We start from the raw sequence: 54,234 nt of genomic DNA on the forward strand, positions 1-54,234 counted from the left end.
CGTCTACCTGATCCGGTGTCGGTCAGGTTCCGGCAGTAAGTAGCCGATTCCTCACGGACGCGGGGGCAGCAATCCCAGCCCGATAAGCATCGCAATGATGCTGGCCGGAATCCCGATGACGTTGGCCGCTATTCCGGCCAGGACCGCTGCCGCGGTCAGCGCCGCAGAGCCGAGGGCGACAAGCGCTGGTCCGCCGCCCATCGCGGTCAGCGCCGCAGAGCCGATAAAAACAACCGCCGATCCGAGTTCTACCGAGCCCATTGGATGCGCCTTCCTGGAGCGGATAATGGGGCATTAGTTCTAGTTCCTGGTGTCCGTCAACAGCGAAATGATAGGGGCCTGCGCTCCCCGTGGCGCCGAATTTCTGCCTGTGTCGGCACGGGAGCTTCCCTGGCTGGCGATGTAAGGGCACATCGCGGATCGGAAAATGCCGGCGGTTTGTTACTTCACCGCTAGTCGCTCAGTGAACAAGAGAAGGTCTCTTAATAGACAGCCCAGTCGGATAGTCGCTATTTCAGGAGCTGGCGCTGGTCATATTTCGGAGGTAATCATGTTCCCGCCGAACTAGGCGTGTTTGTTGTTCGAGTACGCAAAAAATGCGTAATTGATCGGCGCAAGCCCCGCTCTCGCATCAGGAGGAGGGCGGGGCTTGCGGCTCGTTCGGATGCCATCCAGGCAGTGGCATGCCGGGTGGACTACACCTCGAGCTCTTCCTCGATGCTCTTGATGCGGTGGCGGGCCAGGGCGAGGTTCGCGCGGTTGCGGTCGAGGGCGAGGTAGAGGAACAGGCCCTTGGATTTGCGGCCGGTCATCGGGCGGATGAGGTGGTACTGGGCGGACAGCGTGATGAGGATGTCTTCGATGCCCTCGTTGAGGCCGAGCTGCTCGATGGTGCGCATTTTGGCGCGCACGACCTCGGTGTTGCCCGCCGCAGCGACCTGGAGGTCCAGTGCCTTGGAACTGCCGAGGGTGCCTAGCGCCATGCCGCTGTTGTAGTCGACGACGGCGGCGCCGATCGCACCGTCGATCACCATCATGTCCTTCAGTGACAGATCCAGGTTGGACATGTCTGTTCCTTTCATTCGGTTTTCGTTGCCTGGTCTTTTCCGTTGGCCGCCATGTGGTCGGCGATCGCCCGGGCCACCGGACGCGATTCCAGATGGAGCCTGCCGACGTTCACTTCGGGGCCGGCCAGCACGGTCAATGAGGTCCAGCCCGCCGCGTAGACGACCACGTGCCCCTCGGCGCCGTGCACCACGACCTCGTTGAACCCGCCGCCGTGTGCGGTCGTCGCCAGGCGGTAGGACAGCGACAGCTGCGCGGCGGCCAGCGCGGCCATGCCGCCGGGTTCGATGTACGCGGGTAGATCGTGCGCGACGAGCAGCCCGTCGCTGGAGGCCACCAGCGTGCCGGTCAGCCGCGGGACGCGTTCGCGTAGCGCTTTCAGTTCCGCCAGCACCGCCGCGTTCGGTTCGGGTCCGGACGTCGACACCTTGGTCAACCTTCCCATCAGTTCGCCGAGCAGTCTTTTCCGCGCGGTCACGCATCCTCCAAAGCCGCCCGCAGGCGAACGAGCATGCCGGGATCTACCGGCTCCCAACGGCCCTGAGCAGCAACGGGCCCGCTCGGTCGGGCCCGGCGGCGCCGGGGCGGTACGGCGTCGGCGCGCAGCGGGTTGACCATGGCCTCGGCGGGCAGCACCGGGACGGGCGGCTCGATCAGCCCGGCCGTAGTCAGTTCCCGCACCGCCACCAGACAGCCAAAGGTGGTGCGGCCGAGGTATTCGCCGATCCCGGTGACGCTGCGGCGGGTGTCCGCAGCGGCGAGCACCTCGGCCTGTCCTGCGGTGAGGACGACGCGTCGGCTGCCGCGGCGGACCGGCACGACCGGCGCGCGGTCGACCAGCCGTGCGGGCCACGGTGTGCCCGCCGGGTCGCTGCGGCGCACACATTCCTGGACCAGCACGTGTGGCGCGATACGGCAGACCGCGGTGAGCCAATGCGGTGGTGCGGACCGGAATTCGGGGACCGCGGGGGTGTCGAGCAGGAAGTAGGCGGCATCGAAAACCGAAAGCAGCGCCAAAGTTTCCAGTCGCGGCTGGGTCAGCACCCGCTCCGGATAGCCGCCCTCGGCGGCACGCCAGTCCTCGGTGGTAGCTATTCCTGCTTCCGATACCAGCCGGGCCAGCCCGCTCGTCCGCAAGCAATCGGCGGCGGTGACGGCTCCTTCGGCGAGATGAAAGGCGCCGTCGCCGACGAACAGCACGCCGGTACGTTTTTCGTTTTCCAGTCGTCGCAGTTCATCGGCGAGCTCACCGCTCATGACCCGGCCCCGGCGAATTCGGCGAGAATTCCGTGCAGCCGGAACCGTGCCATCGCCAAGTTGCCGGTGTCGTCGTCCAAGAGGACATGGACGAAAAGCCGGCCGTCGAAGTCTCCGTGCACCAGATTCAACAGGTGATAAACGTGGGTGCCGCAGACGATGATCTCAGTGAGGTTTTCATCGTGGTGGCCGTTCGTCAATGCGGGACAGTCGAGTACGGCGCGCACGACGTCGGTACTGGTGGCCGCGGCTTCGTGCTGATCGACGCCCTGGTGCAGTCCCGCGGTGGCGATCGCCAGACCGCTGGCGGCGTCCACCAGGGTCGCGCTGCGCGCGCCGGGAATGTCCATGATGCGTTCCAGACAGCCGTCAACACCGAGCACCGCGCCACCACTTGTCATATCAGGGGTTCAAGAAATCCAGACGCTACACACCGTCGATGTAGAACATGCGGTAAATGCCGCAAAATAGTGCTCCAAAATATCTCGAATAGGACCTTTTGGTATTCAATACCTCGCAGTATCCATTTTCTTTCAGTACTGAATACTGTGCAGTATTGAATACCTTGTGGTTTCTACCATTTCGACTTTCGCGGATCGCTGGTCGATGGGTGCGTGCGGGATCCGGCTCGGGAGTCCTGGCGGGGCGCCAGCATGACTCCGGGCGAGGCGGCCGCCCACTCGCACAATTACCGTCCGCATCGTAGTGGCGCACATCACGTCCACCTCGGCGTGCCGTTCGGCGAAACGCCGTGTCCTGTCTACATGCGATGCGCTGATCCTGCGCACACAGTTTCGAGGAGACGGGCTCTTGGATTCCGATTACTTCACCTATCTCCCGGCTGCGGTTGTCGACGCGGACGGAAGTGTGGTCGAGCAGTTGAACAACAGTGCGTTGCGCAGGCTGGCACAGACGGCGGCGGGCCTGTCCGTGGAGGCGCAGCACTATCTGGCGATGCTCGCGAATCGACTACGCGCGAGCGAAGGGTTGCACGCCCGCAACTACGCCGACGGTGAGATGTAGTGCGCGAAAGGGGATCCGGGGCGAGCGCTCAGCGCTCGGTGCTGCCGGGTTCTCCGTCGCGATGCTGGCGGGATAGCCGCCAGAGGAACTCCGGGTCGTCGTCCGGGCCGACGACACGCTTGCGCTGCGGTGGACGCGTAGGGCCGGCGGTCGGTCCGGCAGTCTTCTCGGGGCCGAACGCTTTCCAGCACAACACCGCGACTGCCACGACCGCGATGAGTGCCAACAGGTACGTCACGTCGCTCACCTCCTGGTTACGAGGGTAGTCCCGTGCGCAACCTGCGCACACCGCAGCCGTGAAATCAGTGTCACGGGTGGGCGCGGGCCCCGGCACGATGGGCCCGCGCGGCCCGCAGTCAGCGTGCGGTCGCCTCGGTGGTGAGCGACTTGAGCAGCTGCATTACCTCTGATTCGCGGAACCGGCGATGTCCGCCCGGTGTGCGCAACGATCCGAGACGCCCGGCATGGGCCCAGCGGGTGACCGTCTTTGGATCGACGTGGAACATGGCAGCAACCTGCCCTGGTGTCAGCAGGGTGTCCTGGCCGCCGACGGTGATCGCACTCATAGCAAACCTCTCCGTTCTCGACAGTTCCCTCATCAGATGGCGACATCGTTGCACTGAAACCCCTAGGTACTCGAACCACCTACTGTTGGTAAAGGGGAAGTAATAGACAAATCGGATACGCTCTACGACCTCGGCAACAGGTGTGCGCCGAGCGCGGGCAACAGCTTCGCATAGGCTGATCGACGTGAGTGACGCAACTCCACCTGATGGTGCTCCTGGACAGCAAACCGCTGGCGCGGGCCGTCGGCTCGCCCGCGATCTCGGTCTGTACACGGTGGCCAGGCTCGGCCTGGTCGTGCTGATCACCGTGCTGATCATGCTGGTGGCCCGGCTGGTGTCGGTGGACATCCCGCTGGTGGTCGCGGCGCTGTTTGCGCTGATCATCGCCATGCCGCTGTCGCTGACGCTGTTCAAGCGGCTGCGCACCCGGGTCAACGAGGACATCGCGGTGGTGGACGAACGCCGCAGGCACGACAAGGCCCAGTTGCGCGCCCGGCTGCGCGGCGAGGCGCCCGAGGACAATCAGGGGACATCGTGAAGTCCTGCGATCGCAGCACCCCGCGCGACTGGGTGGACAACGCGGTGCGGCTCATCGACGCCGACGCTCAGCGCAGCGCCGACACCCACCTGCTCCGGTATCCGCTGCCCGCCGCGTGGAATGTTCAGTTGTATCTGAAGGACGAATCCACCCATATCACCGGCAGTCTCAAGCATCGGCTCGCCAGATCCCTGTTCCTGTACGCGATCTGCAACGGCTGGGTCGGCGAGGGCACCACGGTGGTCGAGGCGACCTCGGGCTCCACCGCGGTCAGTGAGGCGTATTTCGCGAAGCTGCTCGGACTGGATTTCGTCGCGGTGATGCCCGCGAGCACCTCGCCGCAGAAGATCGCGCTGATCGAAGCGCAAGGCGGCCGTTGCCATTTCGTGCAACGCCCACCCGACATGTACACCGAGGCGGCCCGCCTCGCCGCCGAATGCAACGGCCACTTCATGGACCAGTTCACCCATGCCGAGCGCGCCACCGACTGGCGCGGCAACAACAACATCGCCGAATCCATTTTCCAGCAGATGGCGTTGGAGTCCCATCCGGTGCCGGAGTGGGTGGTGGTCGGTGCGGGCACCGGCGGCACCAGCGCCACCATCGGCCGCTACATCCGATACCGCAGGCACGCAACGAAATTGGCCGTCGTCGACCCGGAGAACTCCGCGTTCTACGGCGGCTACGAGACCGGCGACGCGGGCTACGAGACCGGAATGTCTTCGCGCATCGAGGGAATCGGACGGCCACGGGTCGAGCCGTCGTTCGTCGGCGAGGTGGTCGATCGGATGATCGAGGTGCCCGACGCGGGCTCCATCGCGGCGGCGCGGTACGCGAGCCGGGTGCTCGGGCGCCGGGTCGGCGGTTCCACCGGCACCAACCTGTGGGGCGTGTTCGGCATCATCGCCGAGATGCTGGCCGCGGGGCGCGGCGGCAGCGTCGTCACGCTGCTGTGCGACGGCGGAGACCGCTATGCCGGAACGTATTTCGATGACGCGTGGGTCGAGTCCCAGGGCCTGAGCCTCGCCGAACCGACCGCGATCCTGGACAAGTTCGCGGCCACCGGCGAATGGGCGGGCTGAGCGCTTCTCGTACGGTCGGGCCCAGGCTACTTAACGATCCATTGAAGGCCACCTTCACTCGGGAACGGCACCCGATCGAAGGTGGCCTTCGTGCTGTCCGCCCGCTCCTTCGCTGAACGCGAACGCGCAGCGCGTCAATTTTTGTTGACAACTACCCATGTCGTCAATCAAAATTGACGCCATGACAGAAGCAACCACTCTGGCGGCCGCCGCGGGCAGCCCCGACCCCGAAGTCGGGCTGCGGGCGGTGCTCGCCCTGCGGCGGCTGCTCGAACGCCTCGAGGCGATCCAGGTGGCCAACGCCCGCGAACAGGGCTGGTCCTGGCAGGCGATCGCGGAGGCGCTCGAGGTCAGCAAGCAGGCAGCCCACCAGAAACACAACCGGAAAGGCAGGAACCGCTGATGTTCGAACGGTTCACCAAGTCGGCGAAGATGGCCGTCGTGTCGGCCCAGGAGGACGCGCGCGAACTGCGCTCCTCCGCCATCGAGATCGAGCACGTGCTGCTCGGCCTGCTGTCGCAGGGCGAGGACGATCTGAAGGCGCTACTGGCCGACGTGGACATCACCCACGACAGCGTGATGAGCGCACTGGCCAAGCGCGGAAAGGGCGAACCGCTCGGCGCGGAGGACGCGGAGGCGTTGCGTTCGATCGGCATCGATCTCGACGCCGTGCGCGAGACACTGGCCGAGAACTTCGGTGAGGACGCCCTCGATCGCGCGGCACCGCAGGAGAAGCGCGGCCTGTTCGGTTGGGGTCGCGGCGGCGACTTCGGGCACATCCCGTTCACCCGGGACGCGAAAAAGGTGCTCGAACTGTCGCTGCGGGAAGCATTGGCGCGCAAGGACAAGACCATCGAATCCGGGCATCTGCTGCTCGCGATCCTGCGTGCCCCCAATCAGACGACCTTCGGCCTGCTCGGCGGCTCCGACCGGATCCACGAGTTGCGGCCGAAGGTGCTCGCGCTGCTCGATCGCGCAGCCTGAAGCGGCGGACGGGTGTACCGCGCGACGCGCTGAAGTCCGGCGTCGGCCGCGTCGGGCCGAGCGCAGGCCGGGCACTCGCCTTAGCATGAGCGCATGCAGCTTCTGATTCGGTTGGTCATCAACGCGGTAGCCATCTGGCTGGCCGCCGCCTGGGTCGACAAGATCGACATCATCAGTCCGGCGGAGAACGGCAACGGCGGCAAGATTCTCGTCCTGCTCGCCGTCGCCGTGGTGTTCACGGTGGTGAACGCGCTGGTCAAGCCGATCATCAAGCTGCTGTCGCTGCCGCTGGTGATCGTTACGCTCGGCCTGTTCCTGCTGGTGATCAACGCGCTCATGCTGTGGCTGACCGCGAAGATCACCGAGACCACCGACTACGGCCTGCGCGTCGACGGCCTCTGGGCGGCGATCATCGGCGGCCTGATCGTCTCGATCGTCAACTGGGTCCTGGGCATTCTCGTCCCGGACGGCGACTGATCACCCGAAGCTGATGGCCAGGGCGGTGAGTGCGGACCAGGCGAGCATCGCCAGGCCGGAATCGCGCAGCGCCGGAATGAGTTCCAGGCCACCCTTGCCGGACCGGACCGGGGCATTGGCGCGCACCGCGAGCGGAATGGCGAGCAGTCCGACCAGCGCGAACGGGGTGCGCGCCACCAGCAGCAGAGTGCCGAGGAACGGGACGGTCAGCAGGGCGAGCTGCAGCGTCCTGGTGCGCGGGTCGCCGAGCTTGACCGCGAGGGTGACCTTTCCGGATTGCGAGTCGGTCGGGATGTCGCGCAGGTTGTTCGCGACGAGCACCGCGCTGGAGAAGGCCCCGACCGAGACCGCGAGCACCGCACCGGCCCAGTCGATTTTCTCCGCTTGCACGAATTCGGTGCCGAGCACGCCGATCAAGCCGAAGAACACGAACACCGCGATCTCACCGAATCCGCTGTAGCCGTAGGGCTTGCTGCCGCCGGTGTAGAACCAGGCACCCGCCAGGCAGGCCACGCCGACGAGCAATAGCCACCAGGCCGTCGTGGCCGCGAGCACGAGGCCGACTACCGCGGCGATGCCGAGGCTCAGCATTGCCGCATTGCGCACCGCGGTGGGCGAGGCGAGCCGCTGCCCGACCAGGCGCACCGGGCCGACCCGTACGTCGTCGGTGCCGCGAATGCCGTCGGAGTAGTCGTTGGCGTAGTTGACGCCGATGATGAGGGCCAGCGAAACCAGCAGCGCGAGAATCGCTTTCCACCACACCGCGCCGTCGAGCGAGGCGGCGGCACCGGTGCCTGCCAGCACGGGGGCGATTGCGTTCGGCAGGGTGCGTGGACGCGCGCCCTCGATCCATTGCGCTGCAGTAGCCATTCCCGCAGCATAATGTCGCGGCCGGACACCGGCCGCTCAGAGCCCGCGCTCGGCCGGGTCCGGACCCGGCCGCCTGCGCTGTCGGCCGCTCAGCGCCCGTTGGCCTCGGCGACCGCTTTCAACCGGGCGAGGCCCTTCTCGAAGTCCTTGCCGACGATCCGGTCGGTCGGGATCACCTTCGACAGCACACGCATCAAGCCCCGCTGCTCGCCGGTCATCCGCCAGACCACCTCGGTGGCACCGGACTCGGTCGGGTTCAGCTCGAACATGACCTGGTTGGTGGCCTTCCACGGCTTCTCGAAGATCAGCCGGATCCCGATCTCGCGCTCGGCGCTCGCGATGATCTCCATGTTTCCGCTGCCGACCTTGCGGTCACCGATCCAGGCGTAGGTGGCGCCGACGCCGGCATCCGGCCCGGAATAGGTGCGCTGCAGCTGCGGATCGATGTCCTCCCACGGCGACCATTTGGTCCACTCGTGCAGGTTGTCGATCAGCCCGTGAATCCGCGACGGCTCGGCCGAGATCACGGCCTGCCGGACCACTTCGAACTCAGCCATGCGGACAGCGTAGGCGACCGACCACTGGAAATGGGGTGAAAAACCATGTCGGCTCGGTCAGCGCCGCTCGCATACGATGGCCGCGGGATGTTGTCGGATCAGAGCGGCCCGAACGGTCGCGGTCAACTGTGGCGGACGCCCGCAGGTGAACCGGTGGTGGTCGCCCTGCTGGGCGAGATCGCGCTGCGCCGAGACGGCGCGCTCACCGCGCTACCCGGTGCGCGTTCGCGCTTGCTGCTCGCCGCTTTGGCGTTGCGGCCCGGCCGTAGCCGCAGCGCCCAGTCCCTGATCGACGACGTGTGGGGCGAGCAGCCGCCGCGCGCGCCGATGAACGCACTGCACACTCAGGTGTCCCGGCTGCGCTCCGCACTGCCGGACGGTGCGCTGGAAATCGGGCCCGCCGGATACCGGTTGACCTTGCCCGCGGATCAGGTGGACCTGACGCGCGTCGCCGAACTCGGGCAGCAGGCTCGTGCCTGCCGGAACGCAGGCGACGACGCGGGCTGCCTCGAATTGATCGCGCAGGCACGTGCGCTGTGGCGTGGTGAACCCGGCGCCGATCTGCCGCCGGGCGAGGTCGCCGACGCCTTGGACGCCGCGGCGACGAGCAGGCTGGCCGAGCTGGATGCGCTCGAGCTGGCGGCCCGCGAGTCGATCGGCGACCTCGACGGCGCGTTGCGGATCGCCCGGCTCCGGGCCGAGGTCAACCCGGTGGACGAGCCGGCTCAGCTGGCGGTGATGCGGCTGCTCGCCGCGGCGGGCCGACCCAACGAGGCGCTGGAATCGTTTGCCGCCTTCCGAATTCGGCTGGTCGAGCATCTCGGTGCGGACCCAGGGCCTGCGCTCGTCGAGCTGAACACGTCGATTCTGCGCGGAGAACCATTGAGCCCCAACGGTTCTGCCGTCCGCGCCGGTAACGAGAGCTTGTTGCGGACGCCCAGCCCCACCACAGTTTCCGGCAACGGCAGTCCCGCACCACTCGACGCGAACACCGAGTTCGGTGTGCCCGCGGCGATCGGCCTGCGGGCGGCGCCCAACGCACTGCTCGGTCGCGAGGACGATCTGGCCGCGCTCGACACCCTGCTGCGCACGTCCAGGGTGACGACCGTGCTCGGCCCCGGCGGGTCGGGAAAGACGCGCATTGCCAACGAGGTCGGTGCCCGCGTCGCGGGCGCCCGCCGCGTGGTGCTGGTGGAACTGGCCTCGCTCCGGGCCGACGCCGCCGACGCCCCGGTCGAGATCGAGGCCGCGATCAGCGCCGTGCTCGGCCTGAGCGACCTGACGTACGGCACCACCAGCTTGATCAGCCGCATCGACGCCCGTAAGCGCCTGCACGAAGCCGTGTCCGCGCGCCCCATGCTGTTGATCCTGGACAACTGCGAGCATGTGATCGATGGCGTCGCGGTGGTGGTCGCCGACCTGATCGGTGCCGCGGATCGGCTGACTGTGCTGACCACCAGCCGGGCGCCGTTGATGATCACCGCCGAAACCGTCTACCCGCTACCGTCATTGACCATCGACCCCGCCGGGTCGCCCGCGACGGAGTTGTTCGCGGCGCGGGCCAGGTCGATCCGCCCTGGCGTGCGGCTCGACCCCGACGTGGTAGCGCAGCTGTGCCACACCCTCGACGGGCTGCCGTTGGCCATCGAACTTGCCGCCGCGCGGGTCCGGGCGATGAGTGTCGAGGAGATCAATCTCGGTCTGGCCGACCGGTTTTCGCTGCTTCGCCACGGCGATCGCAGTTCGCCGGAGCGTCACCGCACCCTGCACGCCGTGATCGACTGGAGCTGGAATCTGCTGGACGGGGCGCAGCAGGCTGCTCTGCGCCGATTGTGCCGATTCCCAGCAGGTTTCACCCTGTCCGCCGCTGAGATGGTCGCGGGCGGCCCCGAGATCGACGATGTCGCCGCGGCGGTGGACGGTTTGGTGAACCAGTCGCTGCTCACCGTGCTGGACGAGGACGCGCTCGGCACCCGCTACCGCATGCTGGAGACGGTTCGCGAATACGGCGAGGAGCAGCTTGCCGCTCAGCCGGGCGAAGCCGATCTGGTCACCACTCGAATGCTGGCGTGGGCCAGGGCATTCGCCGTGGACGTGGTGGGCAGCTACGCCACCGGTGACCAGGTGCGGCTCGCGCTGTCGGTGGCCACCGAGCTGGACAATCTGCTCGCGACGCTGCGCACCGCGATCGACAATCGGGACGCCGATACCGCCTACACCGTCTTCCCGGTCGTCGCAGGCTTGTGGATGCTGCGCGGTTCACACATGGAGGTGATCGCCTGGGCCAGGCGGATCGCCCCGCTCGAGCCGGACGCGACCAGCCCGAACGCGCCACCCGCCGATCTGGTGCTGATGAGTTATCAGACGATGGTCCTGCACTTCACCCACCTGCCCGGCGCGGTGCGCGAACTGGCCCGGATGCGTACCCGGGTGCGCCGAATGCACTGCGGTCGAACCGATCTCAGCCCCAGCGTCCGCTTCGTCAGCGGCCTCGTGCTGTGCAGGCCGGACGGTCGCGGCCTGGCCCGGTTGATCGCGCGGGCCGTTCGATCCCGGGATGCCGAAACCCGGGGCAGCGCATTGCTGCTGCGCGCGAACATCAAGGAGAACCTCGGCGACGTGCGCGGCTCGACGGTGGACGCGGTCCGCGCGCAGGACATCTTCGGGCCGGAGAACGTGTGGAACGCGGCCATGGTGAGCAGGCACCTCGGCCAGGTATACGGCCAGATCGCGGAGTACTCGAAAGCGGTTGTGCACTACCACCGTTCGCTCGACATGTTGCAACGCTTGGGCGCCTACGAGGACACCGTCGAGACCCGCAGCATGCTGGTCGCGGCGCTGTTGGGTGCGGGCGAACTGGCTGCTGCCGAGCACGAGCTCGACCTTGCTTTCGGCTCATCCGAAGTCGAGAACACCGTTCCGGCGAAGAATCATCTGCTCGCTGTCGTCCTGCACAGCGCCGCAGAGATGGCGCTCGGCAAGGGGGATATCGCGGAGGGGCTGCACCGTTACGACCGGGCCTTGGAGCTGTCCGGCTGGCCGGACATCGACGGCGGCCCGGGGCAGGGCCTGCTCATGCTCGCCGCTTCCGCCGTGGACGCCCGGGTGCTGTACGGCGCGGCCGACACGGCGCGGGAGTTGGTCGACCAACTGATCGAGCGGGGACTAGGGATGATGGTGCAGTACACCGATCTACCGCAGATCGGCGGCATCGCCTGCGCCGTCGGCTCGTATGCGATCACCACCGGCCAGGATCCGATTCGCGGGCTGGAATTGGTGGCCTTGGCGCCGAATGTGTACTGCCGCCAGGACTATCCGTCCATGCGCTGGTCGACACACGCCGAGCTGGCCGGTCGGCTGCTCGGTGCGGATCGGTTCGCGCAGGCGCGGGCCGAGGCGGTCGAGCTGCGCAGACAAGGGTCGGCTGAGCGAATCCTGCAGATACTGCGGGAGTTTCAGAACATGCGGTGACTCGCCGTTGGTGCATGTTCGAGGTACTGACCACACAACGCCGGGCGACCTTGTCACCCGGCGTTGTGCCCCTTCGGTTTTCGGCTGTCACGCCCGGCGCATGTACGCCTTCACGGCGAGCGGGGCGAAAATGGCGATCACCACCACCGAGCCGATCAGCGAATAGGCCAGGTTGGCGCCGTAGACGTTGCCGTTCATCAGGTCCTGGCACGCGTTCACCATGTAGTACACCGGATTCACGTGGTTCACGCCTTGCAACCAGCCGGGCATCGTGTGCACCGGTGCCAGCGCGCCGGACATGAACGTCAGCGGGAACATGATGATCATCGAAATGCCTTGCACGCTGGAGGCACTCTTGCCGGTGACACCCACCAGCGCCCAGATCCAGCTGACCGCGAACGAGCAGGCGATGATCACCAGCGCGGCGGCGAACACACCGGCGAAACCGCCGCCGGGCCGGTAGCCGAGGCACAGCCCGACCACAATGGTGAGCACCGTCGCGATGGTGTAGCGCACCATGTCGGCGATGAGCGCACCGGCCAATGCCGAAATGCGGGCGATCGGCAGGGACTTGAACCGATCGAAGACGCCCTTGTCCATGTCCTCACGCAACTGGGTGCCGGTGACGACCGACGTCAGGATCACCGTCTGCACCAGGATGCCCGGGATGAGGGTCGGCAGATAGTCGTGCACGCTGCCGCCGATCGCGCCACCGAAGATGTAGGCGAACAACGCGGTGAACAGGATCGGCTGCACCGTCACGTCGAACAGCTGTTCCGGGTTGTGCTTGATCTTCAGCAGGCCCCGGTAGGCCATCGTGAACGAGGTTTCGACGGTGCGGCGCAACGGGAGACGGTTGCTGACCGCTGGAATATTGACCGGCGCCGCGCGGCGCGTCGTGGTCGGTGCGGTGATGGTGGTCATGCCGCGCTCCGTTCGGAATCGTTGTCGGCGGCCGGGTGGCCGGTGATGGTGAGGAAGACCTCGTCGAGGCTCGGCTTGCTGACGGTGATCTCGTCGATGCCGATCTCCCGCTCGCGCAGGCGGATCAGCAGATCGGCGGTCACCCCGGCGTCGCGCAGCGGTGCGGTGAGGCGGCCGGCCTCGGGGGTGACCACGGCGTCCACGCCGAGGAATTCGCTGACGACGCGGCGGGCCGTCTCGAGGTGACCGCGGTCGACCAGGGTCAGGTGTAGCGAGGAGCCGCCGACCGAGGCCTTGAGTTCGTCGGCGGTGCCGTCGGCGATCACCCGGCCGTGGTCGATCACCGCGATGCGGTCGGCCAATTGGTCGGCCTCGTCGAGGTATTGGGTGGTCAGCAGCACCGTGGTGCCCCCGCGGACCAGCCTGCGGATGGTCTCCCACATCTGGGCGCGGGTGCGCGGGTCGAGTCCGGTGGTCGGCTCGTCGAGGAACAGCAGCGGCGGCGTCGCGATCAGGCTGGCGGCGAGATCGAGTCTGCGCCGCATGCCGCCGGAGAAGTTCTTCAGCGGCTTGGCCGCCGCCTCCACCAGGTCGAACTCCTCGAGCAGCTCGACCGTCTTGCGGCGAGCGTCGGTCCGGCCGAGGCCGAGCAGGCGGGAGAACAGGATCAGGTTCTCGGTGGCCGACAGGTCCTCGTCGACCGAGGCGTACTGCCCGGTGACGCCGACGAGGGAGCGCACGGCCGTCGGTTCGGCGACCACATCGTGGCCGAAGATGCGGGCGCTGCCGCCGTCGAGGCGAAGCAACGTGGCCAGCATCTTGATGGTCGTGGTCTTGCCCGCGCCGTTCGGTCCGAGCACGCCGTACACCGAGCCCTGCGGCACCGCCAGGCTCACCCCGTCGACGGCGCGCCGGTCCCCGAACACCTTGACCAGCTCGTCCGCCTCGACGGCGAGTGCTGAAGTGGGTGTGAAAGAAGTCATGAGGATGACTGTGCGGCCCCTCTCTTGCATGACCCTTGCATGGCAGTGACACACCTCTTGCATCAGATGCGTTTACGCGTAGCATCAGATGCATGCGGACGACAATAGACATCGACGCGGTCGTCTTGGAGCAGCTGCGGCGTCGGGCCAAACGGGAGGGGAAGACGTTGGGGCAATTGGTTTCCGAACTGCTCGCTCGTACGCTCGCGGAGGACGAACAGGTAGTCGCCGCCGATATCGCTTGGCCCAGCACGACTCTGGGCCTGCGGGTCGATATCGAGGACAAGCACGCGCTGTACGCGGCGCTGGACGTGGATGCTTGATGTCGCGCACCGTCGACACCAACGTCCTGATCTATGCCTCGGATGCCGGTTCGCCGGTGCACCGGCAGGCCGCCGCGCTCGTGCAAGATCTACTGCGCGGGCCGGAACTGACCACCCTGTTCTGGCCCGTCTTGCAGAGCTATCTGCGCATCGTCACGCACCCGACCATCTGCTCGTCGCCGCTACCAGTCGCGACGGCACAGCAGGCAGTCGAGGCGGTGCTGGCGTCGCCGTCGATCCGGGTGGTCGCCGAGGGCGAGAACTTCTGGCGCTGCTACCGCCACGTCGGTGGCGGCCGCGGCAATGAGGTGCCCGACGCGGTGATCGTCGCGCTCATGCTCGAGCACGGCGTATCGACGATCTATAGCCGGGACAGGGACTTTCGGAAGTACCCGGCCATCTCCGTCCGCGACCCGTTCGCGGACTGAGTCGGCCGGGTCAGCGCGACGAGTCGGCGAGCAGGTTCTCCCGGAGCATGGTGCGGTCCGGCTTACCAGGGCCGCGCATCGGGATCTCGTCCACCAGGGTGAGTTCGCGGGGAGCCGCGATGGAATCGAGTTCGGCCACGATGAATTCGCGCAGTTGCTCGAGAGTCGGCACAGCCCCGGGCGCGGGGACCACCACGACCGCGACCCGCTGGCCGAGGCGCTCGTCCGGCAGGCCGAGCACCACGCACTCGCGGATGGCGGGGTGGTTCATCAGCACGGCCTCGACGACCTGCGGGATCACCAGGAGACCGCCGGTCATGATCGCCTCGTCCAGTCGGCCGGTGATGCGCAGCCTGCCGTCGTCGAAGACGCCCGCGTCCTCGGTGCGGAACCAGCCGGGCTCGGCGAAGGCGGGATGGCCCGGCTGACCGCGGTAGCCGGAGGCGATCATCGATCCGCCGAGCAGCACCCGGCCGTCCTCGATGCGGACCTGCGTGCCGTCGAGCGGGATGCCGTCGTAGACGCAGCCACCGCAGGTCTCACTCATGCCGTAGGTGCGAACAACGTTGATACCGGCCGCTTTCGCGCGCTCGTACACCGGCGGCGGCGTGGCCGCACCGCCGACGAGAACACCGTCCAATTCGGCGAGCGCCGCCGCGGCGACGGGTGCGTCCAGCGCCTTGATCAGCTGGGTCGGCACCAGCGCGGTGTAGCGGCGATCGCCGCGCATGCTCGATACGGCACCAGCCAGCGCCTCGGGCAGGAAGCCGCCCGACACATCGAGAATGGTGGGCTGGGTGCCGGCCAGAATGCTGCGCAGCAGCACTTGTATGCCCGCGATGTGGTGCGTCGGCAGGGCGAGCAGCCAACTGCCCGGACCGCCGAGACGGTCGTGCGTAGCGGTGCCGCTGGCCCGCAGCGCGGCCGCGCTGAGCATCGCGCCCTTGGGCACCCCGGTGGTGCCGGAGGTGGTCACCACGAGCGCGACCTCGTCATCGATCGTCTCGCCGGGCGCGAGCGCGTCACTGAGCCGCCTGGCCTCGCGGCGGTCGCTGGTCGGGATCGGCAGCCACGCGGGACCGTTGCCCTCCAACGCTTCCCGCAGATGCGGCAGCACCTCGCCCGCACCGGAGCCGGTGGGCATCGGCAAAGTGCGAAGCGTACGACTCACGACTCCACCTCAACAGCGCCAAGACACCCGTTGGGCTTACTCACAACCCCACTGCGCTCGCTCACGTCAGCGATCGTGTCATGGCCGCGTCGCCGAACGCGGAACGGGTGGTCGGTTTGCGGGGGCGGCGCGAGACATGTGCGGCCGCCCCCAGGAAATGGGGCTCAGGTACGCCAGGCATCGAGACTGCGATTCACTCGTCGGACGGGTTACGCATGGTGGCCGGGCCGGACATCGGCGGTCGGGGGCCTTCCGAGCGCTATCGTCCTCGCCGTGGCGCACCTTGGCAACTCGGTCCGGCGGCCGAGCGGGCGTACAAATAAAATGTCAGTCCGCTGACCAGCGCGGATCCCGTCGGATCGGATGCGAAGGCGGGACCTCGACCAGCACGATCGGCACCCCGTCCGGGTCGCGAACCCACATTTCGATCAGCCCCCACGGCTCCTGCACGGGCGCCCGGTCGAGGGGGATGCCTTTCACCGCGAGTTCCGCGGCCGCATCCGCGACGTCGCGCACCTGCAGCCAGATCGCACCTCGGAAGGACGACGACTCACCGGATCCGCCGTGCGCGGCCACCTCGATCAGCGACTGCCCGGCGAAGAACACCGTGCCGCCCGGATACTCGCGCGCGATGGCCAGCCCGAGCCCGTCGCGATAGAAGTCGAGGGCCCGTTGGTAGTCGGCGGGCCGCAGAATGATGCGGCTGCTGAGAATGTCCATGTCAGAAGTACCAGGGGTAGGGGGTCCAGTCGGGCTTGCGCTTCTCCAGGAACGCGTCGCGGCCCTCGACGGCCTCGTCGGTCATGTAGGCCATGCGCGTCGCCTCACCGGCGAACAATTGCTGGCCGACCAGTCCGTCGTCGAGCAGGTTGAACGCGTACTTGAGCATGCGCTGCGCTTGCGGTGACTTGCCGTTGATGTCGGCGGTCCATTCCAGCGCAACATCTTCCAGCTCGGCGTGGTCGACCACCTTGTTCACCGCGCCCATCTGGTGCATCTCCTCGGCGGTGTACGGGCGGCCGAGGAAGAAGATCTCGCGGGCGAATTTCTGACCCACCATTTTCGCGAGATAGGCGCTGCCGTAACCGCCATCGAAGCTGCCGACGTCGGCGTCGGTCTGCTTGAAGCGGGCGTGCTCGCGGCTGGCCAGTGTGAGGTCGCAGACCACGTGCAGGCTGTGCCCGCCGCCCGCGGCCCAGCCGTTCACCAGCGCGATGACCACCTTCGGCATGAATCGGATCAGCCGCTGCACCTCGAGGATGTGCAACCGGCCCGCGCGCGCCTGGTCGACGGTGTCCGCGGTGTCGCCGCTGGCGTACTGGTAACCGTTGCGGCCGCGGATGCGCTGGTCGCCGCCGGAGCAGAAGGCCCAGCCGCCGTCCTTCTCGCTGGGGCCGTTGCCGGTGAGCAGGACCGCGCCGACGTCCGGGGTCATCCGCGCGTGGTCCAGTGCTCGATAGAGCTCGTCGACCGTATGCGGGCGAAACGCGTTGCGCACCTCCGGCCGGTTGAACGCGACACGGACCGTGCCCTGTTCGATATGCCGGTGGTAGGTGATGTCGGTCAGATTCTCGAACCCGGGGACGGGTCGCCACAACTTCGGAGTGAACGTCACCCCAGTGATTATTGCCCGCGGCGCGCAGGCGGCTTGTCCGGTGTCCGAAGTGTCCCGACTTGACGGTGTAAAACAACGGGTTACCGTGCAGGTATGAGTGAGCGAGTGAAACCGGTTATCGACCGCAGTGCGGTGGACGAGTCCCGGTACGAGAAGCACGGGGGATTTCCGAAGGTGTCCCGCGCGAAGTTCGGGCGCAACTTCGCCCCCTTCGTCGAGGCCATGCGCACCTTGCAGGATCTCGCGGTTTCCGTTGACGCACCCGACGAGGTCTTCGGTGACGCGCTCGCCCAGGCCGAACAGCTGATCGCGCTGCTGGATCCCTACCGCGCACCGGAATTGCAGGGCCCTGCGGGCCGCGCCGTCGAACTGCCCGGCCGCGGCAGTCTGCTGTTGCTGCCGTGGCGGGTGGTCGAGGCGGGTCCGGACGGCATCCGGATGACCGGTGAATTCCGCCGTTTCCACCTCGGCGGCAACGGCGCGGCGCACGGCGGCGTGCTGCCGCTGCTGTTCGACGATCTGCTCGGCATGATCGTGCACTACGCCGGGCGACCGATCAGTCGCACCGCGTATCTCCATGTCAATTACCGCAAGATCACCCCGCTGGAGACGCCGCTGACCGTGCGCGGGCGGGTCGATCGGATCGAGGACCGCAAGACCTTCATCACTGCGGAATTGCTCGATGAGCAGGGCAATGTGCTCGCCGACTGCGAGGGATTGATGGTCCAGCTACTGCCGTGGCAGCCGTGAGCGACCGTCCGGTCTGTATTTGCGGTGGCGCAGGCCACGTTTGGGACGAACCGTGTTAGCGGGTGAGTGCCGCGACCAGTTGCGCGGGGATGCGTATAGTTGCGCCTGCTCGTTCATCGAAACCTATTCCGGAGGACCTGAAAGTGGTTGCAGCACTGTCTGAATCCCTGCTCGACGACGCCAAGCGCCCGGCTTTCCTTGCCGATGCCGTCGAGGTTCTTGATGCCGAGGTCTCGGACAAGGGTGGTGCGTCCGGCCTGGCTGTGAAGGGTGGCTACGCGGCGGTCAAGAAGATCAGCCCGTCGATCGTGCCCGACGCCCTGGAGTCGTTGGCGCCCAAACTCGTTGCGCAGCTGGACCCGTTCTGGCAGGAATACACCGCTACGGGGTCCGGCACGTTCGGCGATCTGCTGGTCGCCAAGTCCGACGAGGTTGCCGAGGCCTTGCTCTCGGTCACCGACGCCCGCGCCGAAGCCTCCACCCGGCCCGCGCTGAAGAAGGTCTACTCGTCGATGCGTTCGTCGGCGAAGAAGAACGTCATCGAGGCGCTGCCGCGCGTCGGCGACCTGATTCAGAAGCACGCCAACTGAATCAAGACCGTGCACGACGAACGCGTCGCACATCGACCGGCCGCCCGCGGCCGTACTTTCCGATGTGCGGCGCGTTCTGCGTTTCGTGGGAGCGCAACACCCCCTCCCGGTGTGAGCAGGGCGACGAAGACGGGACGGCCACTGTCTGAGAGGCTGGAGAGGTGAACCCGTCTACAGCACAAGCGCAGGTCGTGGTGGACGAACTCGCGCGTGGGGGTGTGCGCGACGTCGTCCTGTGTCCCGGCTCGCGCAACGCGCCGCTGGCCTTCGCACTGCAGGCCGCCGACGCCGCCGGTCGGTTGCGGCTGCACATGCGCATCGACGAGCGGACAGCCGGGTTCCTCGCCATCGGTTTGTCGGTGGCCAGCCGCCTGCCGGTGCCCGTCGTGATGACCTCCGGGACCGCGGTGGCCAATCTCGGCCCGGCCGTGCTGGAGGCCAATTACGCGCGCATTCCGCTGGTGGTGCTCAGCGCCAACCGGCCCTACGAGATGCTCGGTTCCGGCGCCAATCAGACCGTGGAGCAGCTCGGGCTGTTCGGTAGCCAGGTCCGCGCCACCATCAGTCTCGGCCTCGCCGAGGAAGAGGCCGAGACGGCCGACTGCGTGGCGTACGGCCACCAGAACAGCCAGTGGCGCTCGGCCGTCTGCCGGGTGCTCGCGGCGGCGCGCGGCACCCGCTCCGGCAATGCGGGCCCGGTGCACTTCGACATCCCGCTGCGAGAACCGCTGGTGCCCAATCTGGCCCCGGGCGAGACGGCGCCGGGCGGCCGCGCGGACGACCAGGCGTGGACCAAAACCCAGTACGCCACGCTCGATGTGCCGCTCGATCTCGATCTCACCCCCGACACCGTCGTCATCTCCGGGCACGGCGCCGGGCTGCGGCCCGAACTCGCCGACCTGCCGACGGTCGCGGAACCCACCGCCCCGATGCACGGCCCCGCGCTGCATCCGCTCGCGCTGCCGCTGCTGAAGCCGCGCCAAGCCATCATCACCGGACGGCCGACGCTGCATCGTCAGGTGTCCAAAGTCCTTGCCGACCCGGCGGTTCGGGTCTACGCGCTGACCACCGGCCCGCGCTGGCCCGATGTCTCCGGCAATGTGCTCGGCACCGGCACCAGAGCGGTCACCACCGGCGCACCGCGCCCGGAGTGGCTGGCCTACTGCCGCGAACTCGACGCGAAGGCCAATCAGGTGGTGCGCGAGGAACTCGACCGGCATCCCAAGCCGACCGGCCTACATGTGGCCGCCGTGGTGATGAACGCGCTGCGCGACGGCGACCAGCTGCTGCTCGGCGCCTCCAATCCGGTGCGCGACGCCGCGCTGGTCTCGCACCCGCGCCCGGGCATCCGGGTGCTGTCCAACCGCGGTGTCGCGGGCATCGACGGCACCGTGTCCACCGCGGTCGGTGCGGCGCTGCGGCACGAGGGCCGCACCGTGGCGCTGATCGGCGACCTGACCTTCCTGCACGACGCCGCCGGCCTGCTGATCGGTCCCGGCGAGCCACGGCCCGCCGATCTGACCATCGTGGTGGCCAACGACGACGGCGGCGGCATCTTCGAACTGCTCGAGCAGGGCGACCCGCAGTACGCGGGCGTATTCGAGCGCGTCTTCGGCACCCCGCACGGGATGGATCTCGCCGCGCTGTGTGCGGCCTATCGCATCCCGCACCGGCAGGTCGATCCCGAGCAGCTGGCCGTCGAACTGGCGGGCAACGCACACGGCACCCGGGTGCTGGAGGTGGCTACCGAGCGTTCCAGCCTGCGCGAGCTGCACGCGACGGTGCGCGCCAAGATCGGCCCCTGAGCCGAACCGCTCGGGCCACTGCGGTCAGGCCGGATCCGGCTCGTCGTCGAGGGGGACGGGAATCGACTGTTCGAACACGTCGGCCGGATCGGCGTCCCACGTATCGCGGGCGACGCTCTCGGCAATCTCCTGGTCGATGACGCCGTCCTGATCGAGTCCGTCGTCGACGTAGCCTGCGTCGTCCGGGTAGGCGGGCGTGGACTGTTCGGCCAGGTCGGCCTCCGGAACGGCATTCATCTCGGTGGACGTGCTGCGATCGGTCATCGTGCGCTCCTCTCCGCAGTGGGTCTCGGTCGGGGCGTACCCAGTTGTGGCGCGCCACAATCAAGGCGGACAACAGTCCAGCACTGTCGAGCATGCGCCAGGTCCGGTCACCGAGCAACCCCGCGGCGTCCGGTTACTCGCCGTCGAGCGCCCCGGTGCCGTTGGCCGGATATTCGACAAGCGCGAGCGTGCGGCCGGCCATGAATCGTGCGGTCCGCACCGGTGTCCCGGTCCGCGTCACCTCGCTGACTTCCACCACACCGCGTGCGATGCGTACCTCGACTCGGCGCCCCGCGCGGGTGGCGGCGACTTCATAACTGCGAGACCCGTCACCGAAGTCGACAACGATCTCTACTCGATCACCCTTCATCTACCAATTGTCCGCTTTTCCAGCGCTTTTCGCGGTCACGACTTGGTCGCGGCGCAGGCAGGAGGGCGGGTACCGATGAATCCCGCTGCGCCGCACCGTCTGCACAAGAGGAGCCGTCCGCACCTGCCCAGGAGAACCCATGAACCCGGAATTCGATTTCGAACCGGCCGCCACCGCACTCGAGGCCGTAGTCGTCCGCATCACCGATGAACAGCTCGCCAACGAGACGCCGTGCGCGGATACCACCGTGCGCGACCTGCTCGCGCACGTCGTCGACCTGACCGAGGCGTTCCGCCAGGCCGCGACGAAGGAGGCGGTCGGCGGGTCGGTCGCACCCACCGTGGGGGAGGAGCGCGCGCTGGCCGGCGATTGGCGCTCGCGCATTCCCGCGCAACTGAAGGCGCTGGTTTCCGCGTGGCGCGAGCCGGGCGCCTGGGACGGCGTGACGGAGGCGGGCGGGGTCAGTGAGCAGGCGCCGGTGATGGCCATGATCGCGCTGGACGAGCTGGTCGTGCACGGGTGGGATCTGGCCGAGGCCACCGGTCAGCCGTTCAGTGCGACGGCCACCGATCTCGCCATCCTGCTCGACATGCTCCGCGAGACCCCGCCCGAGGGCACCCCTGGACTCTTCGGCCCGGTGCTCCCGGTTCCCGCCGAGGCTTCCGCGCTCGACCGGGTGCTCGCGCTCACCGGTCGCAGCCCCGCCTGGGCCGGGTAGCGCGGCTCACTGTTCGCCGGTGACGAATATGCCTGCGCTGACCGCGTTTACGGCGGCACGGGCGGCGGACGTCGCGGCGTGATCATCGATCGGGTCGCCGCTGGCGAGCAGGCGGTAGTACAGCGGGGCGGACACCGCCGAGAGCACGGCGCGGGGATCGGTGCCTGCGGGCGCCTCGCCGCGTTCGACGGCCCGTTCGATGCAGGGTGACCATTCGGCGAGCCGGATGTCGTAGAAGCGGCGCAGGGCGGCAGCGGCGGCCTCGTCACAGGTGGCCGCGGCGATCACGGCCTGAAAGAGCCTGCCCTGCCGGGGATCGGTCAAGGTTTCGGCGACCAGGCGCGCATTGGCGGTGAGGTCACCGAGCAGCGATCCGGTGTCGGCGTGCGGCAGCGACTGCTCGGCCATGTCGGCCAGCAGGTCGGTGACCAGACCGGTGGGGTTGCGCCAGCGGCGGTAGACGGTGGTCTTGCCGACCTCGGCGGCGGCCGCGACCTCGGCGAGGTCCAGGTGCGCGAAACCGCGCTCGGCGAGTAGGTCGCCCGCGACGTGCAACACGGATTCACGCACCCGAGCGGTGCGTCCACCAGGGCGGATCGAGCCGGGAACCGCCTCGTCTCCAGTCATAATGGGTCTCCAGTTTCATTTAGCGCCGATCGGGTGTACCGTTCGACGTGTTAACGGAACTATAGACCCTTTAGGAGTCACAATGGAGTACCGGCGGCTTGGTGCATCAGGTCTGCACGTTCCGGCTCTGAGCTTCGGCGCAGGCACCTTCGGTGGACGCGGCGAACTGTTCAGCGCCTGGGGCGACACCGATGCCGAGCAGGCGCGGCGGTTGGTCGACATCAGCCTGGAGGCGGGTGTCACCATGTTCGACACCGCCGATGTCTACTCCGATGGCGCCTCGGAGGAGGTACTCGGCGCGGCCATCAAGGGCAGGCGCGATCAGCTGCTCATCTCCACCAAGGCCTCGCTGCCCACCGGCCCGGGTCCGACGCAGGCCGGTTCCGGCCGCGCCCGGCTGGTCGGCGCGGTGGAAGCCTCGCTGCGCAGACTCGGCACCGACTACATCGACCTGTTCCAGCTGCACGCCTTCGACGCGGGCACACCCGTCGAGGAAGTTGTTGCCGCACTCGATGATCTGGTGCGCGCGGGCAAGATCCGCTACCTCGGCGCCTCCAACTTCGCCGGCTGGCAGCTGATGAAATCCCTTGCCGCGGCGGACAAGCACGGGCTCACCCGCTACGTCGCGCACCAGGTGTACTACTCGCTCGTCGGCCGCGACTACGAGTGGGAGCTCATGCCGCTCGGTCAGGATCAGGGCGTCGGCGCGGTGGTCTGGAGCCCGCTCGGCTGGGGCAGGCTGACCGGCAAAATCCGGCGCGGCCAACCCCTTCCGGACGGCAGCCGGTTGCACCAGACCGCCGCTGCGGGCCCGCCGGTCGACGACGACAAGCTCTACGACGTGGTCGACGTTCTCGACGAGCTCGCCGCCGAGACCGGTAAGACCGTCCCGCAGATCGCCCTCAACTGGCTGCTGCGCCGCCCCACCGTCGCCACCGTCATCGTCGGCGCCCGCAACGAGGACCAGCTACGCCAGAACCTCGGCGCCATCGGCTGGGAACTCACCCCCGACCAAATCGCCCGCTTGGACAAGGCCAGCGCCACCACCCCGCCCTACCCCTACTACCCGTACTACCGACTCGCCGACTTCACCCGCCTCAATCCTCCTGCGGTGTAGCCGAACCCGTGCGTCGTTCAGTAGACGTCGCGGACGTAGCGCTTCTGGGCGACCAGTTGCTTGCGGAAGGCGAGGGCGCCCGCTTCGTCGAGGTTGCCGTGGACGCGGGCGATGCGCAGCAGCGCCTCGTCCACGTCCTTCGCCATCCTGGTCGCGTCGCCGCAGACGTAGAGGTGGGCGCCGTCGCACAGCCAGGACCACAGCTCGGCGCCGTGCTCGATCATGCGGTGCTGCACGTAGATCCGCTCCCGCTGGTCGCGGGAGAAGGCCAGGTCGAGGCGGGTGAGGAAGCCGGAACGGAACATGTCTTCCAGTTCGGTCCGGTAATAGAAGTTGCGTGCGGCGTGCTGTTCGCCGAAGAACAGCCAGTTGCGGCCGGTGCAGCCGAGCGCCCGACGCTCCTGCAGGAAGCCGCGGAACGGCGCGATGCCGGTGCCGGGCCCGACCATGATCATCGGGGCGGTCGGGTCGGCGGGCGGGCGGAAGTGCGGTGCGCGCTGCAGGAAGATCGGCACGGCGGTGGGGCCGGTGCCCGCTCGATCGGCGAGGAAGGTCGAGCAGACGCCGCCGCGCCGGGCCGCCGATCCGGTGGCGGCGGGATCGCCGTAGCGCACCACGCCGACGGTCAGCTGCACCTCGTCGGGGCTGACCAACGGGCTCGACGAGATCGAATACTGGCGCGGCTGCAGCTTTTTCAGTATGCCGAGCCAGTCGACCAGATCGGCCCGCACCGGGAAGTCGCGCAGCACGTCCACGGCCTGCCGGTCCCACAGGTAGTTGTCGAGTTCGATCCGGTTGTCTCGCCGCAGCAGTTTGGCCAGCCGGGTGTTCGGGTTGCGTTCGGCGATGAAGGTGAGCAGGTCGTTGCTCACCTTGCTGATGTCGTAGTGCGTGCGCAACGCCTCGGCCAGCGATAGTTCGCGATCGTCGACCTCGATGATCCGGCGGCCGTCGAGTCCGGCGCCGGCCAGCCACTCGTCCACCAGCGCCGTGTCGTTGGTCGGCCAGACGCCCAGCGAGTCTCCGACCTCGTAGTCGGCTTCCAGCCCGCGCAGATCGAAGCCGAACTGCCGCACCTCTTTCGGCGAGTCGCTGAGGGTGAGCGGCTCGTTGCGCACCAGTGCCGCGGGAACCGGCGCGTGCCGCGTGAACGGCGCGATCTCCCGGCGGGTCCGCCCCGGCGCGGGCGCGGTCGCGCGGGTGAGCACCGCCGTCATGGTGCCACCGCGACTGGGCACCGGGCCTTTCGCGGGCGGACCCGGATCGGATTCCGGTGCAGCGCTGGCCAAGCCCTCGCCGAGCAGTGCCACGATCGCATCGAGCCAGCGCTCGGCGGGCTCCAGGAAATCCGGCTCGCAGTCGACGCGGTCGAGCAGCCGCACCGCACCGTATTCGGCGAACCGTTCATCCAATTTGCGGCCGTGCCCGCAGAAGTCGTCGTAGGAGGAGTCGCCCAGGGCGAACACTGCATAGCGCACGCCGGTGAGGCGAATCGCATTGCTGTCCAGGTGGTTCCAGAAGTCGGCGCCGTTGTCCGGTGGTCCGCCGTCGCCGAAGGTGCTGCTGATCACCAGCACGTCGCCGGTCAACGCGTCCACCGCGCACGAGTCCATGTCGAGCAGCCGTGGCGCGAAGCCACATTCGGTGAGCCGCGCGGCCACCGTCGCGGCGAGCTCCTCCGCCGTCCCGGTCTGCGAGGCCCACAGCACGGTCACCGGATGGGCGCTCGCCGCCTCGGGTGCCCCGGCGCGGGAGTACATGCCTGCCAGCACGCCATCGATCCAGATCCTGCTCTGCGCGGACATCGGCGCGGCGGCGGGCAGCACAGGTTGCCCGGTCACCGGAACCGCCTGTAGCGCGGCGAGGTACCCGCTGAGGTAGATCCGCTCGGTCTCGGTGAGCATCGGGGTCACGGCGGCGTCCAGCCCGAACATGGCGGCCAACGGATGCGCGGCGGCCATCGCGGGCGTCGGCACCGCGGGCGAGTGCGGTGTATCGGCCTCCGGCACCGCCACTCGGCGTAGCGACACGGCACAGGCCTTGAACTCCGGTTGCAGCGAATCCGGATCGACGGCGTCGTTGGTGACCGCGTTGATCGTCAGATATTCACCGTGCTCGTCGTTCCAGTGGAACGGCGCGAAGCAGTCACCGGGCCGGACCCGGTCGCTGATCTGCACCGGCAGCACGGCCCGCCCACGCCGCGAGGCGATTTCGAGCTGGTCGCCCGCGCGCACCCCGAGCCGCTCGGCGTCGGCCGGATGCACCTCGACGAACGGCTGCCCGTTCAACTTGTTCAGCTTGTCGATCTTGCCGGTCTTGGTCATCGTGTGCCATTGGTGCTGCAGCCGACCGGTATTGAGGACGAACGGGAAGTCGTCGTCGGGCAGTTCCGCGGGTGGCAGGTGCGGGCGCGGCCAGAACACGGCGCGCCTGCTCGGGGTGGCGAACGCCAGCCTCGGCCGATGACCGGCCGCGTCGACGTGCAGCGTCTGGCTGACTCCGTCGTTGAGATAGCGAATCGGATTGCGCGCGCCGGCGCCTTCGGGGCACGGCCACTGCATCGGCCCTTCCCTGAGTCGCTCGAAATCCATGCCGCGCAGGTCATATCCGGTCGCGGGGTTGGCGAACTGCTTGATCTCGGCGAAAACCTCGGCGCTGGAGGCGAAGTCGAAACCGGGGAAGCCCATCGCGGTGGCCACCTGCGCGATCAGCAGCCAGTCCGGTCGGGTATCGCCGATCGGATCGACCGAGCGCTGTAGCAGCGTGACGTTGCGTTCCGAATTCACCATCACCGCATCGGCTTCGGCCCACAGCGTGGCGGGCAGCAGCAGGTCGGCGTAGGCGTTGGTGGCGGTTTCGGCGTACGCGTCCTGCGCGATCACCAGTTCGGCCGCCTCCAGCCCGTCGAGCACAGTCTTGCGGTTGGCCACCGTGGCAACGGGATTCGTGCAGATGATCCAGGCGGCCTTGATGTTGCCCGCCGCCAGCTCGCGGAACATCTCGATGGTGCCAGGGCCCACCTCTTCGCGAATCGTGCCTGCCTCGAGGCCCCAGGCGGTTTCCACGAACGCGCGGTCGGCGGGGGAGAGCACGCTGCGCTGACCGGGCAGGCCGGGGCCCATGTAACCCATTTCGCGGCCGCCCATGGCATTCGGCTGTCCGGTCAGCGAGAACGGCCCGCTGCCGATGCGCCCGATGGCGCCGGTGGCCAGGTGCAGATTGCAGAGCGCGTTGGTGTTCCAGGTGCCGTGGGTGGACTGGTTGAGCCCCATCGTCCACAGCGACATCCACTCTTCGGCCGCGCCGATCCACTGTGCGGCGGTACGGATATCGGCTTCGGCGAGCCCGGTGATCTCGGCGACCCGCGCGGGCGGATAGTCCGCGAGGAACTCGGGCATCCCGGCCCAGCCCTCGGTGTGCTCGGCGATGAATTCCTGGTCTATGTCACCGTTTTCGACAAGCAGGTGCAGCAGGCCGTTCAGCAGCGCCAGGTCGGTGCCGGGCGCGATCTGCAGGAACAGGTCGGCGCGCGCCGCGGTGTCGGTGCGCCGCGGGTCGACGACGATCAGCTTGGCGCCGGCCTTGACCCGATCGACCATGCGCAAATACAGGATCGGATGACAGTCGGCCATGTTCGCGCCGATCACGAAGAACAGATCGGCGTGCTCGAAGTCGTCATAGGAGCCGGGCGGCCCGTCCGCGCCGAGCGACTGCTTGTAACCGGTACCCGCACTCGCCATGCACAGCCGCGAGTTGGCCTCGATGTGCACGGTCCGCAGGTAGCCCTTGGCCAGCTTGGTCGCCAGGTATTGCGCCTCGAGCGACATCTGCCCGGAGACGTACAGCGCGATCGCGTCGGGCCCGTGTTCGTCCAGGATCGCCCGCAACCGGTCGGCCGCCTCGCGTACGACGTCGTCGACCGGCGCCGGCACCGGCTCCTGCCCGCGTTCGGGCCGGCGGAACGCGGTCTCCATCCGGCCGGGCGCGCGCATCAGTTCCAGGTGGGTGGCGCCCTTGGTGCACAGCCTGCCCGCGTTCGCCGGGTGCAGCTTGTCCCCGCTGACCTTGGCGATCACCGGTGCCCCGTCGGCGCCGGCCCGCGTCTGCACCGTGACGCCACAACCGACGCCACAGTACGAGCATGCCGTCCGCGCGGTGCCGTCCGCGCGCGTCGTGCCTGCGTCCACCATGCCCCGATCATGGCCATCGCCGATTGCGGCGGGTTTACCGCGCGTTATCGCCAGATGACATTGCCCCTCACAGGCGGAAAAATCGCCGGTGAGGTGTGACGCAGGTCGCTGATCAGCCCAGTTTGTACGCGCGATGCAGCGCGACGATCCCGCCGGTGAGGTTGCGCCACTTCACCGAGGACCACCCGGTGCTCGCGATCCGCAGCGCCAGTTGCCGCTGGTTCGGCCAGGCGCGGATCGATTCGGCAAGGTAGACGTAGGCGTCCGGATTGCTGCTGACCGCGCGCGCCACCTTCGGCAGCGCCTTCATCAGGTACTCCATGTACACGGTGCGGAAACCCGGCACGACCGGCGTGGAGAACTCGGCGATGACCAGCCTGCCGCCCGGCTTGGTGACCCGCAGCATCTCGCGCAGCGCGCCCTCGGTATCGGAGATATTGCGCAGCCCGTAGGAGATCGTCACCCCGTCGAACGAGTCGTCGGCGAACGGCAGCGCCAGCGCGTCGGCCGCCACCATCGGCACCTTGCGGTGCCTGCCTGCGGCGAGCATGCCCTGGGAGAAGTCGGCGGCCAGGCACCAGGCGCCGGATTTCGCCAGATCGACCGTGGAGACCCCGGTGCCCGCCGCGAGGTCGAGAATCCGCTCGCCCGGCCGCGGCGCCAGCGCCTTGCGCACCGCCCAGCGCCAGTAGCGATCCTGACCGCCGGAGATCACGGTGTTGGTCAGGTCGTACCGTCGCGCGACACCATCGAACATCGTCGCAACCTCATGCGGCTGCTTGTCCAACGAGGCCCTGGTCGATTCTGTTTTCGCCACGGTTGACCCTAACTCTCGCAGCGCGGCGCGCCGAGGGAGGTAGGGAGATTGTTCGATCACATCGCACCGCGGTCGGCCGATCGGGCCGGCCTGGCGTTATGCCGTATGCGGTAGCCGCATTCGGTTACCGGTCACGTCCGCGTAGTGCCCCATCAGTTCGGTGCAGATCGCCGGCCAGGTGCGGTGCAGTACCGATTTACGTGCGGCTCCGGCGAATCGGGCTCGCAGCACCGGGTCATGTAGTGCCCCAACGGCGCTCGGCAACAGTTCGGTGAAACGGTCGACCGGGAGCAGATAACCGTTGCGACAGTGCGCGATCAAATCGCGCGGCCCGCCCGCGTCGGGGCCGATCACCGGGGTGCCGGAGGCGAGCGCTTCCTGGACGCCCTGGCAGAAGGTTTCGTGCTCGCCCGCGTGCACCATCACGTCCAGGCTCGCATACGCCTGGGCCAGGGTGTCGCCGCCGAGCTCGCCGGTGAACACGGCGGTCGGCATCATCCGCGCGAGCCGATCACGCTCCGGCCCACCGCCGACGATCACCAACTGGATATCCGGATCGTTCGCCAGCACGGCGAGCCGCTCGACGTGCTTCTCCGGCGCCAGCCGTCCGACAAAGCCGACCACCAGCTTGTCGCCGTCGAGCCAGGAGTCACGCAGTTCCGTGCGCCGGGCCTGCGGGGTGAACCGGACGATGTCCACGCCTCGTCCCCACCGGTGCACGCGCGGAATGCCGTGCTGCGCCAAATCTTCCGCGGCCGCCCTGGACGGCGCCAGCGTCCTGGTCGCGCCCTCGTGGATGCGCCGCGTCCAGGCCCAGGCCGCCCGGCTGGCCAGCGCTAGTCCGTAACTCTTGGCGAATCCGGCGACGTCGGTCTGGTACACCGCCACCGTGGGCAGATCCAGCCGCACGGCCGCGGCGAGACCGCCTGCGCCGAGCAGGAACGGCGAGGCCAGATGCACCACGTCGGCGTCGAAATCCTCGATAGCGGAGACGATCCCCGGCTGCGGCAGCCCCACCGGCAGCGAACTGATCTTCGGCACCATCACCGCGGGCACCCGATGGACCCGGAACCGCTCGTGCCAGCGCGCGGCGGGGGCCAGCCCGCGCGTGGTGTCCGGCGCGATGATCAGGGCGTCGTGGCCGTGCCGGTCCAGGTGATCGAGCACCCGGAGCACGGAGTTGACGACGCCGTTCATATTCGGCAGAAACGACTCGGCAACGATCGCTACACGCACTCTCTCAGGTTGACGGCCGGATCGCGCCGTCTCGCCACGCATGCGTGAAGGACACCTAAAGATCGAGCGAACTCCTCGGGCCGACCCCGGCTCGGTAGCTCAGCTCGCGCCCGGCCGTCGCCTGCCGAGCCGAATCAGCAGCCACAGCGTCGGCAGGGCGATCAGCCACACCACGACGATCACCGACAACGCGGGCGGAATAGCGACGCGGACGTCGCGTCCCTCCACCCGCACCAGATCGGGGTCCGCGCGGTTGTATTCGACCCGGATGCGCTCACCCGCGGTGAGATTGGTGGGGTACAGCACGCCGACCTTCGGATTGTGTGTCTCACCGTCGGGGGTCACGTACATGACCGCGGAGCGCAGCCGGCCTGCGGAGAGCACCTCGGCGCTGGCCACGCCCTTGTCCGAGCTGATCAGGTAGTCGTTGCGCCAGGCGGCCAGCACCAGGAGCACGACGAGCACGCTGATCACCGTGGCAGCCGTGAGCACGCCGATTCCGGCCCGCCGCAGGCGGATCGATCGCCGATCAGACTGCGTGGTTTCCAACACCGCAACAGGCTACCGATCGACTGGACTACCGTGTCGCGCATGTCCCGAAAATTCAGCTTCACCGTGCCTTACACCGTCCCGGTCGAAGATCTTCACCGGGCACTTACCGACGAGAAAGTCTGGCAGGCGCGGTTCGCCGACGCCGAGACCGCGACCTTGGACCTTTCGCATCCCGAGGGCGAGGGCACCATCCGCATCCACATGACCGAAAAGGCCGCGCAGGACAAGATTCCCAGCGTGGTGAGCAAGGTGCTCAAGAGCGAGCTCATGCTCTCGCGCACCGACAACTGGCAGGCGCTCAACGGCGAGGTCGCCAAGGGCACCTTCGAGGGCGAGACCGGCGGCATCGCCACCGAGATGTCGGGCACCTACGAAATGCGCTCGACCGCAGAGGGTTCCGAGATCGAGGTGGTCGGCACCGTGCAGGTGAAGGTGCCGCTGGTCGGCGGCGCCATCGAGCCGCTCGCCGAGCAGCTGCACCATCGGGTGCTCAACAGCGAGCGCAAGTTCATCGAGGAGTGGGTCGCCGCGCAGGCGACTGCCTGATCCACGTTCCGAACCTGCACCCGTCGTCCCGGCAGATACGCCGGGACGGCGGGTTTCGTTTTATTCGAAGTCCTCCGGGGAGTACTCCTTCTGCTCCACCAGCACCAGCCAGTTCCCGGAGTTGTCCCGGACGATCGCCTCGGTGCCGTAGGGGCGCTCGGCGGGCGGCTGCACGAACTCGACGCCTTTGGCGGTGAGCTCCTCGAAGGTCTTCTGGCAGTTCTCGGTGCGCAGGCCGAGCGCGCCGTGCGTGCCGTTCGCGAGTGCGCGGCGGATGGCCGCGGCCAGGTTGTCGTCCAGCGGCGGCCCGGGGATCATCAGGCCGATCTCCAGCTCCGGGTGCTGCGGGTGCGCGATGGTGACCCAGCGGAACCCGTTGTCGCCCATGGTGATGTCAGCGACCTCGACGAAGCCCAGCTTGTCGATGTACCACTGCTTCGATTCGGTCTGGTCCGTGACGTACACGGTGACGAGCGAGACGTTCGTGATCGTTGTCATGCGGCAAGGCTATGGCGGCCCCTCGACCGGATGCTTCTCGAAAATTGCTGTCTTCGCTGTATAGTCGAGTTCGGTTATTCGAGTTCGAGTATTTGGAGCGTGATGGCGGCACAGCGAGCCCGCAGAACTCCCTTGGCACTAGCCGTCCTGAGCCTGCTCAACGAGCGCCCCATGCACCCCTACGAGATGCAAGCGCTCATCAAGGACCGCCACGTCGGCCGGGTGGTGCGGGTGCGCGGCGGATCCGTCTACGACACCGTCGCCCGGCTGGCCGCGAGCGGGCTGATCGAGCCGGTCGGCACCAGCCGGGCCGGTGCGCGCCCCGAACGCACCAGTTACGAAATCACCGCCACCGGACGCGCCGAACTCGACTCGCTGCTCGACGAATACCTCGCCGAGCCGATCAACGAATATCCGCGCTTCCCGGCCGGTCTCGCGCACATCCTCAACCTGGCACCGGAGCGCGCGGCCGAACTGCTGGCCCGGCGAGCCGCGGCCTTGCGCGCCGCCTCCGCCGAGCTGACCGCTGACCTGGCCGCGGCGAAGGCGGACGGAATTCCGGAAATCGTCCTGATCGAGGGCGAACTGCAACGCGAACTACTCGACGCCGAACTGCGGTGGGTAGCGAGCGCCGCACGACGGATCGGCGACGGCGATCTGCCATGGCCGACCTGAAAGGAGTTGTGATGGAAACGAAACTGGGCCTGCCCGGCTGGCTGAAACCGATGAACCGCGTGGTGATCACGCTGAACCGACTGGGGGTAACGATCGGCACGATGCGGGTGCTCTCGGTGCCCGGCCGGGCCTCCGGCGAGCTACGGACCACCCCGGTCTCACCGCTGACCGTGCGCGGCGCGCGCTACGTCGTCGGTCACGCCAAGGCCGAGTGGGTGCGCAACGCGCGCAAAAGCTACTGGGGCATCCTGGCCGAGGGCCGCAAACGCCACCGCGTCGACCTGATCGAACTGCCCGCCGAGGAACGCGCTGCGATCCTGCACGAATTCCCGCGCGAGGTACCGCACGGTGTGCCGTTCTTCATCAAGCTCGGCCTGGTCGAGTCCGCCGACCCGGACGAGTTCGCGGCAGCGGCCCCGCGCTGCGCGGTGTTCCGCATCGAAAACCCCACGCCGGCCTAGGTTTCGCGCTTCCGGTCGCTGAGGCCGTGCATGAACACGAAACACCCCGGAATGCGCGGTGCCCCGTCGGCGAACTTGGCCTGATATTCCGAGGGCGAGACGCCGACCAGCTGGTGGAATTTGCTGCTGAACGAGCCGAGGCTGCTGTAGCCGACCAGCATGCACACCTCGGTCACCGTGACATTGGTGGAGCGCAGCAGATCCTGCGCACGCTCGATCCGCCGCTCCGCCAGGTACGCGGCCGGCGTCAGCCCGTAGACCGCGGCGAACGCCCGCAGGAAGTGATATTTGGAAACCCCTGCGGCAGCGGCCAATTCATCGAGACGGAGCGGATCGGCATACTGCCAGTCCGCGAGGTCGCGGGCCCGCCGCAGATGCGGCAGCAAATACAACGCGGGTAAGCCACCTGCTGGGTGTCCGCCCATGGCTGGAACCTGTCGTCACGAGGGCAAGGCAGGTTCAGCCTACCGGCCGGTCATGCCGACGACTCAGGGAAATAGCAGGTCGGGGGATCAGGAGAAGGGCGGCAGGTCGTCGCCGCGCATCGACATCCGCCCCGCTGCCCGCCAGGCCCGCGCGGTCAGATCCACATCCTCGTCGGTCACCAGGTTGCCCATCACCCGGACCGCGGTGCGCTGCAAGTACTTCGACCGCATCACCGGCGGCCCGCCGATCGGCACCATCCGCGGATGGGTGGCCAGCCCGGCGATCCGCCGCGCCACCGAGAAGGTCCGCCCATACTTCGCGCGCAGCAGCTCGGGCCAGATGCGGGTGAGGTCCGGCTCGTCCAGCAACCCGGCCAGCATGTGCCCGCCTTCGAGCCCGTAGTCGATGCCCTCGCCGTTCAGCGGGTTCACACAGCCCGCGGCATCGCCGACCAGCACCCAGTTGCGACCGGCCACGTTCGACACCGCACCGCCCATGGGCAGCAGCGCCGAGGCCACCGCGCGCAGCGAACCCTCGAACTCCCATTCGTCGAAGCGCAGCTTCGTGTAGTGCTCCAGCAGCGGTTTCAGCGCGATATGCGACGGACGCTGCTCGGTGGCCAGCGAGCCGACCCCGATATTGACCTCGCCGTTGCCCAGCGGAAAGACCCAGCCGTAGCCGGGTACCAGCGCGTTGTCGGCGTCGCGCAGCTCGAGGTGCGAGGTGATCCACTGGTCGTCGCTGCGGCCGGACTTGATGTAGGCGCGGGCCGCCGTGCCGTAGGCGTACTGCCGATGCCAGGTGCGGCCGAGCAGCCGCCCGATCGGCGAACGCACCCCGTCGGCGACGATGAGCGTCGTGCAGTCGATGGTGTGCGTGCCCGTCGCGGTTCGCACCGTCACACCGGTGACCCGGTCGCCGTCGCGGGTGACATCGACCACTTTGCTGCCGTCGATCATCCGCGCGCCGGACTTCACCGCGGTCTCGCGCAGCTTGTCGTCGAGTTCGGTTCGTGGGACGGCACTTCCGTATGTCGGGAACGATCCGGCGGGCCATGGCAGCAGGGCCTCCCTGCCGAAGCCGGTCATCCGCAGGCCGTGGTTGACGGTGTGCGCGCGCAGCCAATCGCCGAGCCCGAGGTGTTCCAGCTCGGCCGTCGCGCGCGGGGTCAGCCCATCGCCGCAGGTCTTGTCCCTGGGGAAGACGGCGGAGTCGAGCAGCACCACGTCGCGCCCGGCCCGCGCGGCCCAGGCGGCCGAGGCCGATCCGGCCGGACCGGCACCGACGACCAGGACCTCGGCCCTGCTGGGCAGCGCGTCCCCGCCCGCGGGAGTGACTTCCGGTGAACCCATGCGCTCAATACTTGCAGGGCAATCTTGTTCGTGTCGACGGCGGGCGCGTCAGCTGCCCCGCGGGTCGGCGCGGCGCGCGGAAAATGGTGTGCGAAGGTGTCTGATACACCGCATAGTGACGGTGTTCATGGGCCATCCGCTGGGGACACGCTAGGTTCTCTATCGTGGGGTCGGACGGATCGGTGGGAGAAGAAATGAGCACATCGGCTGTGAAGGACGAGAGCACCGTGGTGGCCGGGGTCGATCTCGTCGACACCGAACTCGCGGCGACCGTGCGCAACGGCCTGGAAGAGGTCGAGAAGCTCCTGGTCGACGAGCTGTCCGACGGCGAAGACTTCCTGCAGGAGGCGGCGCTGCACCTGGCGAAAGCCGGCGGCAAGCGGTTCCGCCCGCTGTTCACCATCCTCACCGGCCAGCTCGGCCCGAACCCGACCGATCCCGCGCTGATCACCGCGGGCACCGTCGTCGAACTCGTGCACCTGGCCACGCTGTACCACGACGACGTGATGGACGAGGCCACCATGCGCCGCGGCGCCCCGAGCGTGAATGCGCGCTGGGGCAACAACATCGCGATCCTGGCCGGCGACTACCTGTTCGCACACGCCTCCCGGCTCACCTCGACGCTGGGCCCCGACGCGGTCCGCATCATCGCCGAAACCTTCGCCGAGCTGGTCACCGGCCAGATGCGCGAGACCATGGGCGCGCGCGAATCCCAGGACCCGGTCGAGCACTACCTGCGCGTCGTCTGGGAGAAGACCGGGTCGCTCATCGCGGCCGCCGGTCGCTTCGGCGGCACCTTCTCCGGCGCGGGCACCGAGCACGTGGAGCGGCTGGCCCGCCTCGGTGACGCGGTCGGCACCGCCTTCCAGATCTCCGACGACATCATCGACATCTCCTCGGCCGCCGAGCAGTCCGGCAAGACCCCCGGCACCGACCTGCGCGAGGGCGTGCACACGCTGCCGGTGCTGTACGCGCTGCGTGACGAGGGCGCCGACGGCGACCGCCTGCGCAAACTTCTCGCCAACCCCTTGCAAACCGACGCCGAGGTCGAGGAAGCCCTCGACCTGCTGTCCCGCTCGCACGGCATGGTGCTGGCCAAGGAGAAGCTGCAAGGCTTCGCCGACATCGCGCACGCCGAACTCTCCGCCCTGCCCGCCGGACCCGCCAACGACGCCCTCGAACACCTCGTCCGCTACACGATCGAGCGCGTCGGCTGAGCCCGGTCCGTAGCAATGGCTACGTTCCGATCAGGAACCTTTGCGCGCCCCTTCTCGTTGACCTGGCGTGATGCTCTCGACGAGAGTCGAAGCTCGAAGTGAGAACCGATCTCGTGCGCACATGGGTAACTCGCCGGGGACGGGCTTACTGATGTGAGCTGCTACCGCCGGGCGCCAACGCCGGTCTCGCGGCAGGCGAGTCTGGCCTGAATACGCGGAGAGGCGGGACATGCACGGGTACGCGAATGGTCTGAAGACCTTTGGGCTGATGGTCGGCCTGTCGGCCTTGATCGTGCTCGCCGGCGCGCTGTTCCGCAGCCCGACGATCCTGATCATCGCCATCCTGCTGGCCGTCGGCATGAACGCGTACGCGTACTTCAACAGCGACAAACTCGCGTTGAAGGCGATGCACGCGCAACCGGTCAGCGAGCTGGAAGCGCCGGTGATCTACCGGATCGTGCGTGAGCTGGCGACCACCGCGCGCCAGCCGATGCCGCGGCTCTACATCAGCCCGACCAACGCCCCCAACGCCTTTGCCACCGGTCGCAGCCCCCGGCACGCCGCGGTCTGCTGTACCAGCGGCATCCTGCAGATCCTGGACGAGCGGGAGCTACGGGCCGTGCTCGGCCACGAGCTATCGCATGTCTACAACCGCGACATCCTGATCTCGTCGGTTGCAGGCGCGCTCGCCGCGGTCATCTCCGGCCTGGCAAACCTGGCCTTCTTCGCCTCCGCGTTCGGCGGCAATCGCAACGGCGAAGGCCCGAACATGCTGGGCGTGCTGCTCGTTTCGCTGCTCGGGCCGATCGCCGCGAGCCTGATCAAGCTCGCCGTCTCCCGTTCCCGCGAATACCAGGCGGACCAGTCCGGCGCCGAACTCACCGGCGACCCGCTCGCCCTCGCCTCGGCGCTGCGCAAGCTGGAGCGCGGCGTGCAAGCCGCTCCGTTGCCGCCTGAGCCGCAATTGACCGCCCAGTCACACCTGATGATCGCCAACCCGTTCCGGGCGGGCGAGCGAGCCGCCCGCTGGTTTTCCACGCACCCCCCGATGGCCGAGCGCATCGCTCGCCTGGAGGAAATGGCGGGCGGCCCCAAGCCGTAGCCCGCCGCCCGCTAGCGGTAGTTGACGAACTGCAGGGCGATCCCGAAATCCTCACCCTTCAGCAGCGAGATGACGGCCTGGAGGTCGTCGCGCTTCTTGCTGCTCACCCGCAGTTCCTCACCCTGGATCTGCGCCTTGACGCCCTTCGGGCCCTCGTCGCGGATCTTCTTGGTGATCTTCTTCGCATGCTCGGTGTCGATGCCCTGGACCAGTGTTCCGGTGATCTTGTAGGTCTTGCCGGAGGCGACCGGCTCGCCGGCGTCGAACGCCTTGAGCGAGATGTCGCGGCGAATCAGCTTCTCCTTGAACACCTCCAGCGCCGCCTTGACCCGCTCCTCGGCCTCGGCCGTCAGCACGATCTTGTCCTCGCCGGACCACTCGATGGCCGCGCCGGTGCCACGGAAGTCGTACCGGGTGGTCAGCTCCTTCTCTGCCTGGTGCAGGGCGTTGTCGACCTCCTGACGTTCGACCTTGCTGACGACATCGAATGACGAATCGGCCACACTTCGCTCCTGTCCTGGCGGTCCAACTGCTCGCTCGACCGGTTGATCGGTCACCGTTAGTTGTACCCCGGAGCGCGACCGTAGTCCCGCCGCATGGCCGATGGCCAGCCGGTTTGCAATCAGGGCGGGGGGTGGATGTATTCTGCTTTTCGCGCCGAGAGCGCGACGGCAGATTGCCCGAGCGGCCAATGGGAGCGGACTGTAAATCCGTCGGCGAAAGCCTACGTAGGTTCGAATCCTACATCTGCCACCCGGAACCCCCGTGGATCGACTTCGATCCGCGGGGGTTTCGTGCTTACCGGGTTCGCCGGCCGCTCTCGATGCCCCCGTCGGCCGGATGATCTCTGGAAAAAGGCTCCTGACCACCCGGTTTGGAGCTCTGACCGTTGGGTGTGTAACCTCGTTCAAGACTTCGCCGCGCCGGGGTCACGTGTTCCAGTCCTGGTGCGGAAGTAGTCATGCCCCCTTAGCTCAGTCGGCAGAGCGTTTCCATGGTAAGGAAAAGGTCAACGGTTCGATTCCGTTAGGGGGCTCGCCGGATTGCCGGTGGTGACCGACTCGGCATCGCATATAGTTTCCACTTTGGTGGGAGCCGGGGCGCCGCACCACAGCAATGCGACCCCTTGGCGGTGTAGCTCAGTCGGTAGAGCAAACGACTCATAATCGTTGTGTCGCCGGTTCAAGTCCGGCCATCGCTACCAAAACCGATCAGACCAACTGGTTGACCCGAAAGAAGGAATATCGTGGCCGCGAAGTCCACCGATGTCCGGCCAAAGATCACCTTGGCCTGCGAGCAGTGCAAGCACCGCAACTACATCACCAAGAAGAACCGGCGCAACGACCCCGATCGGCTGGAACTCAAGAAGTTCTGCCCGAACTGCGGTACGCACCGGGGACACAAAGAATCCCGCTAGTCCGCCACGCGTGATGCTGCCGCGTGGATCGGCGCCGGGAGTGTGATTGCTCCCGGCAATCTCGGATCGTGACAGTGCGAGGGCCGGACGTTTGTCCGGCCCTGACGCATTTTCGCGGTCGGGTGCGGTAGGTGAGCGAGCAATAGCGAGGGAACGAGAGTCACAGCCGCCACTGCGGTCACGACGGAAGCCGCGCGCTAGCGAGGCCCGCTCGTGAACGCTCCGCCGACTCCGGGCTCGGGGTCAGATAGGTACAGTCCTCCCGTGACAATCAACACCGGTACAGACGAAGCGGTTCAGGCGGTCGAGACGTTCGACCCCGCGGCGCACGCGGCCTCGATGGTCGGTCACCACTACCGCGTCGACGACTACTACGAGGTCGGCCGCGAGAAGGTGCGCGAATACGCGCGCGCTGTGCAGGACTACCACCCGGTGCACTGGGACGAGGACCTCGCGCAGGAGTACGGCTACGACGGCCTGCTCGCGCCGCTGACCTTCATCTCCCTGGTCGGCATTCTGGCCCAGCGCAAGCTCTTCGAGCAGATTGTCACCGGCTACGACCTGAGCCAGATCCTGCAGACCGACCAGATCCTGGAGTTCCACCGGCCGATCAAGGTCGGCGACCAGCTGGTCTGCGACGTCTACCTGCACTCGTTCCGGCAGGCCTTCGGCGGCGACATCATCGTCACCAAGAACATCGTCACCGCGCAGAACGACGAGCTGGTGCTCACCACCTACACCACGCTCATCGGCCGCAGCGGCGGCGACATCGATCCGAACCTCAACGACACCGTGCGCAACGTGCTGATGCACGGCATCGGCGAGGACGCACCGGATCACAAGCCGCGCGCCAATGTCGTTGCCGCGCCGGTGCAGCCCGCCACGGTGCCCGAGATCACGCCGAGCAAGCACGCGATCAGCTTCGACGACGTCACGGTCGGCGACGAACTGCCCGCCCGCATCGTCCGGCTCACCCGCGGCGATCTGGTGAACTACGCCGGTGTCTCCGGCGACGCCAACCCGATCCACTGGAGCGACGAGGTCATCAAGCTCGTCGGCCTGGACAACGTGGTCGCGCACGGCATGCTCACCATGGGCCTCGGTGGCGGTTTCGTCACCTCCTGGCTCGGCGATCCCGGCGCGGTCAAGGAGTACAACGTCCGCTTCACCAGCCCGGTCTACGTCGGCACCGACGAGGCCGCCGAGATCGAGTACACCGGTAAAGTGAAGTCGGTGGATCCGGAGACGCGGACCGCGGTCGTCGCCATCGTGGCGAAGTCGGCGGGGCGCAAGATCTTCGGGCGCGCGACGGCAACCGTGCAACTGGCCTGACTGGATACAGCCTGACCTGGTCGCCTGACCCTGATTGGCTATCGACGCGGGCGGTAACGTACACTCGGATTTCTGGGGTCACCAGCCGCTGCGCGCTGCTCTGTAGGGCTGGTTCCAGGTGAGGCCGTCAAGGTTTCGCCCACGGGGCCGGCGACTGCGAAAGCAGCGCGCGTGTCATGTGGTGACACCGGAGTTCTACAACTGAATACCGAACAGTGGTTGGACAGCCGATTACGGTCCAGCCGAAGGGGCGTAGCTCAACTGGCAGAGCAGCGGTCTCCAAAACCGCAGGTTGCAGGTTCAAGTCCTGTCGCCCCTGCCTTTCCGCAGCGACTGCATGCAGGTCGCTCGAAAAGAACCAGCATGCCAGCGACGAAAGGATCGACGTGGTCGACGAGCGGGATTCTCGCCACGGCGCGCATGCGACCGACGACGGCGATGACACCGCCGCGGTGGCCCGGCCGAGCGGCAAGCGTTCCGCCCGGCGGACTCGCGGCGCGTCGCCCGACACAGGTTCGATCGCCACACTCGATCGGCCTTCGTCGCGCAAGGCAGCCAAGACCGATCGGGCCGAACGCACGAAGACGGCTAATCCGTTCAAGCGTTTGATCAAGTTCCTGCGTGAAGTAGTCGCGGAACTGCGCAAGGTGATCTGGCCCAACCGGAAGCAGATGGTCACCTATACGAGCGTTGTTCTGGTGTTCGTGATCTTCATGGTCGCGTTCATCAGCGGGTTGGATGTGGCGTTCATCAAGGGTGTCAACTGGCTGTTCGGCTAGAGATCGACGCCGACGCCGCCGGCCGATCCCGGGGCGGACACGGGTGGAGTAGTTCCGCCGCGCGCCCGGCCCCGGCACGCAGAGGATGTACGTGACGACACAGGAAGCGAGTGCCCCAGTGAGCACCCCGGAGAACGACACAAACGAAGAGTTCCCGGTCGAGGACGCGGTGGTGGATCCCACGACCGACGACGCCACGACCGTCGAAGACTCCGAGGACGTGGACTCCGAGGGCGCCGCGTCGGAGATCGACGAGGCAGCTGCGGCCGCTCCGATCGACGAAGAGCCCGCCGACCCGGTCGCGGAAATGAAGGCCGCGCTGCGTCGCGCCCCCGGTGACTGGTACGTCATCCACTCCTACGCCGGTTACGAGAACAAGGTGAAGGCCAACCTCGAGACCCGCGTGCAGAACCTGGACCTCGAGGAGTACATCTTCCAGGTCGAGGTGCCGACCGAAGAGGTCACCGAGATCAAGAACGGCCAGCGCAAGAACGTCAACCGCAAGGTGCTGCCCGGCTACATCCTGGTCCGGATGGAACTCAACGACGAGTCCTGGGGCGCCGTGCGCAACACCCCCGGTGTCACCGGTTTCGTCGGCGCCACCTCGCGCCCGTCGCCGCTGTCCATCGACGACGTGGTGAAGTTCCTGGTCCCCGCCGCCCAGCAGAAGAAGGCCGCCGCCACCGCCGGTGCCGCGGGTTCGGCCGAGTCCGCCGCCGAGTCGGTGTCCAAGCCGACCATCGAGGTCGACTTCGAGGTCGGCGAGTCGGTGACCGTGATGGACGGCCCGTTCGCGACGCTGCCCGCCAGCATCTCCGAGGTCAACGCCGAGCAGCAGAAGCTCAAGGTGCTCGTGTCGATCTTCGGCCGCGAGACCCCGGTCGAGCTCGGCTTCACCCAGGTTGCGAAGATTTAGTCCTGTTACGTGAGCGGCCGACGGCATCCGCCCGGCCGCGGACCGCAACACCAGCACTTGCAAAGAGCAAGGAAAACAGACACCTAGGAAAGAAAGATGCCCCCCAAGAAGAAGAAGCTCGCCGGGATCATCAAGCTTCAGATCCAGGCCGGCCAGGCGAACCCCGCCCCTCCGGTGGGTCCCGCGCTCGGTCAGCACGGCGTCAACATCATGGAGTTCTGCAAGGCGTACAACGCCGCGACCGAGTCGCAGCGTGGCAACGTCATTCCGGTCGAGATCTCGGTCTACGAGGATCGCTCGTTCGACTTCAAGCTGAAGACCCCGCCCGCCGCTCGGCTGCTGCTCAAGGCCGCCGGTGTGCAGAAGGGTTCGGCTGAGCCGCACCGCCTCAAGGTCGCCAAGGTGACCATGGATCAGGTGCGCGAGATCGCCAAGACCAAGCAGGAAGATCTGAACGCCAACGACATCGATCAGGCGGCGAAGATCATCGCGGGTACCGCGCGTTCGATGGGCATCACCGTCGAGGGCTGAGCCTCCGCAGCTCCAGGTGGGAGGGCCGGCCAGGCCCGCAAACCACGGCTGAACCAGACACTTAAGGACAGAGAATTATGGCAAAACGAAGCAAGGCGTATCTCGCCGCGGCCGAGAAGGTCGATCGCGACACCCTGTACTCCCCGCTCGCCGCAGCGCGGCTGGCCAAGGAGACCGCCACCACCAAGACCGACGCGACCGTCGAGGTCGCCGTTCGTCTCGGCGTGGATCCCCGCAAGGCGGACCAGATGGTGCGTGGCACGGTCAACCTGCCGCACGGCACCGGTAAGACCGCCCGCGTCATCGTGTTCGCGGCAGGCGAGAAGGCCGCCGAGGCCGAAGCCGCCGGTGCGGACGCCGTCGGCGCCGAGGACCTGATCGAGCGGATCCAGGGCGGCTGGCTCGAGTTCGACGCCGCGATCGCCACCCCGGACCAGATGGCCAAGGTCGGCCGGATCGCGCGTGTCCTCGGACCGCGTGGCCTGATGCCGAACCCGAAGACGGGCACGGTCACCAACGACGTGACCAAGGCCGTCAACGAGATCAAGGGCGGAAAGATCAACTTCCGCGTCGACAAGCAGGCCAACCTGCACTTCGTTATCGGCAAGGCTTCCTTCGACGACGCCAAGCTGGTGGAGAACTACGGTGCCGCGCTGGAGGAGATCCTGCGTGTGAAGCCGTCGACCGCCAAGGGCCGCTACGTCAAGAAGGTGACGGTCTCGACGAACACCGGACCGGGCATCCCGGTGGACCCGAACCGCACCCGCAACCTCCTGGACGAGGATGCGTAAGTAGCACCTGAACAAGTCCGCAAGGGCGGGAACGCATTACGCGTTTCCGCCCTTGCGCGTTTCCGGGATCGGACTATTTCCAGGTCCGGCATCGTTGGTAGAGCGGTGACGGTTGTCTTGCTCATCTCCGGTAGCACTCGCGCTGCGTCGACCAATTCCGCCGCGTTGCGCACGGTCCAGGCGGTCGCGCCGGCCGGTGTCGACGCGCGCTGGTTCGGCGGACTCGCCGACCTGCCCGCTTTCGACCCGGATGACGACGGCACCGCACGCCCGTCGGTTCTTGCACTACGCGAACAGCTTTCGCAGGCGGACGCGGTGCTGTTCTGCACCCCCGAATACGCGGGCACACTGCCCGGCAGCCTGAAGAATCTGCTGGACTGGACCGTCGGGAACGCCGACCTCTATGAGAAACCCACCGCCTGGATCAACGTGGCCGCGCTCGGCCGCGGCGAAGGGGCCGCCGCGACATTGGCGCTCGTCCTCGGTTACGTGGGTGCCGACGTCGATTCCGACGGCTGTGCCCGGCTGCCGGTCGGCCGGGACGACGTCGGACCGGACGGCTTGGTCGGCACTGCCGAATTCCGTAGCGGCGCAATCGAAGCATTGAACAAACTGGTGGCCAGAGCCGCGCACTGATACCGGCGAAGGCCGGAACCCTTCCGGATCCCGGCCTTCGTCCGCGTGCAATCAGTTGACCGAATCCTCCTGGGGCTCCGTATCTTTGCGCCAGGCGAGCAGGACCGACTCGCCCTCCGGCGCGCCCCACGGCAGGAAAATCGCCACGATCACCGCGCACACCACTACTGCACCCGCCGCGACGAGCGAGGCGGTATGGGAGCCTTCGAGTGCCGCCGTTTTCATTGCCACGATGAGGTTTTCGCGCTGGCTCTCGAAGAACGGGGGGAGCGGCCGCTTGCGGATCTCCAGCACGCTGAGCGGACTGGATTTGACCAGCCCTCGCTCGTTCTCGCTCATCAACGTGGTCGGTAGCGCGTCGATCCGCGGGGCGATCCTGGTCGTGTAGTACGACGCCACGATCGAACCGAGCACCGCGACACCGAGGGTGCCGCCGATCTCCCGGGTGGTGTCGTTGACCGCGGACCCCGCACCCGCCTCGTTGAGCGGCAGCGATCCCATGATCGACTCGGTGGCCGGTCCCTGAACGATGCCGACGCCGAGCGCCATGAACACCATCGAGGGCAGCACGTCGGTGACGTAGGGACTGTCCACCGTCACCTGACCGCCCAGATACAACCCGAGCCCGGTGCTCAGCAGCCCGGTCACGATGACCGGCGTCGGCCCGAACCGCTGGGCGAGCAGGGTGGCAATGGGCGCGCCGAGCGCCACCGAGAAGGCGAAAGGCAATGAGGCGATACCGAATTCGAGCGGAGTGTACTCCCGCACCCCTTGGAAATACTGGGTGATGAGGAACAGAAATCCGAACATCGAGAAGTAGCAGATCGCAATCGCCAAGGCGGGCATCGAGAATCGCCGATTGCGGAACAGCGTCATATCGAGAATCGGTGCGGCAGTGCGTAATTCCCAGATGATGAATGCGGCAAGCAGGGCGACGCCGAGCGCACCGGTGCTCAGTGTCGTGCTGGAGAGCCAGCCGAAGCGCGGCGCCTCGATGATGGACCACACCACCAGCGTGATGCCCGCGATGGACAGCCCGATGCCCGGCAGGTCGAGCCTGCCGACCTGGGTGGCCCGGGATTCGGGCACCCAGATCAGCGTGGCGACGAGCGCGATGAGCGCCAGCGGCACATTGATCCAGAAAACCGAGTGCCAGGTGAAGTGGGCCAGCAGCCAGCCGCCCGAGATCGGCCCGATCGCGATGGCGAACCCGGCCATGGCCGTCCACGCCGCGATGGCGAGGGCCCGTTCGCGTTTGTCGCGGAAGATGTTGATGATCAGCGCCAGCGTCGCCGGGAAGACGGCCGCGGCGAACACACCCATCGCGGCGCGCGCGGCGATCACGCCACCCATCGAGCCGGACAGCGCGCCCGCGATCGACATGGCGCCGACGCCGACCAGACCGACCATCATGATCCGGCGGCGGCCGAGCCGGTCGCCGAGGTTGCCGAAGGCGAGCAACAGGCCCGCGAAGGTGAGGGTGTACGCGTCGACGACCCATTGCAGGCCGCTGACGCCGGTTTGCAGCTGCACCCCGATGGAGGGGAGCGCCACGTTCACGATGGTGTTGTCCAGGACGACGAGCAGCTCGGCGAGGCAGATCACGGCCAAGGCGAGAAAGCGCTGGTTACGTCGTTCCAGCAGCACCGGTGGATCGACTATGGAGGTTGCCATAGTCAAGCAGTCAAACAGTAACTGTCACCTTAGGTAACGGCTAAGAGGGGCGATCTCAACCACATCTCGGTGGTGAATGTGATGCGAGACACAACAAGCCGGGCGCTGAATGGTCCCGATTCGTCGTGGGAGTGCCCCGTTTTGGCAGATGGGGGTGGGTCCAGGTACATTGGACAACAGTTATCGACTAGCTCGATTCCTACCCAAATCCGTTCTACCGAAGACCGTTGGTCGTCGAGCCCGCATGGGTTCGGTCGAAGGTCCGGCGACATTGCCGGCGGCCCACGCAGGGAGAACCGAGGCCGTGTGATTGCTGTGCGCCCCGGAACGCCTTGCGTCCGGGGCGTTTGTTTTGTCGCCGTCCCCTGACCCGGTAGTTCGTTTCGAACCGACCATCAGAGAGGAGGCGAAGTATGGCAAAACCCGAGAAGGTCACTGCGGTCGAGGAGATCGCGGAGCAGTTCAAGAGCTCGACCGCCACCGTGGTCACGGAATACCGTGGTCTGTCGGTCGGCAAGCTCACCGAGCTGCGTCGTGCGCTCGGCGCCGAAGCCACGTACTCCGTCGCCAAGAACACCCTGGTCAAGCGCGCTGCCGCCGAGGCGGGCGTGCAGGGCCTGGACGACTTGTTCGTCGGACCGACCGCGATCACCTTCATCAGTGGTGAGCCGGTTACCGCGGCGAAGGCCCTGAAGACGTTCGCCAAGGACAACAAGGCGCTCATCATCAAGGGCGGCTACATGGACGGCGCACCGCTGTCCGTGTCCGAGGTCGAGAAGATCGCCGACCTGGAGTCCCGCGAGGTCCTGCTGGCCAAGCTGGCCGGTGCGATGAAGGGCAACATGGCCAAGGCCGCCGGTCTGTTCAACGCTCCGGCGTCGCAGGTGGCTCGCCTTGCCGCCGCGCTCGTCGAGAAGAAGCAGGCCGAAGCCGGTGGCGACACCGCCGCTGCCGCTGAATAACCCCGTGCGGGTGATTCGCGCGCGGCTCGCCCTCATAGACAACAACTACCGAAAGGAACAACATCATGGCCAACGTTGACGAACTGCTGGAGACCTTCGGCAACATGACCCTGCTCGAGCTGTCGGACTTCGTCAAGAAGTTCGAAGAGAAGTTCGAGGTCACCGCCGCCGCTCCGGTCGCCGTCGCTGGCCCCGCCGGCCCGGGCGCCGTTGCCGAGGCCGTCGAGGAGCAGGACGAGTTCGACGTCATCCTCGAGGGTGCGGGCGACAAGAAGATCCAGGTCATCAAGGTGGTCCGCGAGATCGTCTCGGGCCTGGGCCTGAAGGAAGCCAAGGACCTCGTCGAGGGTGCCCCGAAGGCCATCCTGGAGAAGGTTGCCAAGGATGCCGCCGAGGCTGCCAAGGCGAAGCTGGAAGACGCCGGCGCCAAGGTTTCGGTCAAGTAATTCCGCGACCGAATCGCCCGACAGGCGGTCCCCTTTTCGGGGGCCGCCTGTTTGCTGTTTACGGCGACCTGCGCGAACAATCAGGAAATACCACATGAAACGGGGTTACTCTTCAGTCAGGTTGGGGTGTGCGTCGTCTCGGTCTTGGGATACAGTGGCCCGACCCACTGTGACGTGACACACCGCTCGACCCAGCACGCGGTTCGCCGGTGGGCAGCTCGCTGAGAAATTGTGGAGGTTTGCGTGGGCGTCGAGGTCAGAACCGAAGGTGTTACCAAGTCTTTCGGATCCCAGCGAATTTGGCAGGATGTCTCCCTGACCTTGCCGACCGGTGAGGTCAGCGCATTGCTGGGCCCGTCGGGTACCGGCAAGTCCGTCTTTCTGAAGTCGCTGATCGGCCTGCTGCGCCCGGAGCGCGGCTCGATCTACGTCGGCGACACGGACATCACCACCTGCTCCAACAAGGAGCTCTACGAGATTCGCAAGCTCTTCGGCGTGCTGTTCCAGGACGGCGCGCTGTTCGGCTCGATGAATCTTTTCGACAATGTCGCGTTCCCGCTTCGTGAGCACACGAAGAAGTCCGAATCCGACATTCGCAAGATCGTCATGGAGAAGCTGGAGCTGACCGGTCTGCTCGGCGCCGAGAACAAGCTGCCCGGCGAGATCTCCGGCGGTATGCGCAAGCGCGCGGGCCTGGCTCGCGCCCTGGTGCTCGACCCGCAGATCATCCTCGTCGACGAGCCGGACTCCGGCCTCGATCCGGTGCGTACCGCCTACATCAGCCAGCTGCTGATCGACATCAACGCGCAGATCGACGCGACCATCCTGATCGTCACGCACAACATCAACCTGGCCCGCACCGTGCCGGACAACATCGGCATGATGTTCCGCCGTCAGCTGGTCATGTTCGGCCCGCGCGAGGTGCTGCTGACCTCCGACGAGCCGGTGGTCAAGCAGTTCCTCAACGGCCGCATGCAGGGCCCGATCGGCATGTCCGAGGAGAAGGACGAGGCCCAGATGGCGCGCGAGCAAGCGATGTTCGACGCCGGGCATCACCACGGCGGCGCCGAAGAGGTCGAGGGCATCATCCCGCAGATGCAGGCCACCCCTGGCATGCCGGTGCGTCAGGCCGTGCTGCGCCGCAAGGAGCGGGTCCGCGAGATCATGCACACCCTGCCGCACGCGGCGCAGACCGCGATTCGCGAGTCACTTGATCAGAACGACGAGACCCAGGTCTTGGCGTACAACAACAGCGACCTGGGTGGTTACCCGGGCGGCGCGTACGAGACCACCACTCGACACAACACAACTAACGGGTAACATCTGCGATCGTGAATTCCTCCCTGGCGCGATTGCGGACTCCACTGGAGTCGGGGTTCGGCCAGGCCGGCAACATCTTTGCGCTGTTCGTGGACGTGTTGCGCAAGACGTTCCGCCGGCCGTTCGAGTGGCGGGAGTTCATCCAGCAGTCCTGGTTCATCGCCAGCGTCTCGATCCTGCCCAGCGCACTCGTCGCTATCCCGTTCGGTGCGGTGGTGGCGCTGCAGACCGGTTCGCTGATCAAGCAGCTCGGCGCCGAATCCTTCACCGGCGCAACGAGCGTGCTCGCCACGGTGCAGCAGGCGGCGCCGGTGGTGACGGCGTTGATCATCGCGGGTGCCGCGGGTTCGGCGGTCGCCGCCGACCTCGGCTCGCGCACCATCCGTGAGGAGATCGACGCGCTGGAGGTGCTCGGCGTCGATCCGGTGGCCAAGCTGGTGGTGCCCCGGGTGCTCGGCATGACGCTGGTGGCGCTGCTGCTGAACGGTCTGGTCTCGGTGGTCGGCATCGCGGGCGGCTACTTCTTCAACGTGCTGCTGCAGGGCGGCACGCCGGGTGCCTATCTCGCCTCGTTCTCCGCGCTGGCGCAGCTGCCCGACCTGTGGATCGGTGAGATCAAGGCGCTGGTGTTCGGCCTGATCGCCGGTGTGATCGCCGCGTACAAGGGGTTGCATCCCAAAGGGGGTCCGAAAGGAGTAGGTGAAGCGGTGAACCAATCGGTGGTCATCACCTTCCTGGTGTTGTTCTTCGTGAACCTCATCCTCACCCTGGTGTATCTGCAGGTCGTCCCGGCCAAGGGCGCCTGACCGGTGGCCACCCAGTACCGCAACCCCGTTCTCGCCAAGTCGCTGCGCCGGGCCGGCGACGTCGTGCGCGCACCGCTGAAGGTGATCGACCGGGCCGGCGAGCAGATGTCGTTCTACTCGCGCGCCATCGCCTGGATCCCGCGCACCGCCGTGCATTACCGCAAGGAGGTCATGCGGCTGCTCGCCGAGGTGACCTTCGGCAGCGGCGCGCTCGCGGTGATCGGCGGCACCATCGGCGTCATCGTGTTCATGTCCGGCTCGGTCGGCGTCGTCGTCGGCCTGCAGGGCTTCAAGGCGCTGGACGCGCTCGGCAGCTCCGTGCTCACCGGCTTCCTCACCGCCTATATCAACACCCGCGAAATCGCGCCGCTGGTCGCGGCTTTGGCGCTGTCGGCGACGGTGGGCTGTGGTTTCACCGCGCAGCTCGGCGCGATGCGGATCTCCGAGGAGATCGACGCGCTCGAGGTGATGGCGGTGCCCGGTGTGCCGTTCCTGGTCACCACCCGGGTGATCGCGGGCTTCCTCGCGGTGATCCCGCTCTACATCGTCGGCCTGCTCGGCACGTTCCTGGCCTCGCGGATGATCAGCATCTGGTTCAACGGGCAGTCCAGCGGCTCCTACGACCACTACTTCAGCCTGTTCCTACCACCTGAAGACGTGCTCTATTCGTTCCTCAAGGTGCTGGTCTTCGCGTTCGTGATCATCATGGTGCACTGCTACTACGGCTTCCACGCCACCGGCGGACCGGCCGGTGTCGGCGTCGCGGTCGGGCGTGCGGTGCGGGCCGCCATCGTGCTGGTGAACGTGCTCGATTTCTTCCTCAGCTTGGCGATTTGGGGGACCACGACGACCGTGCGGGTGGCGGGATGAGCGCGCGCGGGGTGCAGGCGTGGCGGTCGACGGAGAAGCTGCGCATCCGGTTGCTCGGCATCGCGTTCTTCGTGGTCGTCGCGTTGTTCCTGGCCACCACCATCGCGATCTACAACAAGCAGTTCGTGAAGACGGTCGACGTCGACCTGGTCACCGACAGCGTCGGCAACGCGCTGACCAAGAACGCGGACGTGAAGGTGCGCGGCATCAGCGTCGGCGAGGTGCGGTCCAGCTACTCCGAGAACGGCAGGGTGACACTGAACCTCGCCATCCAGCCGGACAAGGCGGACCAGATCCCGGCCAACGCGACCGCGCGGCTGCTGCCGAAGACGCTGTTCGGCGAGCGGTATGTGGATTTGGTGATCCCCGCCGACCGCAGCGGAGCGCACCTGACCAACGGCGTGGTGCTGCAGCAGGACAAGAGTGGCAACGCGATCGAACTGAGCAAGCTGCTCGACGATCTGATGCCGCTGCTGCAGGCGATTCCGCCGCAGGATCTCGCCGCCACCCTCGGTGCGCTCTCCCAGGCGCTGTCCGGTCAGGGTCTCGCGCTCGGCGAGAGTGTGGACAAGCTGGACAACATCTTCCGTCAGGTCAACGGCGTGCTGCCGGACCTGCAGGAAGACCTGCGCAGCTTCGCCGAGGTGGCCGCCACCTACTCCGATGCCGCGCCGCAGCTGGTCAACGCGCTGGACAACCTGCGCACCACCAACGCGACCGTGGTGCAGCGCCGCTGGGACATCGACTCGCTGTACGCGGTGCTGACACCCGCCTCGTCGAACACCGCCGATTTCCTGGTCGCCAACCGCGACAACATCATCGACCTGTCCGCCGATTCGCGCCCGCTGCTGGAGATGCTGGCCACCTACTCGCCGACCTTCCCGTGTGTGATGGCGAACTTCGCACAGCTCAAGCCGCGCATCGACGAGATCCTCGGCAAGGGCACCGAGCATCCGGGCACCAGGGTGACCATCGAGTTGACCAACCCGCGCGGCAAGTACCTGCCGAACCAGGACGAGCCGCGGTGGCTGGACGACCGTGGGCCGTGGTGTATTCCGGAGAAGCCGCTCGGTGTCGACCCCGGGCAGTACACGGGCGGCGCGAACAACGACGGCTCCTACGCGGTGCCGAGCCGCTACCCCGGCGACCAGGAGACGGGCAAGCTGTCGCCGCCGCAGTTCGGGGTCTACCCGGCGGGCAATGTCGCGACCATCGCGGGCTCGCCGCTGGAGCAGCAGTCGCTCGGCGCGATCTACGGTGCGGCGCACGGTGTCTCGCCTGATCAAGTGCCGAGCTGGGTGACCAGGGCCGGCGCGCCGGCGTTCCGTGGCAGCGAGGTGAGCGTGCGATGAAGGAGACACTGCGTGGCTTGGGCGGGCCGCTGACCAAGCTGATCATCTTCGTCATCGTGACGCTGTTCGCTACGACCATGCTCGGTTTGTCCATCGCCAACTACAGCGGTGGCGGCACCGAGTTCAAGGCTCGCTTCACCGATGTCACCTCGCTGAACGCGGGTGACGAGGTGCGCATCGCCGGGGTGCGGGTCGGCAAGGTCACCGACGTCTCGATCGTGGACAAGCGCCTCGCCGAGGTGAAATTCGAACTCACCGACCGGGATTGGCTGCCCGCCTCGACCACCGCGAGCATCCGCTACCGCAACCTGGTCGGCCAGCGCTACATCGCGCTCGAACAGGGCACCGGTGAGCAGGGCCGCAAGCTCAACGCGGGCGGCACCATCCCGCTGGAGCGCACCCATCCCGCGCTCAACCTGACCACCCTGTTCAACGGCTTCCGGCCGCTGTTCCGCACGCTGACCGCCGACGACGTGAACAAGCTCTCCTTCGAGATCATCCAGGTGTTCCAGGGCGAGCAGGGCACGATCCACGACCTGGTGGCCACCACCGCGAGCCTGACCAACAAGATCGCGGACAAGGACGCGGTGATCGGTCAGCTCGTCCGTAACCTGACCGCCGTGCTCGACACGGTCAACCAGCGCGACGACCAGTTCAACCAGCTCATCGTCAATACCGAGGCGCTGGTCAGCGGGCTGTCCGCGGAACGCGACACGATCGGCCGATCGGTGACCTCGCTCGGCAACCTGGCCTCGGCCACCGCCGATCTGCTCGTCCCGGTGCGCCCGACGCTGCAGGGTTCGATCGCCGGGCTGAGCCAGCTCACCGGCACCATCAACGAGCGCAGCGACGACGTGAACGCCGTGCTGGCCAACCTGCCGGTCAAGATGGAGAAGCTCGGCCGGGTAGGCAGTTACGGCTCCTGGTTCCAGTTCTATCTGTGCGGTATCGACATCGTCGTCGGCCCCGGCGCGGTGGAGGCGCCGCAGCTGAACCTGCCCGCCGGACTGCCCACGATCAACCAGCCGCTCTACACCAACGCCGCGCCGCGCTGCTCCGGGAAGGCCCGCTGATGGACGACCGGATTCTGCTCGGACGCCGCAGCCCCGTCTTCATGGGGGTGCTCGGCCTCGCGATGGTGCTGCTGGTGACGGTGTCGGCGTTCTTCCTGGATCGGCTGCCGATCATCGGTGCCGGCACCAAGTACACCGCCGAATTCTCCGAGGCCGCAGGTCTGAAGAAGGGCAACGAGGTCCGCATCGCGGGCGTGAAGGTCGGTTCGGTGTCCGACGTGCGCCTCGACGGCGCCAAGGTGCTGGTCGACTTCCGCACCCAGGACGCCTGGATCGGCAGCGAGACCACCGCCTCGATCCAGATCAAGACCGTGCTCGGCCAGAAGTACCTGGCGCTGGACCCGAAGGGCTCCCGCGCGGCCGACCCGGCGACCCGGATTCCGTTGTCGCGCACCGTTTCTCCGTATGACGTGGTGGACGCCTTCACCGACGCGGCGAAGAACATCGACCAGATCGACACCGCGCAGCTGGCCACCAGCATGCGGGTGCTCTCCGACGCGTTCGCCACCACGCCGCCGGAGCTGCGCGGCTCCATCGATGGCGTCGCGCGCCTGTCGGAGACGCTGGCCAAACGCGACGAGGAACTGAAGAAGCTGTTCGCCGCGACCAGGCAGACCACCAAGGTGCTCGCCGACCGCAACGCGGAGTTCGAGCGATTGCTCGCCAATGGCGGACAGCTGCTGGCCGAGCTCAATATCCGGCAGCAGTCGATCGCGCAGCTGCTCTCCGGCGCCAAGACAGTATCGGCGGAACTCACCGCGCTGGTGCACGACAACGAGGAGCAGATCGGTCCCGCGCTGAAGAACCTGCGCGGCTCGATCGATCTGCTGAACGCCAACCAGCAGAACATCTCCAAGACCTTGGAACTCGCGGCGCCGTTCTACGGGCTCTACGCCAATGTGCTCGGCACCGGCCGCTGGTTCGACGCGGTGATCGTCAACCTGATCCCGCCCGCGCTGCCGGAGATCCCCGGTGCCCGTCCGCCGATCCGCAACATGGGAGGTAACTGACATGGCGGATCGGCTGCAGGCGCTGCGCGATTCGGGGCGCGGCACGAAGATCACCATCGCACTCGTCGTGGTGGTGGCCGTGGTCGCCGCCGGGGTGCTGTGGTGGACGTTCGACCGGTTGACCACCACCAAGATCACCGCGTACTTCGATCGTTCGGTCGGTATCTACGAGGGCTCGGACGTACGGGTGCTCGGCGTGCCGGTCGGCCGGGTGGATTCGGTCGAGCCGCAGGGTGATCAGGTCAAGGTCGTCATGAGCGTCGATCGCGCCTACGACGTCCCGGCCGACGCGCGGGCCGCGCAGATCACGCCCTCGATCGTGTCCGACCGCTACATCCAGCTGACTCCGGTGTACACCGGCGGCCCGAAAATGCCACGCACCGCGACCATTCCGCGCGATCGCACGGTCACCCCGGTCGAGGTGGACCAGCTGTACAAGAGCATCACCGAACTCTCGGATGCGCTGGGCCCCAACGGTGCCAACAAAGAGGGCGCGGTCAACGAACTGGTGCGCACGGGCGCAGCGAACCTGGACGGCAACGGCGAGGCGCTGGCCAACAGCCTCACCCAGCTGTCCAAGGCCGCCAAGTACCTGTCCGACGCACGCGGCGACATCTTCGACACCGTCAAGAACCTGCAGAGCTTCGTCGCCATGCTGGCCCAGAACGACGCGCAGGTGCGCCAGTTCAATGTGCAGCTCGCCGACCTGTCCAGCTTCCTCGCGAGCGAGCGCGACGATCTCGGCGCCGCACTGAATCTGCTGTCCGTCGCACTCGGCGACGTCGCCCGATTCATCGACAACAACCGCGATCTGATCGCCAGCAATGCCGAGGGCCTGGTCACGCTGACCAAGACGCTGTCGGATCAGCGCGACGACCTGGCCGCGGCACTGCCGGTGCTGCCGCTGGCGCTGAGCAACCTGATCAATATCCACAACGCCGAGTCCGGCACCCTCGACATGCGCGCCAACTTCACCGACCTGCAGGACCCGTTCGGGGTCATGTGCAAGCTGATCGACGTGTCCAAGCTGCGGCCGGGCGATCCGCAGTTCGAGGCGCTCGGCAGGCAGATGCGCCCGATCCTGGACCACTGCAAGGAGATCTCCGACCAGATCACCGCCGGGGTGCAGACGCCGACGCTGATCCTGCCGTTCGGCATCCTCAGCGGCGAGAACCAGCAGCGGGCGCCGGTGCCGGGCACCGTGCCCGGCGTCCCGTCGGATCGGCTGCCGCCGTCGCAGGGAGGTGAGCGGTGAGTCACCGAATCCGTTCTGTCACAGGGGGTCTCGGCGCAGTCATGGCCCTGGGGTTGGCCGCTGCGCTGGTCACCTCGTGCTCCTCCGACGGCATCTACAGTGTGCCGCTGCCCGGTGGCGCCGACGTCGGCGCGCACCCGATGCGCATCGACATCCAGTTCGACGACGTGCTCGATCTGGTGCCGCAGTCCGCGGTGAAGGTCGAGGGCGTGCCGGTGGGCCGGGTCGAGGACATCAAGATCGGCAAGGATCAGTGGACCGCGACCGTGCGCGCCGTGGTGAACTCCTCGGTCGACTTGCCCGCGAACGCGCGGGCCGAGGTGCGCCAGTCGAACCTGCTCGGCGAGAAGTTCATCGAGCTGTCCAAGCCGGCGGCCGAGCCGGAGGCGAAGAAGCTGACCGACGGTTCGACCATCC

The 54,234-nt window shown here is 67.3% G+C and carries 62 protein-coding genes and 4 tRNA genes (1 of these 66 only partly in view); 40 read left to right on the forward strand and 26 right to left on the reverse strand.

The annotated features are described in order from the left end of the window. Positions 1–51: 51 nt before the first annotated feature. The 5 genes from NN4_RS30390 to NN4_RS30410 form a co-directional block, all read right to left on the reverse strand. Positions 52–261: a hypothetical protein gene (locus NN4_RS30390; protein ID WP_147138731.1), complete on the reverse strand. Its 210-nt coding sequence runs from the start codon at positions 259–261 to the stop codon at positions 52–54. Between the two features lie 434 nt (positions 262–695). Continuing rightward, the gene (locus tag NN4_RS30395) at positions 696–1,067 is read right to left on the reverse strand and encodes a hypothetical protein (protein WP_135233620.1); all 372 of its coding nucleotides are present in this window, start codon (positions 1,065–1,067) and stop codon (positions 696–698) included. Positions 1,068–1,078: 11 nt separating this feature from the next. Next, positions 1,079–1,543: a roadblock/LC7 domain-containing protein gene (locus tag NN4_RS30400; protein ID WP_246181170.1), complete on the reverse strand. Its 465-nt coding sequence runs from the start codon at positions 1,541–1,543 to the stop codon at positions 1,079–1,081. Further along, on the reverse strand, positions 1,540–2,322 hold the full coding sequence (locus NN4_RS30405; RefSeq protein ID WP_147138733.1) for a hypothetical protein: 783 nt from the start codon (positions 2,320–2,322) through the stop codon (positions 1,540–1,542). The genes NN4_RS30400 and NN4_RS30405 overlap by 4 nt, the downstream gene beginning before the upstream one ends. Continuing rightward, positions 2,319–2,723 carry a hypothetical protein gene (locus NN4_RS30410; RefSeq protein ID WP_246181171.1) on the reverse strand — a complete coding sequence of 135 codons (405 nt, stop codon included), beginning with the start codon at positions 2,721–2,723 and terminating at the stop codon, positions 2,319–2,321. Before NN4_RS30410 ends, NN4_RS30405 begins: the two co-directional genes overlap by 4 nt. Positions 2,724–3,132: 409 nt before the next feature. Between NN4_RS30410 and NN4_RS30415 the strand changes: the two genes are divergently transcribed. After that, the gene (locus NN4_RS30415) at positions 3,133–3,345 is read left to right on the forward strand and encodes a hypothetical protein (protein WP_107659535.1); all 213 of its coding nucleotides are present in this window, start codon (positions 3,133–3,135) and stop codon (positions 3,343–3,345) included. A 28-nt stretch (positions 3,346–3,373) separates the two neighbouring features. On the opposite strand, the gene NN4_RS30420 is transcribed toward NN4_RS30415, so the two are convergent. Both NN4_RS30420 and NN4_RS30425 read right to left on the reverse strand, forming a co-directional pair. Continuing rightward, complete coding sequence (locus NN4_RS30420) at positions 3,374–3,583, reverse strand: hypothetical protein (RefSeq protein ID WP_107660982.1); 210 nt, start codon at positions 3,581–3,583, stop codon at positions 3,374–3,376. A 118-nt stretch (positions 3,584–3,701) separates the two neighbouring features. Further along, on the reverse strand, positions 3,702–3,911 hold the full coding sequence (locus tag NN4_RS30425) for a BldC family transcriptional regulator (RefSeq protein WP_040739417.1): 210 nt from the start codon (positions 3,909–3,911) through the stop codon (positions 3,702–3,704). 184 nt (positions 3,912–4,095) lie between these two features. Between NN4_RS30425 and NN4_RS30430 the strand changes: the two genes are divergently transcribed. The 5 genes from NN4_RS30430 to NN4_RS30450 all read left to right on the forward strand — a co-directional run bounded on the left by NN4_RS30430 (position 4,096) and on the right by NN4_RS30450 (position 6,992). Next, on the forward strand, positions 4,096–4,449 hold the full coding sequence (locus NN4_RS30430; protein ID WP_107659534.1) for a DUF4229 domain-containing protein: 354 nt from the start codon (positions 4,096–4,098) through the stop codon (positions 4,447–4,449). Then, the gene (cds1, locus tag NN4_RS30435; protein ID WP_135233617.1) at positions 4,446–5,531 is read left to right on the forward strand and encodes an L-cysteine desulfhydrase Cds1; all 1,086 of its coding nucleotides are present in this window, start codon (positions 4,446–4,448) and stop codon (positions 5,529–5,531) included. Before NN4_RS30430 ends, cds1 begins: the two co-directional genes overlap by 4 nt. Positions 5,532–5,712: 181 nt before the next feature. Further along, the gene (locus NN4_RS30440) at positions 5,713–5,934 is read left to right on the forward strand and encodes a helix-turn-helix domain-containing protein (RefSeq protein ID WP_135233616.1); all 222 of its coding nucleotides are present in this window, start codon (positions 5,713–5,715) and stop codon (positions 5,932–5,934) included. Beyond that, complete coding sequence (locus NN4_RS30445; protein WP_147138735.1) at positions 5,934–6,515, forward strand: Clp protease N-terminal domain-containing protein; 582 nt, start codon at positions 5,934–5,936, stop codon at positions 6,513–6,515. The genes NN4_RS30440 and NN4_RS30445 overlap by 1 nt, the downstream gene beginning before the upstream one ends. A 93-nt stretch (positions 6,516–6,608) precedes the next feature. Then, complete coding sequence (locus NN4_RS30450; RefSeq protein ID WP_147138736.1) at positions 6,609–6,992, forward strand: phage holin family protein; 384 nt, start codon at positions 6,609–6,611, stop codon at positions 6,990–6,992. On the opposite strand, the gene NN4_RS30455 is transcribed toward NN4_RS30450, so the two are convergent. Both NN4_RS30455 and NN4_RS30460 read right to left on the reverse strand, forming a co-directional pair. Next, the gene (locus NN4_RS30455) at positions 6,993–7,862 is read right to left on the reverse strand and encodes a 1,4-dihydroxy-2-naphthoate polyprenyltransferase (RefSeq protein WP_147138738.1); all 870 of its coding nucleotides are present in this window, start codon (positions 7,860–7,862) and stop codon (positions 6,993–6,995) included. 89 nt (positions 7,863–7,951) lie between these two features. Next, positions 7,952–8,419 (reverse strand): SRPBCC family protein, encoded by a 468-nt coding sequence (locus NN4_RS30460; protein WP_147138741.1) that lies wholly within the window; start codon positions 8,417–8,419, stop codon positions 7,952–7,954. 87 nt (positions 8,420–8,506) lie between these two features. Here NN4_RS30460 and NN4_RS30465 point away from each other — a divergent pair, with 87 nt between their 5' ends. Continuing rightward, positions 8,507–11,890: an AfsR/SARP family transcriptional regulator gene (locus NN4_RS30465; RefSeq protein WP_147138743.1), complete on the forward strand. Its 3,384-nt coding sequence runs from the start codon at positions 8,507–8,509 to the stop codon at positions 11,888–11,890. A gap of 87 nt (positions 11,891–11,977) precedes the next feature. Here the strand turns inward: NN4_RS30465 and NN4_RS30470 are convergent, their stop codons facing one another. Continuing rightward, positions 11,978–12,814, reverse strand: coding sequence for an ABC transporter permease (locus tag NN4_RS30470; protein WP_147138746.1), 837 nt, complete (start codon positions 12,812–12,814; stop codon positions 11,978–11,980). Continuing rightward, the gene (locus NN4_RS30475) at positions 12,811–13,797 is read right to left on the reverse strand and encodes an ATP-binding cassette domain-containing protein (protein ID WP_147138748.1); all 987 of its coding nucleotides are present in this window, start codon (positions 13,795–13,797) and stop codon (positions 12,811–12,813) included. The genes NN4_RS30470 and NN4_RS30475 overlap by 4 nt, the downstream gene beginning before the upstream one ends. Positions 13,798–13,889: 92 nt before the next feature. Between NN4_RS30475 and NN4_RS30480 the strand changes: the two genes are divergently transcribed. After that, positions 13,890–14,120 carry an antitoxin gene (locus tag NN4_RS30480; protein ID WP_147138750.1) on the forward strand — a complete coding sequence of 77 codons (231 nt, stop codon included), beginning with the start codon at positions 13,890–13,892 and terminating at the stop codon, positions 14,118–14,120. Then, entirely contained in the window at positions 14,120–14,548 is a 429-nt protein-coding gene (locus NN4_RS30485; protein ID WP_147138752.1) for a TA system VapC family ribonuclease toxin, read from the forward strand. The genes NN4_RS30480 and NN4_RS30485 overlap by 1 nt, the downstream gene beginning before the upstream one ends. A gap of 10 nt (positions 14,549–14,558) precedes the next feature. Here NN4_RS30485 and menE read toward each other — a convergent pair whose 3' ends face one another. The 3 genes from menE to NN4_RS30500 all read right to left on the reverse strand — a co-directional run bounded on the left by menE (position 14,559) and on the right by NN4_RS30500 (position 17,334). Continuing rightward, complete coding sequence (menE, locus tag NN4_RS30490) at positions 14,559–15,692, reverse strand: o-succinylbenzoate--CoA ligase (RefSeq protein ID WP_147138809.1); 1,134 nt, start codon at positions 15,690–15,692, stop codon at positions 14,559–14,561. A 354-nt stretch (positions 15,693–16,046) separates the two neighbouring features. Then, complete coding sequence (locus NN4_RS30495) at positions 16,047–16,439, reverse strand: VOC family protein (protein ID WP_147138754.1); 393 nt, start codon at positions 16,437–16,439, stop codon at positions 16,047–16,049. A 1-nt stretch (position 16,440) separates the two neighbouring features. Continuing rightward, positions 16,441–17,334: a 1,4-dihydroxy-2-naphthoyl-CoA synthase gene (locus NN4_RS30500; RefSeq protein WP_147138756.1), complete on the reverse strand. Its 894-nt coding sequence runs from the start codon at positions 17,332–17,334 to the stop codon at positions 16,441–16,443. A 93-nt stretch (positions 17,335–17,427) separates the two neighbouring features. Here NN4_RS30500 and NN4_RS30505 point away from each other — a divergent pair, with 93 nt between their 5' ends. The 3 genes from NN4_RS30505 (at position 17,428) to menD (ending at position 20,479) form a co-directional block, all read left to right on the forward strand. Further along, the gene (locus NN4_RS30505; RefSeq protein ID WP_147138758.1) at positions 17,428–18,084 is read left to right on the forward strand and encodes a PaaI family thioesterase; all 657 of its coding nucleotides are present in this window, start codon (positions 17,428–17,430) and stop codon (positions 18,082–18,084) included. Positions 18,085–18,227: 143 nt separating this feature from the next. Further along, on the forward strand, positions 18,228–18,674 hold the full coding sequence (locus NN4_RS30510) for a DUF6918 family protein (protein WP_107659520.1): 447 nt from the start codon (positions 18,228–18,230) through the stop codon (positions 18,672–18,674). A gap of 161 nt (positions 18,675–18,835) precedes the next feature. Next, positions 18,836–20,479, forward strand: a complete 1,644-nt coding sequence (gene menD / locus NN4_RS30515; protein WP_135233604.1) for a 2-succinyl-5-enolpyruvyl-6-hydroxy-3-cyclohexene-1-carboxylic-acid synthase — start codon at positions 18,836–18,838, stop codon at positions 20,477–20,479. A gap of 24 nt (positions 20,480–20,503) precedes the next feature. Here the strand turns inward: menD and NN4_RS30520 are convergent, their stop codons facing one another. Then, positions 20,504–20,743, reverse strand: a complete 240-nt coding sequence (locus tag NN4_RS30520) for an Rv3202a family protein (protein WP_147138760.1) — start codon at positions 20,741–20,743, stop codon at positions 20,504–20,506. 133 nt (positions 20,744–20,876) lie between these two features. Continuing rightward, the gene (locus NN4_RS30525) at positions 20,877–21,113 is read right to left on the reverse strand and encodes a DUF8836 family protein (protein ID WP_107659518.1); all 237 of its coding nucleotides are present in this window, start codon (positions 21,111–21,113) and stop codon (positions 20,877–20,879) included. A gap of 139 nt (positions 21,114–21,252) precedes the next feature. Here NN4_RS30525 and NN4_RS30530 point away from each other — a divergent pair, with 139 nt between their 5' ends. Continuing rightward, complete coding sequence (locus tag NN4_RS30530) at positions 21,253–21,831, forward strand: TIGR03086 family metal-binding protein (RefSeq protein ID WP_147138762.1); 579 nt, start codon at positions 21,253–21,255, stop codon at positions 21,829–21,831. 6 nt (positions 21,832–21,837) lie between these two features. Here the strand turns inward: NN4_RS30530 and NN4_RS30535 are convergent, their stop codons facing one another. Continuing rightward, positions 21,838–22,458, reverse strand: coding sequence for a TetR-like C-terminal domain-containing protein (locus NN4_RS30535; RefSeq protein ID WP_147138764.1), 621 nt, complete (start codon positions 22,456–22,458; stop codon positions 21,838–21,840). 82 nt (positions 22,459–22,540) lie between these two features. Here NN4_RS30535 and NN4_RS30540 point away from each other — a divergent pair, with 82 nt between their 5' ends. Then, a complete protein-coding gene (locus tag NN4_RS30540) occupies positions 22,541–23,575 on the forward strand; it encodes an aldo/keto reductase (RefSeq protein ID WP_147138766.1) in 1,035 nt (344 codons plus the stop codon). 17 nt (positions 23,576–23,592) lie between these two features. Here the strand turns inward: NN4_RS30540 and NN4_RS30545 are convergent, their stop codons facing one another. The 4 genes from NN4_RS30545 to NN4_RS30560 all read right to left on the reverse strand — a co-directional run bounded on the left by NN4_RS30545 (position 23,593) and on the right by NN4_RS30560 (position 30,370). Beyond that, positions 23,593–27,765, reverse strand: a complete 4,173-nt coding sequence (locus NN4_RS30545; protein ID WP_147138769.1) for a bifunctional nitrate reductase/sulfite reductase flavoprotein subunit alpha — start codon at positions 27,763–27,765, stop codon at positions 23,593–23,595. 112 nt (positions 27,766–27,877) lie between these two features. Next, positions 27,878–28,582, reverse strand: a complete 705-nt coding sequence (locus NN4_RS30550) for a demethylmenaquinone methyltransferase (protein ID WP_147138770.1) — start codon at positions 28,580–28,582, stop codon at positions 27,878–27,880. Between the two features lie 96 nt (positions 28,583–28,678). After that, positions 28,679–29,818 (reverse strand): glycosyltransferase family 4 protein, encoded by a 1,140-nt coding sequence (locus NN4_RS30555; RefSeq protein WP_147138772.1) that lies wholly within the window; start codon positions 29,816–29,818, stop codon positions 28,679–28,681. A gap of 99 nt (positions 29,819–29,917) precedes the next feature. After that, complete coding sequence (locus NN4_RS30560; RefSeq protein WP_147138774.1) at positions 29,918–30,370, reverse strand: DUF3592 domain-containing protein; 453 nt, start codon at positions 30,368–30,370, stop codon at positions 29,918–29,920. A gap of 39 nt (positions 30,371–30,409) precedes the next feature. On the opposite strand from NN4_RS30560, the gene NN4_RS30565 reads away from it, so the two are divergent. Continuing rightward, on the forward strand, positions 30,410–30,916 hold the full coding sequence (locus NN4_RS30565; RefSeq protein WP_147138775.1) for a DUF2505 domain-containing protein: 507 nt from the start codon (positions 30,410–30,412) through the stop codon (positions 30,914–30,916). Positions 30,917–30,976: 60 nt separating this feature from the next. On the opposite strand, the gene NN4_RS30570 is transcribed toward NN4_RS30565, so the two are convergent. Then, positions 30,977–31,414: a VOC family protein gene (locus NN4_RS30570; protein ID WP_147138777.1), complete on the reverse strand. Its 438-nt coding sequence runs from the start codon at positions 31,412–31,414 to the stop codon at positions 30,977–30,979. Positions 31,415–31,516: 102 nt separating this feature from the next. On the opposite strand from NN4_RS30570, the gene NN4_RS30575 reads away from it, so the two are divergent. Together NN4_RS30575 and NN4_RS30580 are read left to right on the forward strand one after the other, a co-directional pair. Then, positions 31,517–32,089 carry a PadR family transcriptional regulator gene (locus tag NN4_RS30575; RefSeq protein WP_147138779.1) on the forward strand — a complete coding sequence of 191 codons (573 nt, stop codon included), beginning with the start codon at positions 31,517–31,519 and terminating at the stop codon, positions 32,087–32,089. Positions 32,090–32,100: 11 nt separating this feature from the next. Continuing rightward, on the forward strand, positions 32,101–32,550 hold the full coding sequence (locus NN4_RS30580) for a PNPOx family protein (RefSeq protein WP_147138781.1): 450 nt from the start codon (positions 32,101–32,103) through the stop codon (positions 32,548–32,550). On the opposite strand, the gene NN4_RS30585 is transcribed toward NN4_RS30580, so the two are convergent. Then, complete coding sequence (locus NN4_RS30585) at positions 32,547–32,975, reverse strand: helix-turn-helix transcriptional regulator (protein ID WP_147138783.1); 429 nt, start codon at positions 32,973–32,975, stop codon at positions 32,547–32,549. The two genes, NN4_RS30580 and NN4_RS30585, sit on opposite strands and share 4 nt — an antisense overlap. Before the next feature lie 87 nt (positions 32,976–33,062). Further along, positions 33,063–34,328, reverse strand: a complete 1,266-nt coding sequence (locus NN4_RS30590) for a geranylgeranyl reductase family protein (protein WP_147138785.1) — start codon at positions 34,326–34,328, stop codon at positions 33,063–33,065. A gap of 194 nt (positions 34,329–34,522) precedes the next feature. Here NN4_RS30590 and NN4_RS30595 point away from each other — a divergent pair, with 194 nt between their 5' ends. Together NN4_RS30595 and htpX are read left to right on the forward strand one after the other, a co-directional pair. Beyond that, entirely contained in the window at positions 34,523–35,545 is a 1,023-nt protein-coding gene (locus tag NN4_RS30595; protein ID WP_135233590.1) for a polyprenyl synthetase family protein, read from the forward strand. A 229-nt stretch (positions 35,546–35,774) separates the two neighbouring features. Continuing rightward, on the forward strand, positions 35,775–36,647 hold the full coding sequence (gene htpX / locus NN4_RS30600; RefSeq protein ID WP_147138788.1) for a zinc metalloprotease HtpX: 873 nt from the start codon (positions 35,775–35,777) through the stop codon (positions 36,645–36,647). Positions 36,648–36,658: 11 nt separating this feature from the next. Here the strand turns inward: htpX and NN4_RS30605 are convergent, their stop codons facing one another. Then, positions 36,659–37,150, reverse strand: coding sequence for a YajQ family cyclic di-GMP-binding protein (locus NN4_RS30605; RefSeq protein ID WP_135233588.1), 492 nt, complete (start codon positions 37,148–37,150; stop codon positions 36,659–36,661). Positions 37,151–37,317: 167 nt separating this feature from the next. Here NN4_RS30605 and NN4_RS30610 point away from each other — a divergent pair. From NN4_RS30610 to NN4_RS30660, 11 genes are all read left to right on the forward strand, one after another. Beyond that, a tRNA-Tyr gene (locus NN4_RS30610) sits at positions 37,318–37,400 on the forward strand. 210 nt (positions 37,401–37,610) lie between these two features. Next, positions 37,611–37,683 (forward strand) — tRNA-Thr (locus NN4_RS30615). Between the two features lie 92 nt (positions 37,684–37,775). Then, positions 37,776–37,851 (forward strand) — tRNA-Met (locus NN4_RS30620). Between the two features lie 42 nt (positions 37,852–37,893). After that, a complete protein-coding gene (rpmG, locus tag NN4_RS30625; RefSeq protein ID WP_014988500.1) occupies positions 37,894–38,064 on the forward strand; it encodes a 50S ribosomal protein L33 in 171 nt (56 codons plus the stop codon). 270 nt (positions 38,065–38,334) lie between these two features. Beyond that, the gene (locus NN4_RS30630; RefSeq protein WP_147138812.1) at positions 38,335–39,396 is read left to right on the forward strand and encodes a fused (3R)-hydroxyacyl-ACP dehydratase subunits HadA/HadB; all 1,062 of its coding nucleotides are present in this window, start codon (positions 38,335–38,337) and stop codon (positions 39,394–39,396) included. 246 nt (positions 39,397–39,642) lie between these two features. Further along, a tRNA-Trp gene (locus tag NN4_RS30635) sits at positions 39,643–39,715 on the forward strand. A gap of 67 nt (positions 39,716–39,782) precedes the next feature. Beyond that, entirely contained in the window at positions 39,783–40,175 is a 393-nt protein-coding gene (gene secE / locus NN4_RS30640; protein ID WP_167768870.1) for a preprotein translocase subunit SecE, read from the forward strand. A 118-nt stretch (positions 40,176–40,293) separates the two neighbouring features. Continuing rightward, positions 40,294–41,091, forward strand: a complete 798-nt coding sequence (gene nusG, locus NN4_RS30645; RefSeq protein ID WP_371865773.1) for a transcription termination/antitermination protein NusG — start codon at positions 40,294–40,296, stop codon at positions 41,089–41,091. A gap of 96 nt (positions 41,092–41,187) precedes the next feature. Continuing rightward, positions 41,188–41,622, forward strand: coding sequence for a 50S ribosomal protein L11 (rplK, locus tag NN4_RS30650; protein WP_107659500.1), 435 nt, complete (start codon positions 41,188–41,190; stop codon positions 41,620–41,622). Positions 41,623–41,699: 77 nt separating this feature from the next. Continuing rightward, the gene (gene rplA / locus NN4_RS30655; protein WP_107659499.1) at positions 41,700–42,413 is read left to right on the forward strand and encodes a 50S ribosomal protein L1; all 714 of its coding nucleotides are present in this window, start codon (positions 41,700–41,702) and stop codon (positions 42,411–42,413) included. A gap of 105 nt (positions 42,414–42,518) precedes the next feature. Then, positions 42,519–43,049: an NADPH-dependent FMN reductase gene (locus tag NN4_RS30660; protein WP_147138790.1), complete on the forward strand. Its 531-nt coding sequence runs from the start codon at positions 42,519–42,521 to the stop codon at positions 43,047–43,049. Between the two features lie 51 nt (positions 43,050–43,100). On the opposite strand, the gene NN4_RS30665 is transcribed toward NN4_RS30660, so the two are convergent. After that, positions 43,101–44,723 (reverse strand): MFS transporter, encoded by a 1,623-nt coding sequence (locus NN4_RS30665; protein WP_147138792.1) that lies wholly within the window; start codon positions 44,721–44,723, stop codon positions 43,101–43,103. Between the two features lie 413 nt (positions 44,724–45,136). Between NN4_RS30665 and rplJ the strand changes: the two genes are divergently transcribed. The 10 genes from rplJ to NN4_RS30715 all read left to right on the forward strand — a co-directional run. Further along, positions 45,137–45,685 carry a 50S ribosomal protein L10 gene (gene rplJ, locus NN4_RS30670; RefSeq protein ID WP_107659496.1) on the forward strand — a complete coding sequence of 183 codons (549 nt, stop codon included), beginning with the start codon at positions 45,137–45,139 and terminating at the stop codon, positions 45,683–45,685. A 65-nt stretch (positions 45,686–45,750) separates the two neighbouring features. Next, on the forward strand, positions 45,751–46,131 hold the full coding sequence (gene rplL, locus NN4_RS30675) for a 50S ribosomal protein L7/L12 (RefSeq protein WP_107659495.1): 381 nt from the start codon (positions 45,751–45,753) through the stop codon (positions 46,129–46,131). A 243-nt stretch (positions 46,132–46,374) separates the two neighbouring features. After that, positions 46,375–47,451, forward strand: a complete 1,077-nt coding sequence (locus NN4_RS30680; RefSeq protein WP_135233583.1) for an ABC transporter ATP-binding protein — start codon at positions 46,375–46,377, stop codon at positions 47,449–47,451. Between the two features lie 11 nt (positions 47,452–47,462). After that, complete coding sequence (locus NN4_RS30685) at positions 47,463–48,257, forward strand: MlaE family ABC transporter permease (RefSeq protein ID WP_107659493.1); 795 nt, start codon at positions 47,463–47,465, stop codon at positions 48,255–48,257. Between the two features lie 105 nt (positions 48,258–48,362). After that, positions 48,363–49,127 (forward strand): ABC transporter permease, encoded by a 765-nt coding sequence (locus NN4_RS30690; protein WP_226887528.1) that lies wholly within the window; start codon positions 48,363–48,365, stop codon positions 49,125–49,127. Continuing rightward, positions 49,124–50,479, forward strand: coding sequence for an MCE family protein (locus NN4_RS30695; RefSeq protein ID WP_147138794.1), 1,356 nt, complete (start codon positions 49,124–49,126; stop codon positions 50,477–50,479). Before NN4_RS30690 ends, NN4_RS30695 begins: the two co-directional genes overlap by 4 nt. Next, positions 50,476–51,552 carry an MCE family protein gene (locus NN4_RS30700; protein WP_186818710.1) on the forward strand — a complete coding sequence of 359 codons (1,077 nt, stop codon included), beginning with the start codon at positions 50,476–50,478 and terminating at the stop codon, positions 51,550–51,552. The genes NN4_RS30695 and NN4_RS30700 overlap by 4 nt, the downstream gene beginning before the upstream one ends. Next, a complete protein-coding gene (locus tag NN4_RS30705) occupies positions 51,552–52,562 on the forward strand; it encodes an MCE family protein (RefSeq protein WP_186818711.1) in 1,011 nt (336 codons plus the stop codon). The genes NN4_RS30700 and NN4_RS30705 overlap by 1 nt, the downstream gene beginning before the upstream one ends. Position 52,563: 1 nt before the next feature. Further along, positions 52,564–53,817, forward strand: a complete 1,254-nt coding sequence (locus tag NN4_RS30710; protein WP_147138796.1) for an MCE family protein — start codon at positions 52,564–52,566, stop codon at positions 53,815–53,817. A gap of 41 nt (positions 53,818–53,858) precedes the next feature. Continuing rightward, positions 53,859–54,234: the start of an MCE family protein gene (locus tag NN4_RS30715; RefSeq protein ID WP_147138798.1), read on the forward strand. It continues 818 nt past the right edge of the window; the window shows 376 of its 1,194 coding nt (coding positions 1–376); the start codon lies at positions 53,859–53,861; its stop codon lies beyond the right edge, outside the window.

This window comes from Nocardia ninae NBRC 108245 (assembly GCF_007990755.1).
In the GTDB taxonomy this organism is placed as follows: Bacteria; Actinomycetota; Actinomycetes; order Mycobacteriales; family Mycobacteriaceae; genus Nocardia; species Nocardia ninae.

Coding starts and splice junctions, on each gene's coding strand:
- NN4_RS30565 (WP_147138775.1), top strand. CDS start 30,410: ATGTCCCGAAAATTCAGCTTCACCGTGCCTTACACCGTCCCGGTCGAA.
- NN4_RS30395 (WP_135233620.1), bottom strand. CDS start 1,067: ATGTCCAACCTGGATCTGTCACTGAAGGACATGATGGTGATCGACGGT.
- rplK (WP_107659500.1), top strand. CDS start 41,188: ATGCCCCCCAAGAAGAAGAAGCTCGCCGGGATCATCAAGCTTCAGATC.
- NN4_RS30535 (WP_147138764.1), bottom strand. CDS start 22,458: ATGACTGGAGACGAGGCGGTTCCCGGCTCGATCCGCCCTGGTGGACGC.
- NN4_RS30470 (WP_147138746.1), bottom strand. CDS start 12,814: ATGACCACCATCACCGCACCGACCACGACGCGCCGCGCGGCGCCGGTC.
- NN4_RS30665 (WP_147138792.1), bottom strand. CDS start 44,723: ATGGCAACCTCCATAGTCGATCCACCGGTGCTGCTGGAACGACGTAAC.
- NN4_RS30540 (WP_147138766.1), top strand. CDS start 22,541: ATGGAGTACCGGCGGCTTGGTGCATCAGGTCTGCACGTTCCGGCTCTG.
- NN4_RS30595 (WP_135233590.1), top strand. CDS start 34,523: ATGAGCACATCGGCTGTGAAGGACGAGAGCACCGTGGTGGCCGGGGTC.
- NN4_RS30390 (WP_147138731.1), bottom strand. CDS start 261: ATGGGCTCGGTAGAACTCGGATCGGCGGTTGTTTTTATCGGCTCTGCG.
- NN4_RS30705 (WP_186818711.1), top strand. CDS start 51,552: ATGGACGACCGGATTCTGCTCGGACGCCGCAGCCCCGTCTTCATGGGG.
- rplL (WP_107659495.1), top strand. CDS start 45,751: ATGGCCAACGTTGACGAACTGCTGGAGACCTTCGGCAACATGACCCTG.
- rplJ (WP_107659496.1), top strand. CDS start 45,137: ATGGCAAAACCCGAGAAGGTCACTGCGGTCGAGGAGATCGCGGAGCAG.
- NN4_RS30525 (WP_107659518.1), bottom strand. CDS start 21,113: ATGAAGGGTGATCGAGTAGAGATCGTTGTCGACTTCGGTGACGGGTCT.
- NN4_RS30495 (WP_147138754.1), bottom strand. CDS start 16,439: ATGGACATTCTCAGCAGCCGCATCATTCTGCGGCCCGCCGACTACCAA.
- NN4_RS30485 (WP_147138752.1), top strand. CDS start 14,120: ATGTCGCGCACCGTCGACACCAACGTCCTGATCTATGCCTCGGATGCC.
- NN4_RS30580 (WP_147138781.1), top strand. CDS start 32,101: ATGGAAACGAAACTGGGCCTGCCCGGCTGGCTGAAACCGATGAACCGC.
- NN4_RS30585 (WP_147138783.1), bottom strand. CDS start 32,975: ATGGGCGGACACCCAGCAGGTGGCTTACCCGCGTTGTATTTGCTGCCG.
- NN4_RS30530 (WP_147138762.1), top strand. CDS start 21,253: ATGAACCCGGAATTCGATTTCGAACCGGCCGCCACCGCACTCGAGGCC.
- NN4_RS30710 (WP_147138796.1), top strand. CDS start 52,564: ATGGCGGATCGGCTGCAGGCGCTGCGCGATTCGGGGCGCGGCACGAAG.
- menE (WP_147138809.1), bottom strand. CDS start 15,692: ATGCCCACCGGCTCCGGTGCGGGCGAGGTGCTGCCGCATCTGCGGGAA.
- NN4_RS30570 (WP_147138777.1), bottom strand. CDS start 31,414: ATGACAACGATCACGAACGTCTCGCTCGTCACCGTGTACGTCACGGAC.
- NN4_RS30575 (WP_147138779.1), top strand. CDS start 31,517: ATGGCGGCACAGCGAGCCCGCAGAACTCCCTTGGCACTAGCCGTCCTG.
- rplA (WP_107659499.1), top strand. CDS start 41,700: ATGGCAAAACGAAGCAAGGCGTATCTCGCCGCGGCCGAGAAGGTCGAT.
- NN4_RS30460 (WP_147138741.1), bottom strand. CDS start 8,419: ATGGCTGAGTTCGAAGTGGTCCGGCAGGCCGTGATCTCGGCCGAGCCG.
- NN4_RS30695 (WP_147138794.1), top strand. CDS start 49,124: ATGAGCGCGCGCGGGGTGCAGGCGTGGCGGTCGACGGAGAAGCTGCGC.
- NN4_RS30480 (WP_147138750.1), top strand. CDS start 13,890: ATGCGGACGACAATAGACATCGACGCGGTCGTCTTGGAGCAGCTGCGG.
- NN4_RS30445 (WP_147138735.1), top strand. CDS start 5,934: ATGTTCGAACGGTTCACCAAGTCGGCGAAGATGGCCGTCGTGTCGGCC.
- NN4_RS30700 (WP_186818710.1), top strand. CDS start 50,476: ATGAAGGAGACACTGCGTGGCTTGGGCGGGCCGCTGACCAAGCTGATC.
- NN4_RS30475 (WP_147138748.1), bottom strand. CDS start 13,797: ATGACTTCTTTCACACCCACTTCAGCACTCGCCGTCGAGGCGGACGAG.
- NN4_RS30520 (WP_147138760.1), bottom strand. CDS start 20,743: ATGACCGATCGCAGCACGTCCACCGAGATGAATGCCGTTCCGGAGGCC.
- NN4_RS30590 (WP_147138785.1), bottom strand. CDS start 34,328: ATGGGTTCACCGGAAGTCACTCCCGCGGGCGGGGACGCGCTGCCCAGC.
- NN4_RS30450 (WP_147138736.1), top strand. CDS start 6,609: ATGCAGCTTCTGATTCGGTTGGTCATCAACGCGGTAGCCATCTGGCTG.
- NN4_RS30545 (WP_147138769.1), bottom strand. CDS start 27,765: ATGGTGGACGCAGGCACGACGCGCGCGGACGGCACCGCGCGGACGGCA.
- NN4_RS30455 (WP_147138738.1), bottom strand. CDS start 7,862: ATGGCTACTGCAGCGCAATGGATCGAGGGCGCGCGTCCACGCACCCTG.
- NN4_RS30425 (WP_040739417.1), bottom strand. CDS start 3,911: ATGAGTGCGATCACCGTCGGCGGCCAGGACACCCTGCTGACACCAGGG.
- NN4_RS30690 (WP_226887528.1), top strand. CDS start 48,363: ATGTCGTTCTACTCGCGCGCCATCGCCTGGATCCCGCGCACCGCCGTG.
- NN4_RS30440 (WP_135233616.1), top strand. CDS start 5,713: ATGACAGAAGCAACCACTCTGGCGGCCGCCGCGGGCAGCCCCGACCCC.
- NN4_RS30465 (WP_147138743.1), top strand. CDS start 8,507: ATGTTGTCGGATCAGAGCGGCCCGAACGGTCGCGGTCAACTGTGGCGG.
- NN4_RS30410 (WP_246181171.1), bottom strand. CDS start 2,723: ATGACAAGTGGTGGCGCGGTGCTCGGTGTTGACGGCTGTCTGGAACGC.
- htpX (WP_147138788.1), top strand. CDS start 35,775: ATGCACGGGTACGCGAATGGTCTGAAGACCTTTGGGCTGATGGTCGGC.
- NN4_RS30405 (WP_147138733.1), bottom strand. CDS start 2,322: ATGAGCGGTGAGCTCGCCGATGAACTGCGACGACTGGAAAACGAAAAA.
- NN4_RS30505 (WP_147138758.1), top strand. CDS start 17,428: ATGAGTGAGCGAGTGAAACCGGTTATCGACCGCAGTGCGGTGGACGAG.